This is a genomic window from Proteiniclasticum sp. (genome assembly GCF_032054185.1).
Taxonomy (GTDB): domain Bacteria; phylum Bacillota; class Clostridia; order Clostridiales; family Clostridiaceae; genus Proteiniclasticum.
In genome coordinates this window covers 57,672-115,342 of record NZ_DAMBTF010000002.1, presented here as the reverse complement: position 1 = coordinate 115,342, position 57,671 = coordinate 57,672, and the positions used below count along the sequence as shown (strand labels likewise).

At 42.8% G+C, this 57,671-nt stretch carries 44 protein-coding genes, 3 tRNA genes and 1 other annotated feature (2 of these 48 cut by a window edge); of the genes, 33 read left to right on the top strand and 14 right to left on the bottom strand.

Annotated elements, in window-relative coordinates; translation table 11 throughout:
* Nucleotides 1-151, top strand: the 3' end of a protein-coding gene (locus RTX25_RS01555) for a Xaa-Pro peptidase family protein (protein ID WP_312649670.1). Its footprint begins 926 nt before the window's first position; only the last 151 of its 1,077 coding nucleotides appear in the window; its start codon lies beyond the left edge, outside the window; it ends in the stop codon at nucleotides 149-151.
* Nucleotides 152-240: 89 nt separating this feature from the next.
* Here the strand turns inward: RTX25_RS01555 and RTX25_RS01550 are convergent, their stop codons facing one another.
* The 3 genes from RTX25_RS01550 to murC form a co-directional block, all read right to left on the bottom strand.
* Nucleotides 241-1,110, bottom strand: coding sequence for a universal stress protein (locus RTX25_RS01550; protein ID WP_312649668.1), 870 nt, complete (start codon nucleotides 1,108-1,110; stop codon nucleotides 241-243).
* Nucleotides 1,111-1,271: 161 nt separating this feature from the next.
* Complete coding sequence (gene asnS, locus RTX25_RS01545; protein ID WP_312649667.1) at nucleotides 1,272-2,657, bottom strand: asparagine--tRNA ligase; 1,386 nt, start codon at nucleotides 2,655-2,657, stop codon at nucleotides 1,272-1,274.
* Nucleotides 2,658-2,740: 83 nt separating this feature from the next.
* Nucleotides 2,741-2,951: a binding site (T-box leader), on the bottom strand.
* Between the two features lie 137 nt (nucleotides 2,952-3,088).
* Complete coding sequence (gene murC / locus RTX25_RS01540; RefSeq protein WP_312649665.1) at nucleotides 3,089-4,480, bottom strand: UDP-N-acetylmuramate--L-alanine ligase; 1,392 nt, start codon at nucleotides 4,478-4,480, stop codon at nucleotides 3,089-3,091.
* A 191-nt stretch (nucleotides 4,481-4,671) separates the two neighbouring features.
* On the opposite strand from murC, the gene purR reads away from it, so the two are divergent.
* Nucleotides 4,672-5,484 (top strand): pur operon repressor, encoded by an 813-nt coding sequence (gene purR, locus RTX25_RS01535; protein ID WP_312649663.1) that lies wholly within the window; start codon nucleotides 4,672-4,674, stop codon nucleotides 5,482-5,484.
* Between the two features lie 88 nt (nucleotides 5,485-5,572).
* On the opposite strand, the gene uxuA is transcribed toward purR, so the two are convergent.
* Nucleotides 5,573-6,619, bottom strand: coding sequence for a mannonate dehydratase (gene uxuA / locus RTX25_RS01530; protein WP_312649660.1), 1,047 nt, complete (start codon nucleotides 6,617-6,619; stop codon nucleotides 5,573-5,575).
* 289 nt (nucleotides 6,620-6,908) lie between these two features.
* On the opposite strand from uxuA, the gene RTX25_RS01525 reads away from it, so the two are divergent.
* The 3 genes from RTX25_RS01525 (at nucleotide 6,909) to rpiA (ending at nucleotide 11,100) form a co-directional block, all read left to right on the top strand.
* On the top strand, nucleotides 6,909-7,814 hold the full coding sequence (locus tag RTX25_RS01525; protein WP_312649658.1) for an AraC family transcriptional regulator: 906 nt from the start codon (nucleotides 6,909-6,911) through the stop codon (nucleotides 7,812-7,814).
* A 167-nt stretch (nucleotides 7,815-7,981) separates the two neighbouring features.
* A complete protein-coding gene (locus RTX25_RS01520; RefSeq protein ID WP_312649656.1) occupies nucleotides 7,982-10,396 on the top strand; it encodes a glycoside hydrolase family 2 TIM barrel-domain containing protein in 2,415 nt (804 codons plus the stop codon).
* A gap of 32 nt (nucleotides 10,397-10,428) precedes the next feature.
* Nucleotides 10,429-11,100 carry a ribose-5-phosphate isomerase RpiA gene (gene rpiA / locus RTX25_RS01515; protein WP_312649654.1) on the top strand — a complete coding sequence of 224 codons (672 nt, stop codon included), beginning with the start codon at nucleotides 10,429-10,431 and terminating at the stop codon, nucleotides 11,098-11,100.
* Between the two features lie 91 nt (nucleotides 11,101-11,191).
* Here the strand turns inward: rpiA and RTX25_RS01510 are convergent, their stop codons facing one another.
* A complete protein-coding gene (locus tag RTX25_RS01510; RefSeq protein ID WP_312649652.1) occupies nucleotides 11,192-12,016 on the bottom strand; it encodes a Cof-type HAD-IIB family hydrolase in 825 nt (274 codons plus the stop codon).
* Between the two features lie 294 nt (nucleotides 12,017-12,310).
* On the opposite strand from RTX25_RS01510, the gene spoVG reads away from it, so the two are divergent.
* From spoVG to RTX25_RS01495, 3 genes are all read left to right on the top strand, one after another.
* Nucleotides 12,311-12,610 (top strand): septation regulator SpoVG, encoded by a 300-nt coding sequence (gene spoVG / locus RTX25_RS01505; RefSeq protein ID WP_312649650.1) that lies wholly within the window; start codon nucleotides 12,311-12,313, stop codon nucleotides 12,608-12,610.
* 267 nt (nucleotides 12,611-12,877) lie between these two features.
* The gene (gene glmU / locus RTX25_RS01500; RefSeq protein ID WP_312649649.1) at nucleotides 12,878-14,251 is read left to right on the top strand and encodes a bifunctional UDP-N-acetylglucosamine diphosphorylase/glucosamine-1-phosphate N-acetyltransferase GlmU; all 1,374 of its coding nucleotides are present in this window, start codon (nucleotides 12,878-12,880) and stop codon (nucleotides 14,249-14,251) included.
* Nucleotides 14,252-14,265: 14 nt separating this feature from the next.
* Entirely contained in the window at nucleotides 14,266-15,222 is a 957-nt protein-coding gene (locus tag RTX25_RS01495; protein WP_312649647.1) for a ribose-phosphate diphosphokinase, read from the top strand.
* Between the two features lie 86 nt (nucleotides 15,223-15,308).
* On the opposite strand, the gene RTX25_RS01490 is transcribed toward RTX25_RS01495, so the two are convergent.
* Genes RTX25_RS01490 through RTX25_RS01480 form a run of 3 tightly spaced genes read right to left on the bottom strand, consistent with a single transcriptional unit; the run spans nucleotide 15,309 to nucleotide 18,535 of the window.
* Nucleotides 15,309-16,469 (bottom strand): ABC transporter permease, encoded by a 1,161-nt coding sequence (locus tag RTX25_RS01490; RefSeq protein ID WP_312649646.1) that lies wholly within the window; start codon nucleotides 16,467-16,469, stop codon nucleotides 15,309-15,311.
* On the bottom strand, nucleotides 16,456-17,592 hold the full coding sequence (locus RTX25_RS01485) for an ABC transporter permease (RefSeq protein WP_312649644.1): 1,137 nt from the start codon (nucleotides 17,590-17,592) through the stop codon (nucleotides 16,456-16,458). Before RTX25_RS01485 ends, RTX25_RS01490 begins: the two co-directional genes overlap by 14 nt.
* Before the next feature lie 10 nt (nucleotides 17,593-17,602).
* Nucleotides 17,603-18,535, bottom strand: a complete 933-nt coding sequence (locus tag RTX25_RS01480; protein ID WP_312649642.1) for an ABC transporter ATP-binding protein — start codon at nucleotides 18,533-18,535, stop codon at nucleotides 17,603-17,605.
* A 351-nt stretch (nucleotides 18,536-18,886) separates the two neighbouring features.
* Between RTX25_RS01480 and RTX25_RS01475 the strand changes: the two genes are divergently transcribed.
* From RTX25_RS01475 to RTX25_RS01365, 23 genes are all read left to right on the top strand, one after another.
* The gene (locus RTX25_RS01475; protein ID WP_312649640.1) at nucleotides 18,887-19,573 is read left to right on the top strand and encodes a response regulator transcription factor; all 687 of its coding nucleotides are present in this window, start codon (nucleotides 18,887-18,889) and stop codon (nucleotides 19,571-19,573) included.
* A 16-nt stretch (nucleotides 19,574-19,589) separates the two neighbouring features.
* Nucleotides 19,590-21,011, top strand: a complete 1,422-nt coding sequence (locus tag RTX25_RS01470; RefSeq protein ID WP_312649638.1) for a HAMP domain-containing sensor histidine kinase — start codon at nucleotides 19,590-19,592, stop codon at nucleotides 21,009-21,011.
* A 10-nt stretch (nucleotides 21,012-21,021) separates the two neighbouring features.
* The gene (locus RTX25_RS01465) at nucleotides 21,022-22,224 is read left to right on the top strand and encodes a trypsin-like peptidase domain-containing protein (protein WP_312649637.1); all 1,203 of its coding nucleotides are present in this window, start codon (nucleotides 21,022-21,024) and stop codon (nucleotides 22,222-22,224) included.
* Between the two features lie 206 nt (nucleotides 22,225-22,430).
* Entirely contained in the window at nucleotides 22,431-22,997 is a 567-nt protein-coding gene (gene pth, locus RTX25_RS01460; protein WP_312649635.1) for an aminoacyl-tRNA hydrolase, read from the top strand.
* 9 nt (nucleotides 22,998-23,006) lie between these two features.
* Nucleotides 23,007-26,543, top strand: a complete 3,537-nt coding sequence (mfd, locus tag RTX25_RS01455) for a transcription-repair coupling factor (RefSeq protein WP_312649633.1) — start codon at nucleotides 23,007-23,009, stop codon at nucleotides 26,541-26,543.
* 95 nt (nucleotides 26,544-26,638) lie between these two features.
* Nucleotides 26,639-27,655 carry a peptidyl-prolyl cis-trans isomerase gene (locus RTX25_RS01450; RefSeq protein WP_312649631.1) on the top strand — a complete coding sequence of 339 codons (1,017 nt, stop codon included), beginning with the start codon at nucleotides 26,639-26,641 and terminating at the stop codon, nucleotides 27,653-27,655.
* A gap of 128 nt (nucleotides 27,656-27,783) precedes the next feature.
* Nucleotides 27,784-29,229 (top strand): nucleoside triphosphate pyrophosphohydrolase, encoded by a 1,446-nt coding sequence (mazG, locus tag RTX25_RS01445; RefSeq protein WP_312649629.1) that lies wholly within the window; start codon nucleotides 27,784-27,786, stop codon nucleotides 29,227-29,229.
* Nucleotides 29,230-29,320: 91 nt separating this feature from the next.
* Nucleotides 29,321-29,635: an HU family DNA-binding protein gene (locus RTX25_RS01440; protein ID WP_312649628.1), complete on the top strand. Its 315-nt coding sequence runs from the start codon at nucleotides 29,321-29,323 to the stop codon at nucleotides 29,633-29,635.
* Between the two features lie 205 nt (nucleotides 29,636-29,840).
* Entirely contained in the window at nucleotides 29,841-30,110 is a 270-nt protein-coding gene (locus RTX25_RS01435) for an RNA-binding S4 domain-containing protein (RefSeq protein ID WP_312649626.1), read from the top strand.
* 29 nt (nucleotides 30,111-30,139) lie between these two features.
* Nucleotides 30,140-30,415 (top strand): septum formation initiator family protein, encoded by a 276-nt coding sequence (locus RTX25_RS01430; RefSeq protein ID WP_312649624.1) that lies wholly within the window; start codon nucleotides 30,140-30,142, stop codon nucleotides 30,413-30,415.
* A gap of 46 nt (nucleotides 30,416-30,461) precedes the next feature.
* The gene (locus RTX25_RS01425; RefSeq protein WP_312649623.1) at nucleotides 30,462-30,869 is read left to right on the top strand and encodes a S1 domain-containing RNA-binding protein; all 408 of its coding nucleotides are present in this window, start codon (nucleotides 30,462-30,464) and stop codon (nucleotides 30,867-30,869) included.
* A 143-nt stretch (nucleotides 30,870-31,012) separates the two neighbouring features.
* Nucleotides 31,013-31,089: transfer RNA gene (locus RTX25_RS01420), tRNA-Met, on the top strand.
* Between the two features lie 13 nt (nucleotides 31,090-31,102).
* Nucleotides 31,103-31,189: transfer RNA gene (locus tag RTX25_RS01415), tRNA-Leu, on the top strand.
* A 10-nt stretch (nucleotides 31,190-31,199) separates the two neighbouring features.
* Nucleotides 31,200-31,275, top strand: a tRNA-Met gene (locus RTX25_RS01410).
* Nucleotides 31,276-31,412: 137 nt separating this feature from the next.
* Nucleotides 31,413-31,886, top strand: a complete 474-nt coding sequence (locus RTX25_RS01405; protein ID WP_312649621.1) for a GyrI-like domain-containing protein — start codon at nucleotides 31,413-31,415, stop codon at nucleotides 31,884-31,886.
* Between the two features lie 113 nt (nucleotides 31,887-31,999).
* Nucleotides 32,000-33,406, top strand: coding sequence for a Trk system potassium transporter TrkA (trkA, locus tag RTX25_RS01400; protein ID WP_312649619.1), 1,407 nt, complete (start codon nucleotides 32,000-32,002; stop codon nucleotides 33,404-33,406).
* Nucleotides 33,357-34,802, top strand: a complete 1,446-nt coding sequence (locus RTX25_RS01395; protein WP_312649618.1) for a TrkH family potassium uptake protein — start codon at nucleotides 33,357-33,359, stop codon at nucleotides 34,800-34,802. Before trkA ends, RTX25_RS01395 begins: the two co-directional genes overlap by 50 nt.
* A gap of 1,002 nt (nucleotides 34,803-35,804) precedes the next feature.
* Nucleotides 35,805-40,979: a SpaA isopeptide-forming pilin-related protein gene (locus RTX25_RS01390; protein WP_312649615.1), complete on the top strand. Its 5,175-nt coding sequence runs from the start codon at nucleotides 35,805-35,807 to the stop codon at nucleotides 40,977-40,979.
* 112 nt (nucleotides 40,980-41,091) lie between these two features.
* Nucleotides 41,092-42,036 carry a class C sortase gene (locus tag RTX25_RS01385; protein ID WP_312649613.1) on the top strand — a complete coding sequence of 315 codons (945 nt, stop codon included), beginning with the start codon at nucleotides 41,092-41,094 and terminating at the stop codon, nucleotides 42,034-42,036.
* On the top strand, nucleotides 42,026-42,964 hold the full coding sequence (locus RTX25_RS01380) for a class C sortase (RefSeq protein WP_312649611.1): 939 nt from the start codon (nucleotides 42,026-42,028) through the stop codon (nucleotides 42,962-42,964). The genes RTX25_RS01385 and RTX25_RS01380 overlap by 11 nt, the downstream gene beginning before the upstream one ends.
* Before the next feature lie 890 nt (nucleotides 42,965-43,854).
* Nucleotides 43,855-49,188, top strand: coding sequence for a SpaA isopeptide-forming pilin-related protein (locus RTX25_RS01375; protein ID WP_312649610.1), 5,334 nt, complete (start codon nucleotides 43,855-43,857; stop codon nucleotides 49,186-49,188).
* A 71-nt stretch (nucleotides 49,189-49,259) separates the two neighbouring features.
* The gene (locus RTX25_RS01370) at nucleotides 49,260-50,231 is read left to right on the top strand and encodes a class C sortase (protein WP_312649608.1); all 972 of its coding nucleotides are present in this window, start codon (nucleotides 49,260-49,262) and stop codon (nucleotides 50,229-50,231) included.
* Nucleotides 50,221-51,117, top strand: a complete 897-nt coding sequence (locus RTX25_RS01365; RefSeq protein ID WP_312649606.1) for a class C sortase — start codon at nucleotides 50,221-50,223, stop codon at nucleotides 51,115-51,117. The genes RTX25_RS01370 and RTX25_RS01365 overlap by 11 nt, the downstream gene beginning before the upstream one ends.
* Nucleotides 51,118-51,194: 77 nt before the next feature.
* Here the strand turns inward: RTX25_RS01365 and RTX25_RS01360 are convergent, their stop codons facing one another.
* From RTX25_RS01360 to RTX25_RS01335, 6 genes are all read right to left on the bottom strand, one after another.
* Nucleotides 51,195-51,413 (bottom strand): hypothetical protein, encoded by a 219-nt coding sequence (locus RTX25_RS01360; RefSeq protein ID WP_312649604.1) that lies wholly within the window; start codon nucleotides 51,411-51,413, stop codon nucleotides 51,195-51,197.
* 105 nt (nucleotides 51,414-51,518) lie between these two features.
* Nucleotides 51,519-52,565, bottom strand: coding sequence for an alpha/beta hydrolase (locus RTX25_RS01355; protein ID WP_312649602.1), 1,047 nt, complete (start codon nucleotides 52,563-52,565; stop codon nucleotides 51,519-51,521).
* Between the two features lie 142 nt (nucleotides 52,566-52,707).
* The gene (locus RTX25_RS01350) at nucleotides 52,708-53,730 is read right to left on the bottom strand and encodes an electron transfer flavoprotein subunit alpha/FixB family protein (protein WP_312649600.1); all 1,023 of its coding nucleotides are present in this window, start codon (nucleotides 53,728-53,730) and stop codon (nucleotides 52,708-52,710) included.
* A gap of 13 nt (nucleotides 53,731-53,743) precedes the next feature.
* Nucleotides 53,744-54,532: an electron transfer flavoprotein subunit beta/FixA family protein gene (locus RTX25_RS01345; RefSeq protein ID WP_312649599.1), complete on the bottom strand. Its 789-nt coding sequence runs from the start codon at nucleotides 54,530-54,532 to the stop codon at nucleotides 53,744-53,746.
* Between the two features lie 17 nt (nucleotides 54,533-54,549).
* Nucleotides 54,550-55,689, bottom strand: coding sequence for an acyl-CoA dehydrogenase (locus RTX25_RS01340; RefSeq protein WP_312649597.1), 1,140 nt, complete (start codon nucleotides 55,687-55,689; stop codon nucleotides 54,550-54,552).
* Between the two features lie 10 nt (nucleotides 55,690-55,699).
* Entirely contained in the window at nucleotides 55,700-56,116 is a 417-nt protein-coding gene (locus RTX25_RS01335; RefSeq protein ID WP_312649595.1) for a MaoC family dehydratase, read from the bottom strand.
* Nucleotides 56,117-56,930: 814 nt separating this feature from the next.
* On the opposite strand from RTX25_RS01335, the gene fabG reads away from it, so the two are divergent.
* Together fabG and RTX25_RS01325 are read left to right on the top strand one after the other, a co-directional pair.
* Nucleotides 56,931-57,650, top strand: a complete 720-nt coding sequence (fabG, locus tag RTX25_RS01330; protein WP_312649594.1) for a 3-oxoacyl-ACP reductase FabG — start codon at nucleotides 56,931-56,933, stop codon at nucleotides 57,648-57,650.
* A gap of 11 nt (nucleotides 57,651-57,661) precedes the next feature.
* On the top strand, nucleotides 57,662-57,671 hold the beginning of the coding sequence (locus RTX25_RS01325; RefSeq protein ID WP_312649592.1) for a 3-oxoacyl-ACP synthase. 1,010 nt of this gene lie beyond the right edge of the window; the window shows 10 of its 1,020 coding nt (coding positions 1-10); its start codon is at nucleotides 57,662-57,664; its stop codon lies beyond the right edge, outside the window.

Sequence of the window (57,671 nt, the reverse complement as noted above, 5' to 3'; positions counted from 1 at the left end):
GGTGCTGAAACCCGGAATGATCTTTTCTGTGGAACCTGGCATCTATCTTGAAGGTGAACTGGGGGTTCGGATTGAAGATCTCATCCTTGTCACTGAGGATGGTTATGAGAATCTCAATCATCATTCCAAAGAACTGACCATAATCGATTAATCCCCGGATGATGAAATAACCCGAGCAAAAAAACATAAAAGCCTGGCGTCTTAGCCAGGCTTTTGCATTGTCTTTATAAGAGGAACAGATTATTCTTTCTCGCTGGGGATCAGAAGCACCGATGCATTTGCACGCCTTGCAATGTTATTGCTGTTGCTTCCGATGAAGATGTCCCTCATGATTCCTTTACCCTGTCTGCCGAGTATGACAAGGTCAACCTCATTTTCATTGATTACACGGTTGATTTCCCGGAAAGGTCTGCCCATTTCCAGGATAACCTCAACTTTGACATCGCCAAGTTCCTCCAGCCTCACTCTCAGTGCGGTAAGGCGGTCTCTATCGATCTGATTGAACTCGATGATCCTGTAATCAAGATAAGGACTGATTTTGGAAATATCCTGGATGTGCATGAGGGTTACTCTCTTTAAGCCCTGCTCCACCATTTTTTCCAGATAAGTGAATGCATGATGAGCATTTTCCGAAAAATCCGTAGGGAAGAGGACATGGCTGTGATAGGACATCCCCTGCATGGGTACGGAGTAGTAGTTTCCAGCATCATCTTCATGAATTCGCACAATCATTATAGGTTTTGTCGGCATCTGAATAAGCTCATAGGCGAACTCTGAATCGAAAATTCTTTTGCCGAGTGAGGATTCCTTTGCACCAACGAGGATCAGTGAACCGAAGGTTTCATCATCATGAACCACTTTGTTGATTTCTTCCATGGGGAGATCCTTTAGCTCCAGCACACTGGTTCTGATTCCCTTGTTTTTCAGGCTTTCCAGGTCTTTTTCCAGATCGCTTCCCGCATAAGGCACTGAGTTCTGCTCTCCGCGGGATACAATATGATTAGCCAGCACAATTTCTTCTGCCCCTAAAAATCTGAGGGATTCTGCGAATTTCAGGACTAAATGATCGTAGGGTGACATCTGATTGACAACAATGAGTTTCTTGAACATAACACTTTCCCCCTTGATGATCTTTCTATACCCTTATATTACCATCAATATATTGAAAATTACGATAATTTAACGGAAATTTTATAATCTTTATATCTTCATGAGGACAGTCTGGCAATGAAAAAGAGAGAGAACACTGATTCTCTCTCTTTGGAATACTGTTAAAATTCTGCGTTATGGGTCGTTCTTGGGAACGGAATAACGTCTCTGATGTTTGTCATACCTGTGATGTACATGATGAGTCTCTCAAAGCCCAGTCCGAAACCGGCATGCTTTGTTCCGCCGAATTTTCTCAGCTCAAGATACCACCAGTAATCTTCCTTGTTGAGGCCAAGCTCTTCAAGTCTTGCAAGGAGCACGTCCATTCTTTCTTCTCTCTGGGAGCCTCCGATGATTTCGCCGACACCAGGTACAAGGCAGTCCATGGCAGCTACAGTTTTTCCGTCATCGTTCTGTCTCATGTAGAAAGCCTTGATTTCCTTAGGATAGTCAGTCACGAATATCGGCATCTTGAAGATCTCTTCTGTAAGATATCTTTCGTGTTCAGTCTGAAGATCATTTCCCCAGGTGATAGGGAAATCAAATTCCTTTCCGGACTTCTCTAGAAGCTCAACAGCTTCGGTATAGGTAACGCGCTTGAAATCTGATTCAACAATGAACTGCAGTCTTTCAATCAGCGTCTTGTCCACGAACTGGTTGAAGAAGGCGATTTCTTCCGGCGCATTCTCCATACAGTAGCTGATGACGTACTTCAGCATATCTTCTGCAAGGTTCATATCGTCCTTAAGATCGGCAAAGGCGATTTCAGGTTCGATCATCCAGAACTCAGCGGCATGTCTTGCGGTATTTGAGTTTTCGGCTCTGAAGGTTGGTCCGAAGGTGTAGACATCTCTGAATGCCAGAGCATAGGCTTCCGCATTCAGCTGACCGGAAACCGTAAGGTTCGATTCCTTGCCGAAGAAATCTTCGCTGTAGTCGATGTCTCCTGATTCGGTGAGTGGAGGGTTTTTAGGATCAAGGGTGCTCACTCTGAACATCTCTCCTGCACCTTCCGCATCGCTTCCTGTGATGATGGGGGTATGGACATAGACAAAGCCTCTGTCCTGGAAGAACTGGTGAATCGCATATGCTGCAAGGCTTCTCACTCTGAATACTGCAGAATAGGTGTTTCCTCTTGGTCTTAGATGAGCGATGGTTCTGAGGTATTCAAAAGTATGTCTCTTCTTCTGAAGCGGGAAGTCAGAACTTGAGCTTCCTTCCAGTATGATTTCAGTAGCCTTGATTTCAAAAGGCTGTTTTGCATCAGGTGTATGGATCACCGTACCGGTTACGGTGATTGCAGTTGCGATATGATATTTTGAGACTTCAGTGAAGTTTGACAGTGACTCATCAAAAACGATCTGTGCGTTCTTGAAGAAACCTCCGTCATTCAGTTCTATGAAACCAAAGGCTTTTGATACCCTTGAGGTTCTGATCCAGCCGGATAGCTTTACGCTCTGTCCGTCAAAGTCGCTGGTGCTTCGGTATAATTCCTTGACTCTTACCATGATAACTCCTTCTTTCTTGTGTATTCTGATCTCTCTGATCAGTTATTTCTATTTTCTGGAAACAAAAAAGACCATCGTCTCCATAAAGGGACGAGGATCTCGCGGTACCACCCAATTTACAAGGGAGAAATCCCTTGCCACTTTATCCTGTAACGGTCAGGTCCGTCCCAATGTACTTGGTTTCCAGAGGGATGCTCAGGGGCGTTTTTCATCAGGGGCTTTCTGCTGAACTTTCACCATCATCAGCTCGCTGCAAGGAGTTACCCGGATTACTCTTCCCGTCATTGCATTTATATCTTATTTTGCTTAATTCAGTATATAACAAAAGACTTTGAATGACAAGAGTATGCACGGGAGAATGAGATGGATGAGCAGCATGAAAAAAGACCAGGCACAGCATAGTGATCTGTGACTGGTCAATGGTATTCCTGTTATTCTTCAGGCAGAAGTCCTTTAAGATGCTCTGCTACCTTAACAGACTCTCCTGCACCCATGGTGAGGACGATGTCCCCAGGCTGAAGAAGACTTACAAGATGCTTTGCAGCGTCGGAAAAATCGGTGAAGTTTACGGTATCCACAGTCTTTCTCCTTCTGATGGCATCACCAAGTTCCTCTGAGCTGACAAGGCCAGTGTCAGGTTCTCTTGCTGCGAAGATCGGAAGAAGAGTCAGGCTGTCCACCTGGTCAAAGCAGGAGACGAACTCGTCGAAAAGAGCTTTTGTCCGGGTATAGGTATGGGACTGGAAGACCACATGGATCTTTCTGTGTTCCATCTTGAGCACGGTGTCGATGGCGTTACTGATTTCACCGGGATGGTGGGCATAGTCATCGATGACCATGATTCCGTTTTTTGTATAGAGATGCTGGAATCTCTTGTCAACGCCGAGATATCCTTCAAGGCCTTTTATGATCGCTTCAACGGAAATCCCTGATGAGAGGGATGCTCCTATGGTACCGAGGGCATTATAGATGTTGAACTCTCCCGGAACCTTCAGTGTGATCTCCATGAGGTGGACATCGTTTCTATAAACACTGAAGGTGGCTCTGCCGCTCTTGTCAAAGGAGATATCCTTCGCCCGCAGCTCACCCTTATGAATTCCGAAGGTGAGGGTTTTCACCTTGGCATCTCTAAGGACATAGTCCATGCTTTTATCATCGGCGTTGGCAACAACGATACCGTCTTTGGGCATGACCGTCAGGTATTCTCTGAAGGTGTCGAGAATATGCTGAAGATCCCTGTAGTAATCCAGATGATCCGCTTCAATATTAAGAATCAGCGCCACTTTGCCCGGGAAACGGAGAAAGGATGCCTTGTATTCACAGGCTTCAGTGATGAACAGATCGCTGTCCCCGATTCTGTAGTTTCCTCCGATGAGCGGAAGATTACCGCCTACAAGGATTGTAGGGTCGGCATCTGCTGCCATGGCCACCGCGGAGAGCATAGAAGTTGTTGAGGTCTTCCCGTGGGTTCCGGTAACGGCTATGGAGTTTGTGAAGTTCTGGATGATATGTCCGAGAAATTCAGCTCGGTCATAGGTTGTGATACCTGAAGCTCTCGCCTGCATGAGCTCCTCATTGTCATCTCTTATGGCGGCGGTATAGACCACAATATCCTGGTCTGTAATATTTTCTTTATGATGGCCGAAAAATATTTCAGCTCCTTTTTCTCTCAGTCTTTTCACATTGTCGGATTCCTTGAAATCGGAACCTGAAACCTTGATGTTCGAATTAAGAAGGATGGCTGCAAGACCGCTCATGCTGACTCCGCCGATTCCGATAAAATGAACCTTCTTGTTTTCGTATTCTTTAAGATCAAATAACATTTAAACACTTCCTTCCATCCAATATCATAATACATATGCCGCTCAATTCAAAGAAAATTATTGATTAGAATGAGGTGGGTGAAAACTGTAAAAAGGTTAGGTTACAATACGAATATTAAATCATAGTATATTGTAAAACATTCGATAATGTTATAAAATTAAAAGAGATTAATCCAAGTAGGAGGATCATTATGCAAAAATATTCAAGAAATAGCCGAATCAGCGCTATTACGAAAATCTTGATTGAAAACCCGAATAAGATCATGAGTCTTAATTATTTTTCTGAAATGCTCAATGCTGCAAAATCCACCATCAGTGAAGATATCCTGGTTATCCGGGAGATTCTGGAATCTCTCGATATGGGCAAAATAGAAACCATAGCCGGCGCTACCGGTGGAGTAAGATATGTGGCCAGAATGGGTGAGCAGGAGGAAAGAGATTTTGCGGAGTCCATATGCGAGACGCTAAGAGACAAATCAAGAATCGTTCCTGGTAATTTTCTGTACATCACGGATATCATGCTTGATCCTACCATCGTTCATCGCGCGGGAATCGTCCTGGCGTCCAAGTTTTCCAAAGCGAAGGCAGATTATGTCATTACAGTGGAAACCAAGGGTATACCTCTGGCCTATGAAGTGGCAAGATATTTAGGTGTACCGCTTATTGTTGCCAGAAAGAACTCAAAAGTGACAGAAGGCACAAGCGTCACCATCAATTATGTATCTGGTACCACCGGAAGACTGGCCAACATGGGTCTGGCCAAGCGTACCCTTAAATCTTCCTCAAGATGCCTTTTCATTGATGACTTCCTGAGAGCGGGAGGCACTGTGAACGGAATCGCCGATCTTCTCAATGAATTTGACTCAGAGCTCATCGGTATCGGTGTTCTTGTCGACAACAAGGAAGTGCCCAAGAAGCTTCCGACACCCTACACATCCCTTGTGGACTATTTTGGCGTGAACGAAGACGGAAATGTCGTTCTCGAGGTGTCAAAGAACATATAGCTTTAAAACCATTTATACGGAACGATAAAGGAGCTGTTCAATGTGAACAGCTCCTTTATAACGAATTTCTTTTTCGGGTTATGTGATTCTATTTGTCCAGTTTGGAAAGAGTTTCCCAGATACCGGTCATGTAGGATGCACCAAGAGCTCTGTCATAAAGACCATAGCCTGGTCTTCCTGTTTCGCCCCAGATCATTCTTCCATGGTCAGGTCTCAGATAGCCGTCGAAGCCGTTACGATGAAGGGCTTTCAGAATGGCTACGATATCAAGGGAGCCACATGGGGAGTAATGTGCACTCTCTTCAAAGCTGTCATCAGGATAGAGTTTTACGTTTCTAACGTGCATGAAATGGATTCTGCCCATCTTTGAATACTTATCCACCATTTCGAGAACATCATTGGCATTGGATGAACCGAAGGAGCCGGTACAGAAAGTGAGTCCGTTATATTCGCTGTCGACAAGCTTCAGGAAACGGTCCACATTCTTTTCTCCGGTGATGATTCTTGGCAGTCCGAATATGGAATATGGCGGATCATCCGGATGGATGGCCATTTTGACCCCAGCTTCTTCTGCTACAGGTATGATGGCTTTCAGGAAGTACTCAAGGTTTGAGAAGAGCTTTTCTTCATCAACATCCTTATACTTGTCAAAAAGTTCCTTCATCCCTTCCTTGGTGTAACTTGCATCCCAGCCTGGAAGTGAAAGTTCACCTGTAAGCGGATCCATCTTCTCCAGCTGTTCCTTGAAGTACACCAGCGCAGTGGACTGGTCAGGAAGTACATAGTCAAGCTGAGTTCTTGTCCAGTCGAAGATCGGCATGAAGTTGTAGCAGATGACCTTAACCCCTGCAGCGCCAAGTCTCCTGATGTTTTCCTTATAGTTTTCGATGTACTGGTCTCGGGTATCAAGACCGATTTTGATGTCTTCATGAACAGGTACACTTTCGATGACGTCGAAATGAAGACCGTTATCTTCTGTTGTTTTCTTCAGTTTCTCTATGCTTTCCACAGACCATACTTCACCTACCGGTACATCATATACCGCAGTGACGATGCTGTGCATGAAAGGGATCTGTCTGATGTATCCGATTTTTACCGGATCATCTTCTCCGTACCATCTGAATGACAGTTTCATATGATTCAACTCCTAAAATTTTTATTATTTGTGTATTTCCGTCGGGTTAAAAAAGTCCAGTTTTCACGATGTCCACAAGTTAACGGCGAAAAAGAAATCATCAGGTATAAATGAAATTCATTTTTCGTTAAATCTCTGTTCATAATTGAAAACGTGGGATGAGAATTACTCTCTTTATACAATAGTATCATAAAGACGACGTAAGTGAAGATGATTATAGTTGCCTTGGGACTTGCAAATATTGCTCATTATGGATAATATGAAATCAGGAAGTATTGGAGGAAAATACATGAGCAAGCGGACAGACAACTATTCAACCCGGCAGCATATGTTCAGTCAGGATTATGAACTGTTTTATTATAAACATATGCAGTTTAAAAGCGTTTCGCTTCATCACCATGATTTTTTCGAGGTCTATTTCTTCGTCAAAGGTGAAGTGAAGTATCAGCTCGAGGGCAGGAACTATCACCTCTCGCCTGGCGATATCCTTCTTGTTAACCATAAGGAGCTCCACCAGGTGCTCATCGAAAACCCGGACGATTTTTATGAGCGGTATGTTCTGTGGCTGAGCAAGGATTATCTGAAATCCCTATCCAGCAGCACGACAGATCTTACAAAGTGTTTTCTTGACCGTCATAAGAAAACGCTTATAAGGACCACCATGGAAAACCAGCAGCTTATAAGAGGAATCCTTGATAGACTCCACGCCCATGAGGCTCGTGAAGGCTTCGGTTCAGATCTTCTGCCGAAAGCGCTGCTTACGGAGCTCATGGTAGAGCTCAACAGGATGAGTTTCGAGGAAAGCCATCATGAACCTCAGGTGAAGAAAAATCAGCTCATTGATTCTGTGATCAGCTACATCAACGACAATCTGGAAGAAGAGATCAATATGGATCAGCTGGCTTCGGCTTTCTTCATCAGTAAATATCATCTGTCGAGAGAATTCAAAAAGTACACAGGCACAACGCTTTACAGATACGTGGTCCAGAAGAGACTGATCAGAGCGAAGGGGCTGATTCTGGAAGGCCACCCCATAACCTCCGTCTATGAAGAATGCGGTTTTGGGGACTATTCAAACTTTTTCAGAGCATTCAAGAACGAGTATGGTCTGACGCCAAAGGAATTTCTCGGTGTGATGGAAGAAAGAAAGTCCGTCGACGGGAAAAAACCGGTGGAAATTGGTGTGAATCCGTAAATTCAAGGTGTATGGTTTTTCCATACACTTTTTCTATCTAATAATATTTTTTAGTGCTTCATACTATAGACAAGGTTTTTTCATATTTATCGAGTAAGATAAGAAGAAAAGTGTACTATTCTAAATCGGGTTCCCTTATTTAGCACAGTAACTAAGGAGATTCTGCCATGCGGGAGAGAATGAGTTTAAATGATGAGTGGTCGTTTTATCCGGACATCAGCGATTATCTGTCCATCAAGAACAGACTGAATGAGCTGGAAAAAGAGATTGTGGATATTCCCCACACTGTAAAGATGCTGCCTTACAATTATTTCAATGAAGAAGAATATCAGTTCAAAAGCCTCTACAGAAAAGAGGTTTTTATTGACGAGCGTCATATCGATCAGGCGATCTTCCTTCAGTTTGAAGGCGTTGCCAACATGGCCATCGTTTATGTCAACGGTGTTGAAAGCTTCTACAGTGAAAGTCCGTTTCTCCCTTTCTGCAAGGAGATTTCCAAGGAGCTTCGCTTCGGACAGATGAATACCATCGATGTGGTTGTGGATTCAAGAGAAATCGAATGGATTCCGCCTTTTGGAGGCGTTGTGGATTTTCTCACCTATGGAGGGATCTATCGTGAGGTCAGTCTCTCCATCCGCAGCCGATATTTCATTCAGAATATCTTTGCGTTTTCTTCTGATGTACTGAAGGAAGAAAAGAGTCTTACTGTACAGACAGTTTTATCTGCGGACCATGGTGGCAGCATCATTTATAAACTGTATGAGGGAACAGACTGGGATAATCTGGAAAAACCCATGTTTTCCAGCATAAGAAATGTGGAAGACAAAAGAATCAGAAATACGCTGAAAGTCTCTGGAGTCAAGCTCTGGGACATCTACACCCCGAATCTCTATACACTGGAAGTGGTTCTTGTGGATAGAAAAGGAAATGCTGTGGATCGAAAACTTGAAACCATAGGTTTTCGCGAGGCGAAATTCACCGTAGACGGTTTTTATCTTAATGGAAATAAGATTAAGCTTGTCGGGCTCAACCGCCATCAGTGTTATCCCTATGCAGGTTATGCCATGCCTAAATCCATGCAGATCCTGGATGCGGATATCCTGAAAAACGAGCTTGGGGTGAATATTGTGCGGACTTCACATTATCCGCAGTCGAAGCATTTTCTAAGGCGATGTGATGAGATCGGTCTTTTGGTGTTTGAGGAAATCCCCGGATGGCAGCACATCGGAGATGAGCATTTCAAGGAAAACAGCAAGGACAATCTCAAGAAGATGCTGAAAAGAGACCGCAACCATCCTTCCATCGTGATCTGGGGCGTAAGAATCAACGAATCACAGGATGATCATGTCTTCTATACAGAAATGAACAAGATCTCCCATATCTATGATGAATCAAGGCAGACAGGTGGGGTCAGAAACTTCGCGGGAAGTGAGTTTCTTGAAGATGTCTATACGTATAATGATTTTATCCATAAAGGAGACAATGAAGCCCTCTCTCTCTCCAGTCATATCCTGACCAGAAAAGCCCCGTATCTCGTCACTGAGTTCAACGGCCATATGTTTCCTACAAAGAGCACGGATCCGGAAAGCCGAAGAACGGAGCATGCTATGCGTCATGCAAGGGTTCTTGGACATATGATGAAAGACAGTAAAATCTCAGGCGCCATCGGATGGTGCATGGCAGACTATAATACCCACGGTGATTTCGGAAGCGGCGACAGAATCTGCTACCATGGGGTTCTTGACATGTTCCGTCAGAGGAAACCCGCGTCCTATGTCTACAGCAGTCAGAAGGAGGATGAGCCGGTTCTTCATGTTTCCTCTGCCATGAATATAGGAGATCATTCGGGAGGGAATCTCGGGAAGATCTTCGCCTTCACCAACTGTGATTATGTGGAGGTCTACAAGGACGATAAGTTCGTGAGAAGATTTATGAAAGACATGAAGCAGGGGCTTAAGCATCCGCCGATTGCTCTGCACGATCTCATCGGAGATCTTCTGATTACTGAGGAAGGGTTTTCAAAGACCGATTCCAGAAAAACAAAGACGGTCATCCGATCTGCTTCAGAGTATGGCCTGAATCTGCCTCTTGCCCATAAGATCACCATGGGGATCATTCTTATGAAGTACAAGATGAAAATGAGCGATGCCATTGCACTTTTCAGCAGATACTATGCAGGATGGGGAGAGGACCAGTCCGTTTACACCTTCAAAGGATACAGTAAGGACAAGGAGGTCATATCGGTCACAAGGGGAGGAAGCCGAAGAAAAGTGCTTAGTATTCTTCCATCAAAGACACAGCTGGACATAGAGGAAACGTATGATGTGGCAATGGTCTCGATTCATGCCAGGGACGAGCATGGTCAGGTTCTTGTCTACTCTAATGAAGTGATCCATCTGGTGGTTGAAGGAGATGTGTCTATAATCGGACCTGAGGTATTCCCGCTTAGGGGAGGTCAGAGCGCATTTTATGTCAGAAGCGGCAGGACAGCCGGGGAAGCGAAAGTGAGAATCATCAGTGAGACCATGGGAGAACAGGAGATTGCACTGGATATCCGGGACAAAAGATGTCCCAGGTTGTAGAAATTCATCTCATCACAAAGGAGTGGATGATTTTGAACGGAAAAGAAAGAGCGGCAAAAAGATCATGTGAATATGTTGAGCCCGGGATGTCTGTAGGTCTTGGTACCGGATCGACAGCAGAGTTTATGATCAGGTTTCTTTCAGAGAGAGAAAAGGAAGAACACCTCGGAGTGACCTGTGTCGCCACATCCAGAAGAAGCGAGGAGCTGGCAGTAAATCTGGGGCTGAAGGTTGTCGGGTTTCATGAAGTGGATAAGCTTGATCTTACCATTGACGGCGCTGACGAAATAGATTACAGTCTATGCGGAATCAAGGGTGGAGGAGGATCACTTCTTTATGAAAAACTTGTTGCAAGTGCCTCAAAGAAAGTGATCTGGATTGCGGATGAGACGAAGATGGTGGACAGAATCGGAAAATTTCCGCTGCCCATCGAGATTGTACCTTTCTACCATGACAAGCTCTTTCAGAAGCTGATAAACGAAGGCTATAAGCCGACCTACCGGATGGATGGAGACAGAATCTTTACAACAGATGGGGGAAACCACATTTTCGATCTTCACCTGGATGAAATATCAGACCCTTTAGCCCTTCACGAGAAATTAAAGCTCATGACTGGTGTGATTGAAACGGGACTGTTTCTGGATCTGACGGATATGGTCATAGTGGGCGGAGAGAATCAGGAACGTGTGATAGAAAAAAGATAGAAGGCTCTAAAACGGAAATGAAAAAGAAGGAAGAAAGCGGATTTTTATTTACCGCTCTCTTCCTTCTGCTTTTAAGCTCTGTCGAAACAGATTACAGACAGAATCTTCTTATGGCTTTACCCACACCTGCATGATTGTTGGTGTCTGTTATGTATTCTGCGGCTTCTTTCACTTCTTCGGAAGCATTGCCCATCGCTATCCCAAGTCCAGCATAGCGGATCATGGACAGATCGTTTTCCTGGTCTCCGATGGCCATGACTTCCTCCTTGGAAATGCCCAGTTTCCTGATGAGAGATTCAATTCCGTAAGCTTTGCTTACATCCTTTCTGAAAATCTCGATATTTTCAGGGGATGAATGGACGACGGTCAAGGTTTCGTGGTTCCTGAATTCTTCCTTTAAAGCATCAAGAGAAACATAGTTTCCCCTGGAGAACACGATGGCCTTCAGAAACTCGTTCTCTCTATTAAAAAACTCCTCTTCGAGGTCTTCATTCACGACAATTTCAATGCGCATATCTTCAGGAAGTCTGGTGTTTGCGGCAAGATATCCGTTCCCGTCACCGATGTCTCCATTGCAGATGAGTGAATTCCAGGTATTGTAGTGGGCGAACAGGCCTGACTTTTCAATCTTGTCCTTGATGAACAGAATATCTTTATGGGAAAGTGTCTGGTGGTTGAGCACTTCGTTCTGATATTTGACGAAAGCGCCGTTTGAAGCGATGGTCAGGGAATCGATCCCCAGCATACCACCGTAAAGATGACCATAATGATACATCCTGCCTGTGGTGATGGCCACGAGGATTCCCTTTGCTGCTGCTTCCTGAATGGCAGTTATGTTTTCTGTAGGGATCACTTTCTGATCGTTATATAGGGTTCCGTCGACATCTATGCAGATGAGTTTATATGGATTATTCATGGTTAATCTCCTGTTGTTTTTGAACTCATTATAGCCGAAAATACCTAATGTGTGAGGAATTTTCATCAGATACAAAAGATTGATATAATATTAGCAAAAAATAGTAATCAAAATAATGAATTTAATAAAAGAGCACGGTATTTTGTCATCTGTTTGTAATATTTATACAATCGTGAAAAATTAGTTGATAATGTAATCATATACATACTATAATTTAGTTGTAATCCTTAAATTCTGAATTTTCAAAACGAATTTGAAGGACAGTAAAGAATAAGACGAATCAAGGAGGTTTTCATGAACATTACAGATGTAAGAATCAGAAAAATCGCAACCGATGGGAAAATGAAAGCTATCGTATCGGTCACCTTTGACAATGAATTTGTTGTCCATGACATCAAAATCATAGAGGGGCAGAACGGACTGTTCATTGCCATGCCATCAAGAAAAACCCCTGATGGAGAGTTTAAGGATATAGCTCATCCCATCAACACACAGACAAGAGAGCTTCTTCAGAACTCCATTCTGGAAGAGTATGAAAAAGTAAGAGCAGAAGATGAACAGCCAATCGTTTCAGAACCTATCGCAATAGAATAGGGTGAGAAAAATAGCCTCTCGATAAAGAGGTTATTTTTTCGCGTATTATTAATTTCTAAAGGAATGGATGCAGATACCTCACTTTTGTCATTGAAAGCTGCAGTTTTGATTTTTTAGTGCATTTATTCCCATGAGAATGCAATAAGACCTGCAATCGGTTGAAATAAAGATGAACCTAAACTATAATTAAATAGAAAATCAAAGGCTTTTGGCAATTACCTGCCGAAAGCTCATTGTCATGTCGGTGAATTTAAATAGAGGTGAAGTATGGGTAAATATGCATTAATCCTCGCCGCTGGAGAAGGGAAGAGAATGAAGTCCGAGACTTCCAAGGTCCTTCATAAGGTCTGTGGCAAGGAAATGGTCAATCACGTTATTGACATCATGAGAAAGGCCTGTTTTGAAGACGTCAATGTCATCGTCGGCAAGGGCAAAGACCAGGTTATGGCAAAGACTTCAAGTAGAGATGTCAGTTTCTCTGTTCAGGAAGAACAGCTGGGAACAGGACATGCCGTTCTCTGTGCAAAAGACTTTCTTCAAGGGAAGAAAGGTACTGTAGCGATTTTTACAGGTGATGCTCCGCTGATCAGAGAAGAAACCGTAAAGGATATGCTGAAAAGTCATGAAGAAGGCGGATACAGCGCAACTCTCCTTACCTCAGTCATAGATGATCCTTCAGGATATGGCAGAGTGAAGAGAGATGGAGATGATGTGGAAAAGATCATCGAACACAAAGACTGTTCTGAGGAAGAACTGCTTCTTCAGGAAATCAATGCAGGAATGTACATGTTTGATGCTGAGGAACTTCTAAAAGCTCTTCTGCTTCTGAAAAATGACAATGCACAGGGAGAATACTACCTCACCGATGTGATTGAGATCATGAAAAACAGTGATCTTAAAATCGGAGCAAGCATTACAGAGTTTGACGAAACAAGAGGCGTCAATTCCAGATCTCAGCTGGCTGAGGCAGAGGTGATCTTAAGAAAAAGGATCAATCTCTTCCATATGGAAAACGGCGTGACGCTGATCGATCCGAATTCCACATACATCGGAGCAGACGTTGCGATCGAAAATGATACCATCATCTATCCGAACAATCTGATTGAAGGAAACACAAAGATCGGAAAGGGTGTAACGCTTTATCCCAATTCAAGAATCCTTGATTCTGAAATCGGTGATGATGTGACCATAACATCTTCCGTCATCCTGTCTTCCAGAATCGGAAGAAACACAAGCGTCGGACCTTTCGCATACATCAGACCGGATTCTGTGATCGGTGAAGATGTCAAGATCGGAGACTTTGTGGAAATCAAGAAGTCCACCATCGGAAATGGAACAAAAATTTCTCATCTGACTTATATTGGAGATGCAGAAGTCGGTTCTAAAGTCAATTTCGGATGCGGAACAGTTGTTGTGAATTATGATGGAAAGAGCAAATTCAAGACTGTTGTTGGAGATAACGCATTTATCGGATGCAATACCAATCTTGTTGCTCCTGTAACCGTACATGAAGGTGCGTTTACTGCTGCAGGCTCAACCATCACTGAGGATGTTCCTGCCGAGAGTCTTGGTATCGCAAGAGCGAAACAGGTCAATAAAGACGGTTGGGTAAGAAAAAGAAAAGATAGCGGAAAGTATTAGGAGGACGAAAGGTAATGATTAAGTCATACAGCAACTACAAGATTTTTGCAGGGAATTCCCATCCGGAACTTGCAAAGCAGATCGCAGATATCCTGGGCGTTAAGCTGGGGGACAATAAAGTAGGTACATTCTCAGATGGAGAAATATTTGTTGAAACCAACGAGACAGTCAGAGGCTGTGATGTATTCATCGTCCAGTCAACCAATCACCCTGTAAATGACAATCTTATGGAGCTTCTCATCATGATCGACGCTTTCAAGAGAGCTTCAGCAGGCAGAATCAACGCAGTAATTCCTTATTATGGATATGCACGTCAGGACAGAAAAGTAAGATCCAGAGATCCGATCACAGCTAAGCTTGTGGCAGATCTTCTGACGAAAGCCGGAGCAGACAGAGTGCTGACCATGGACCTCCATGCAGCTCAGATTCAGGGTTACTTCAATATTCCTCTGGATCATCTCCTGGGTATGCCGATCATCGCCGACTATTTCATCAAGAAGGGCTTCATGGAAAATCCTGAGGTCGTCATCGTCTCTCCAGATCTTGGTTCCGTAACAAGAACAAGAAAGCTTGCAGAAAGACTTCATGCACCTATGGCCATCATAGACAAGAGAAGACCGAAAGCAAATGTATCTGAAATCATGAACATCATCGGAGACATCAAGGGCAAGACCTGTATCCTTGTTGACGATATGATCGATACAGCAGGAACCATCTCAAATGCTGCCAATGCACTCATGGATCTTGGTGCAGTTGAAGTATATGCGGCATGCACGCACGGTGTACTTTCGGGACCTGCCATCGACAGAATCAACAGCAGTGTCATAAAAGAGCTCGTCATGCTGGATACCATAGCATGGCCTGATCGTGATGATATGGAGAAGTTCACATCTCTTTCTGTTGCGCCTCTCTTTGCAGAAGCGATCAAGAGAATCACAGAAGATGTGCCTCTGTCCAAGCTTTTTGACTAAAATATAGAAGACAGCTTTAAGGCTGCAGACTCTGAAATGCTGATTTCAGAACCTGCAGCCTTTTTATGTCCGATATTATTTTCTGCCTACAGTCTCTGCTTTCTTGCTGCAAATGAAGCTGCAGCAAAGAAGAAGAGTCCGAATGCACCTACGATGATCATATACTGATAGACTGTCGACAGTGGATCGCCGGATAGCCCGCTGAGGGAGGAGATGATGTTGTTTGCGGTGACATACCAGTAGGTGGGGGTCACTTTTGCAAGGGCCAGAACATTCTCGCCAAGAAACTCCTGGGGAACAAATACTCCGCTGATAAAGGAGGGTCCAAGGGCGATGACGTTGCTCACAGCACTGATGGAATTTCTGCTTTTAAGGAATGTGCCCACAAGGAAACTCATACCCATGGCTGTGAATGCGAATACCAGTGAGTTGAGAAGATGAAGAATCATTTTCCGATCAAGCACCGCGCTTCTGTTTATGAGGAAGAACGCAAAGCTCAGCACTGCCCAGGTGAACAGGGTGAATACGCCAAGGGCAAGATATTTCTGGAAGTTTATGCTCCTCCTTGTCAGAGGTGAAACTTCGGTTCTTCTGAAAAGATCAAGATCTTTCCAGACCAGCATGATGATGCTGGTTCCGAGTACCAGGATGGACACCATGGAGTAGGAGAGGTAGTTGAAATAGAACTTGGAATAGCTGTCTCCTTCGGGCATTCCGTAGGATTTGACCTCTACAGGCGTCTTCTTTGACAGGGCGTTATCCGTTTTTTCTACAAGCACTTCCTGAGTGATGTCCTTCTGAACGGAAAGATAGGATCTTGCCGTATTGAAGTAGGTGTCTATAGACAGCTCCGTATAGGTGTTTGTAATGTTGTCTGGAATGGTCTGTTTAATGAGTTTTACCTCTTCACCTTTCATGAAACGGTCTGTGAAGCCTTCAGGAATTCTGATCACATAGGTCACCATGCGGAAATAGAGTGCATCGCTTATGATGTCCTCCTGATCTTCCACCTCAACGATGTTAGACGTTTCTTTGAGGTTTTCAATGAATCCCCGTACAAGTGGTGTATCCTCTTCCTGAAATATGGCTACATTCGTCTTTACCGTATCAAATGAGGTGTATTCATCCTCCTGCTGGTTGGACTGAGACGCAAATAGAAGGGATAGGCCCAGAAAGATACCGACATAGATGAGAATACTGGGATAATTGCGTTTGAGTATTTTCATGCTCACTTTAAAGACTTGCATATTTTCGCCTCCTTAAGACCATATAGGTTGCCATGCTGAATACGAAGGTCATAATCATAAGGATGACAATATTTGTAGACCAGCGCTCAAGGGTCTCAAAATAGTAGAGGGAATAGAACGAATCTGTGATGAGGCTCACAGGATTGATATAGCTTAAGAACGGAAGATTGTTGTGGATGATGTATTTCATCTGAGCATACATCATTCCTGACAGAAAAGAGCCTACCATGGTTACAGACACGATGAGGGCTACCTTCAGGTTCTCTCCTTTTCTGATCAGGGCACTGATGAAGGAACCGAAAGACATTCCCGTAGCTGTCGCCACAAAAGTTGTCAGAATAAGCAGGAGGACTCTTTCTCCGAATTCTATGCCCAATGCGAATCTGAGAAAAAGGAGTACCAGGCTCATATTGACCATGAGCACAAGATAAGATGCTGCGGAGCTTGCCAGAAAGGCTTTCATTTTATGGACAGGAGCCAGGTTCAGCCGGGCAGCCCGGTCTGAGATATTCGCCTGGATATCCGTAACCTCTTCAGTGCCGAAAAAAGCGCCATACATGCAGGCCATAGCAATGAGAGAATAAAAGTAGTTCAGCATCTGATTGGGTGGTGCAGTCTCTCTTTCCATTTCTTCTGTGTAGACCCGAGGATCTGAAATTGAGGCAATGAGCGGCTCCATCTGCGTAGGATCTGTAGAGACCACATCTTCGATGACCGCAAAGGTCTGATTGAGGTTATTAAGGAAAAGCCTTAGGATGTTCTGAGGCAGTCCGGAACTCTTGACGTGAAGCTCCAGCATATCGCCTGCCGTGATGTAGCCGCTGATCATACCGTCTTCAAGAAGTTTTTCCGCTTCTTCAAGGGTTGTCTCCTGAAGATTCAGGAGTCTGTCTTCTCCTTCTGAAACATCTGCGAGGATATCTTCGAAGATGACTCTGTTTCTGTAATTGTCATTCTGTACCACAGCGGTATCGATGGGGTCGAACCCTTCACTGGAATCCAGATTCTGAAAAGCCAGATTGAAAAATATTGAAAGGATAATGGGGAAAGCCAATGTCCAGAAAATCATTTCTCTGGTTCTGACAAGTTTTTTCAGTCTGTATCTGAAAATGTGATAAAACATTCCACTCACCTCAATCCCTTAATTCTTTTCCTGTGATTTCCAGGAAAACGTCATTGAGGGTAGGCATTTCCGAGTAGATGTTTGTATAGCTGATTTTTTCATGATTCAGGAAGGCGAGGGTTTTTTCAAGGATTCCGTTTTCTTCATTGGAATGAATGGTGATCTGCCTGCCGTTTTTCAGAACCGAAGAAAATTCCTTATAGGCGCCAAGACTTGCCACCTGATCATCCGTGATGTCAGGTGCGTCGAATGATATTTTCGTGCCGAGATGAATCATGGCTTTAAGCTCTTCCTTGGTCCCAGTAGCAATGGCCTTTCCTTTGTCGATGATCATGATTCTTGAACAGATGGTCTCAACCTCTTCCATATAGTGGGAAGTGTATATGATTGTGGAGCCTTTTCTGTTGAGTTCCTGAATACCCTCAAGAATCTTGTTTCTGCTCTGAGGATCGACGGCGACAGTCGGCTCATCAAGAAAGATCAGCTTTGGCTTATGTGCGATACCGCAGGCGATGTTCAGTCTTCTGAGGAGTCCACCTGACAGCTTCTTCGGCACAAACTTTCTGAACTCGTCAAGGCCCGTGAAAGCGATGGCCTCATCCACGAGCTGCTTTCTCAACTTCTTATCGGGTACATAAAGCCCGCAGAAGTAATCTACATTTTCCTGGACAGTCAGTTCCTGAAACACAGCGACGTTCTGCATGACAACACCGATGTCCTTTTTCAGTTCGTAGGACTCAGGGGTCATTTCTTTGCCGAATATGGAGATTTCTCCCGCATCATAGCTGAGTAGGGACAGGATGCAGTTAATGGCGGTTGTCTTGCCTGAACCGTTTGGTCCCAGCAGCCCGAAAATCTCACCTTCTTGTACCTCAAGGCTCAGATCATTCAGTGCCAGGAGTTTTCCGTAGCTTTTCCTGAGATTGTTCACTTGGATTATCATTTTGTGTCTCCTTTTCGATTGATAGGAATTTATCATTTATTATATCCTATAATCGCAATAGACAGATTAAAATCATATTAAATCCTCAGAATTATTTGGAAATGTCACCCTAATTCATAAACCGTTCAGTTCTTGGTGAATTTTTTCCATACAACCGGTAAAACCTGTCTATATTTGACCGGTATTTTGAGTGACTATAATTTTGAATAGATTATAATAAGTATAATCCGTTAATAATCATTGGAATGGGATGAATTAATTGTTAAGTCTATGACTTTTCAGATAAAATCAGATATCATTAAATTAACATTATCCGATTTGGATAACCATCAGAAGAAAGGGGACTTAAAAATGGAAGGTAAAATTGGGAAAATTCTCGTAGTAGACGATGATGAAAACATAAGCGAAGTGCTTAAAATGTATCTGCAGAGCTCAGGTTATGACATAAGGGTTGCTGCAGATGGAAAGGTTGCTCAGGAAGTTTTCGTGGATTACAAACCTGACCTGGTACTGCTTGATATCATGCTGCCCTATGTGGACGGTGTAGATGTACTGAAGTGGATCAGAAAAGATTATGAGACTCCTGTAATCATGCTTACAGCTAAGGGTGATACCTTCGACAAGGTATTAGGACTTGAGCTTGGTGCGGATGACTACATGGTCAAACCTTTTGAACCGAAAGAAGTCGTTGCCCGCGTGAAGGCAGTCATGAGAAGATTCAATACTGACGGCGGCGGAAAAGAAGTTCTGAATTTCCCTGAACTGAACGTTGATGTCAATTCATACAATGTTGTTTATAAGGGACAGGATGTCAAGATGCCTCCTAAAGAGTTTGAACTGCTGTACCATCTGGCTTCAAACAAGAACAGAGTATTCACAAGAGAACAGCTTCTGTGTGAAGTCTGGGGTTATGACTATCCTGGAGACTCGAGAACTGTCGATGTGCATATCAAGAGATTAAGAGAAAAACTCCACGGTGGACCGAACTGGCAGCTTGAAACCGTATGGGGAGTAGGCTACAAGTTTGAAGTTAAATAAGTAGGTGTATAAAACAGTGTTAAAGGATATGAAAAACAGTTCTCTGGTAACGAAACTGGTAGCCACCTTCGCATTTGTGGTTACCATCGGTTATGTTTTGATAGCTGTTGTTCTTTCCATGTGGTTCCAAAGTTATTTTCTGGACAAGAACAGAGCGGATCTGGAGGAGACGACCAATCTTGCCTCCTCCAGTATTCCACTTTATCTCAATAAAGAAATCGATGATACGGAGCTGCTTCGAAATCTCTCTCTGATCAAAGGTGTGGAAAAAGGAGATATTCTCCTTGTAGATGCATCAGGATATATTTTCTTTGTGACCAACGAGGCTTATGACAGCCTTGTTTTCACGAGATTCAATTTTCCTGACAGAGATCGATTGGTAGAGGGCAATTCCATTGAAATAAATGGCGAAGTCAATCCCATAACCAAAGAAGAAATGTCACTCTTCATCAAGCCGGTTCAGACCGGAGCGACTTATCAAGGGGCTATAGTTGTCTATACTCCGCTGAAACATATCAGAGAGCCGCTCAATGAAATCTATCTGAGGATATGGACCATTACCGCTACCGCGGTGATTGTTTCCATACTCATTATTTACTATATTGCACAGAGGATGCTGTTCAGACCTCTGGCAGAGCTGAACTCCATTGCAAGGAAGATCTCCAAAGGCGAAGTTACGCAAAGAGTTCTTGTCACCTCCACGGATGAGATCGGTCAGCTGTCCGAATCCTTCAATACCATGGCGGAATCTCTGGAACAGACCGATAAGAACAGACGTGATTTTCTGTCCAACATCTCCCATGAACTGAGATCACCCATAACCTCCATCAGAGGTTTCATCGCGGGGATTCTGGATGGAATTATTCCTATGGATAAAGAGAAGTACTACCTCAAGATTGTATATGATGAAATTCAGAGACTGACAAGACTTGTCAATGATCTTCTGGATCTGTCCGCTATGGAGTCCGGAAAGTTCTCCTTCAAGCTGACGGAGCTGGACATCAATGAAATCATCAAGGTGTGCATCACAAAGTTTGAGACAAAGATCGATGATAAGGGCTTAAAGGTCGCTGTCACACTGGAAGGTGATCATCTTTATGTTGCAGGCGATCGTGACAGACTGATTCAGGTTATTACAAACCTTGTGGACAACTCCATCAAGCATGCGCCCGATAACGGAAATGTGAAGGTTGTGTCCAAAACCAAGGGCAAGAAAGTCCATATCAGTATCTATAACGATGGTCCGCCTATTGCGGAAAATGATATCAAGTACATCTGGGACAGGTTCTACAAAGGCGATAAATCAAGGACAAACAAGGTTTCCACAGGACTTGGCCTGCCGATTGTCCGCAATATCATCACACAGTTCGGTGAAGATATCTGGGTGGAAAACAAGAATCAGGGCGTCATGTTTACCTTCACCTTGAGTATTACCTAGGAGTATGAATATGGAAGATAATAATTTAGAACAGGAAAAATTGATTGAGAAGGAAAATCTCAAAGAACAGGTGAAAACCGGAGAAATCAGATATCGTCTGGATCAGCGATCACGTATAAGAGGCGGGATTCTTCAGTTTGCCTCCCTTCTTGTTGTGGTTCTTCTGACCTCCATACTGACTTCCACTTTTGTCTCTAGAAAGATTCAGGAAGATTCTCTTGTTATAGATGCCGACAGCAGTTTTTCCCAGATGCTCAGAAAGTCGCTCAGCGGTTTCGAAACTTCCTTTTATGACCGGACACGTATTCGCGAAGTGTACAATCAGATTTCGGTTTCGCTTGTGGGGGTGACAAATGATCCTCAGAATTTTTATTCTGAATCCTACGATCACCTCTATACAGGCGTGGTCATGAATACGGAAGGTTATATTCTCGTTCCATACAGTGCCGTTTCACCAGAGGGCTTTTATGTTCGGACGGACAGGGAGAACGACAGGATCTACCAGGCGGAACTTATCGGAGGGGACGCCGCCCTCGGTCTTGCACTCATCAGAGTGGAGGACATCAGTCTCAGACCACCTAAGTTTTCAGACTCGAGTACAGTAAAGACCGCTCAAAGTGTCATTGCCATGGGCAATCCCTTTGGAGACAGCGACCGTGGAACAGTGACCTTCGGTGTCATTTCTACAGTGAACAAGGCGTTTCCAACAGTCACTGCCGATAACCGAGAAGTGAAAGTCTATGCCATTGAAACGGATGCGAAAATCAACACCGGAAATAATGGCGGAGTTCTTGTGAACATGAACGGCGAGGTTGTGGGTATAAACAGCATGAGCATTACAGAAGGATCTGAACAGGGGCTGAGTGCAGCCATAACGTCCAATGAAGCCATGAGCATCACACGTTCGCTGATCAATTCAGGAGAAGAGCTTCTGCCTTTCCTTGGGATTTTCGGGGATGTGGTAAAAGATCTTGATGATTTTGAAACCGGGTTCTATATTCAGAGAATCGCGCCTGAAGGAACAGCGGATCGTGCAGGCTTAAGACCTACTGACATCCTCGTCAGCATTGACGACATACCTGTTGAAACTGCCGCATCCATCGATGAATACATCCGGACAAGAAAGGTTGGCGATGTGGTGAAGATCAGGTATCTTAGAACGAATGAGGTTCTTGAAGTGGAAGCCACGCTTTATGGTACCACTGTAGATTAAGCGGTAATGAATGAAATGAAATGAGGAGCTTTCAAGCTCCTTTTTTTGAGGCCTTCAGCATTTGAGAAGGTACAGGCCGGTTTAAGGTGAATGTGCTAGTGTGAACTTTGACTCAACAAAAACGTGATTAAATAGTATAATTAACCATAACACAAGGATTGTCTTATACAGGCATCCTTTTTAGAGACATTTGGGAGGGTAATTTGATGTACCTAATTGTAGGACTTGGCAATCCTGGAAAAGATTATGAGAAGACGCGGCATAATGTCGGCTTTATGGCAGTGGATGAACTGGCTGATAAAATGAATATCCGATTCGACAGAAACAGATTCAAAGGGAAGATCGCGGAAGGAAGAATAGGGGCGCATAAGGTTGTACTTCTTAAGCCTCAGACCTTTATGAATCTTTCAGGGGAAAGCATCGGCGAGGCCGCAGATTTCTATAAACTGGAACCGGAAGAGGTCATCGTTGTATTTGATGATGTCAGCCTGGATGTGGGCAAACTGAGAATCCGCAAAAAAGGCAGCTCAGGAGGTCATAACGGAATCAAGTCTGCCATACTTCATCTTGCAACGGAAAATTTTCCGAGAATCAAAATCGGCGTCGGTGCACCTTCTCATGATATGGTCGGGCATGTACTGGGGAAATTCCAGGAAGAGGACAAAGATAGAATCTCGAAAGCGATTCTTGCAGCAAGAGAAGCGGTCTATGCCATCATAGAAAACGGAATTGATTCAGCCATCAGTGAATACAACGGATTCAAAGCGGAGTAGGTGATAGAGATGAGACTGGATGGATTAAGACAGGAGCTTTATAAAGACGAAGGCTTCAAAACACTCAGACAAGGAATAAAAGACAGGAAATTCCCTTTAGGTGTCTATGGGGTATCCGAGTCGGCAAGGGCTTTCCTCATTTCCGCAGTGTTCGGAAAAGAAAAGGACAGCCTGTTTGTTTTTGCTTCAAAAGATATGGATGCCAAGAATCTCTATGAGGATCTTCTTCTATACGAAAATGAAGTGTACTATTTCCCTGCAAAGGAAATGGTTTTTTATAATATCGATGCGATTTCAGGTGACTTAAGGTGGGAAAGACTGAAGGTCATCAAAGAACTGATGAACGGGAAGAAAAAGATCATCGTCACCACCATAGAGGCGCTTACAGCGACCTATGCACCGTTCTCCTATTTCAGGGATCACTTCTTCACCATCACAAAGGGTATGGAGATCAATCTCAAGGATCTGGCGAAGAAACTCGTCAGTTCAGGTTATGTCCGTAGTGAGCTTGTTGAAGGGAAGGGCGAGTTCGCTCTTCGCGGTGGCATCATGGATGTATTTCCCCCTGATGGGTCACTTCCTTACAGAATAGAGCTTTTCGGTGATGAAATTGATTCCATCAGAACCTTCAACAAAGAGACCCAGAGAAGTATTGAACAGGTGGATAGTTTTGAAATTTTTCCGGCGAAGGAAATCATCCTCGACGAGGAGACCATGGCTAAAGGTGCCGAAAAAATCAGAGCGGAACTGGATTCGATCATAAAAGACAAGTCAAAGCGAAAAACCTATGATAAGGATGCCCTGGAAAAACTGAAGCACAATGTCGCTTCGAATCTTGAATATCTCAAAGAGGGGATGTTCTTTGAAAGCGTGGATGCCTACCTTCCGTTCTTTTTTGACAGGCCTTCCACTTTCTTCGATTTCATGGGCAAAGGAAAGCTCATCATCGATGATACCCAGAATTCACTGGGGAAAATCGAATCCACCTATACCGAGTTCAATGAAGACTATGAAGCGTTCCTGGGTCGTGGAGAAATTCTTCCAAGTCAGGGTAACATTATGGTCGATAAGGACTTTCTCATCGACACCCTTCGGGATGCTGAGGTCATTACCCTCAATCAGTTCCAGAAAACCGAGCATTTTCTTCCGCCAAGAGCACTTGTGAGCTTCAATCAGATGACCATCTACAACTATCAGGGCCAGCTTGATATGCTGATCAGTGACATCAGGGAAAGAAAGAAGCGCGGATATCATGTGGTCATTCTGGCGGGTACCAGACCAAGAGGTGAAAGACTCGTTGACATATTGAGAGACAAGGATATTGAGTCGGTTTATAAGGATACTTTAAGCACCCTGGATTATGCTAATGTCATCATCACATTCGGTAATCAGCTGAGGGGATTCGAGTTCCCCGACATCAAGCTCGCCCTCATTTCCGATAAGGAAGTCTTTGGTGAAGCGAAGAGGAAAAAGAAGAAAAAGATCAATAAAGGCAAAGGCCTTGCCAAGATCAACAGCTTTACTGAGCTTAAAAAAGGTGACTATGTCGTCCATGTCAACCATGGAATCGGTGTATTCCTTGGAATCAAGCAGATGGAGACATCAGGTCTCATAAGAGACTATATCGAGATCCAGTATGACAGAAATGACAAACTCTTTATCCCCGTAGAGCAGCTGGATATGATCCAGCGTTATATCGGTACAGAAGGTAAGGATCCGAAGATCAACAAACTCGGCGGACAGGAATGGAGCAAAGCGAAAGCCAAGGTCAAACGCTCTGTGGATGAGATTGCCGAGGACCTCGTGAAACTTTACGCGGAGAGGGAAAAGGTCAAAGGACACAGTTTCAGTGATGATACAGAATGGCAGAAACAGTTTGAAGACGAGTTTGCCTATGACGAGACTGAAGATCAGCTCAAATCCGCTGAGGAAATCAAGAAAGATATGGAAAAAGACAGGGTCATGGACCGTCTTCTATGCGGAGATGTGGGATACGGCAAAACTGAAGTGGCCATGAGAGCCGCATTCAAAGCGGTTATGGATTCCAAACAGGTTGCGGTACTTGTGCCGACGACCATCCTAGCCGAGCAGCATTTCCACTCATTCAGGAACCGTTTCAAGGGATTCCCCATGAAGATCGATATGGTCTCCAGATTCAGAAGTCCCAAAGAACAGAAGGAGACCCTTAGAAAGGTCAAGGAAGGAAATGTGGATATCCTCATCGGTACCCATAAGATTCTTTCCAAGGACATCCAGTTCAAAGATCTCGGACTTCTCGTGGTTGATGAAGAGCAGAGATTCGGTGTAGCCCATAAGGAAAAGCTGAAAAGCACAAAGAAAAATGTTGATGTGCTCACGCTCTCCGCAACTCCGATCCCAAGAACACTTCATATGTCACTGTCAGGAATCAGGGACATCTCACTCATTGAGACGCCTCCTGAAGAACGATATCCTATCCAGACCTATGTCGTGGAATTCAACGAACAGCTGATCCGTGACGCCATTTTGAGAGAGAAGGCACGTAATGGTCAGGTCTACTTTGTACACAACAGAGTGGACGATATCCATGTCGTTTTAAGCTATCTGTCCAAACTGGTGCCTGAAGTGGTATTTGATGTCGCCCACGGTCAGATGAATGAACGGGAACTGGAAAATGCCATGAAGAATTTCATGGACAACATGACGGATGTACTCATCTGCACAACCATCATCGAGACGGGGATGGATATCCAGAATGTCAACACCATCATTGTCGACAATGCGGATAAGCTTGGGCTTTCCCAGCTCTACCAGCTGAGAGGTAGAGTAGGACGAACAAACAGGATCGCCTATGCCTACCTCACCTACAAGAAGGATAAGGTTCTGACTGAGATTGCGGAGAAGAGGCTAAGGGCTCTGAAAGACTTCACTGAACTCGGCTCAGGATTCAAGATCGCCATGAGGGACCTCGAAATCAGAGGTGCCGGAAATCTTATGGGGAAAGCGCAGCATGGACAGATGTCCGTTGTCGGATATGATCTCTATGTGAAGATGCTGGATACCGCTATTAAGATGATTACCGGCGAGATTATGGAAGAAGAGCTGAACACGACCATAGATATGAAGATTGATGCCTATATTCCTTCCTCCTATATTTCAGAGGAAATGCATAAGCTGGAAGTCTACAAGCGTATCGCCTCCATGGAAAGCGAAGAAGATTATGAAGACATCAAGGAAGAACTTCTTGACCGCTACAGCGATATCCCGGATTCGCTCTATAACCTCATGGACATCGCAAGACTCAAGTTCTATGCCAACCGCGCTGGAGTGCTGGAACTGAAAGACAGAGGGAAGGACATTCTCATCACCTTCGCATCTGCGGAAAAGCTCACCAAAGAGAAAGTGGATATCTTCCTTGAAAAGTATCCTAAGCGTTCGGAATTTCAAAGAAAAGAACCTGCAGTCGCATTCAAGATCACGGAGAAAGACAGGTATCTCACCATCGATGCTCTGACGAAGCTGATGAAAGAGCTGTCCGATACGGACAAAGTTGCAAAAGAGTCGTAAAGAATATATAATATTAAAATGTGTCATGTAAATGTAACAATGAAAGAATATCATAGTAAAGAACACAATTTGAGATAAAAGAGAGGGAATCAATTTTGATTAGTTTAAAGAAAAAAGTACTCACAGTCCTTTCCGCTTCTGTCCTAGCGGTAGCACTTGCCGGATGCGGACTGGTAGAAGAGACACAGGAATCCATAGACGGAACTGTTCTTGCCAAAGTGGGTGATGTGGAAATCACACAGAAAGATGTAGAAAAAGAAGCAAAGCCATATCTTGATGAAATGAAGGTCAACTATGGAGAAGAAATGCTCGAACAGAAAGAAGGCAAGGAAGTCGTTGCTCAGCTGAAGAAAGATATTCTGAATGGCCTAGTTGAAATGAGAATCATCGACAGGAAAGTCGAAGAAACAGGTATGGACAAGGATACAGAAGAAATCGCCAAGGCTGTGGAAGACAGAATCGCTCAGGTAAGAGGCGCATATGAAGACGAAGAGACTTATAAGAAAGCACTGACCGATGCAGGCTATGATGAAGAAAGCTATCGTGCTTTCGTCAAGTCCGATATCGTAAGAAACACTTATTATGAAACCATCATGGAAGATGTCGCTGTAACTGACGAAGACGTGAAAGCGTACTATGAAGAGAACAAGGCGAGCTTCATGACTCCTGCTGGAGCAAACATCTATCATATCTATTTCGGAACTGATGATGCTGCCAAGGCTGAAGGGGAAAAAGCGCTTAAACTGATCAAAGAAGAAGGTAAAGATTTCGCTGAAGTTGCTGAAGAATACGGAAACGATCTATCAGCAGACAAGGGTGGACTTCTTGGATACTATGCATATGACAATCAGGAACTTTACGCTGACTTCATGGAACATGTAAAGAAGCTCAAAGAGAATGAGATCTCTGATGTGGTCAAGTCCACAGCCGGATATCATATCATAAAGGTTGATCAGGTTACACCTGAACCTGTTCAGAAGACACTTGAAGAAGTTAAGGAATCTGTTTCCGCAACTGTTCTGAACACAAAGAAGAGTGAAAAGTATGCTTCGACCATGGAAGAGTGGAAGAAGGAATTAAACGTCAAGGTTTATGAAGACAAGATAAGATAATGTTCATGACGCTCCTGAGAAATCAGGAGCGTTATTCTGTTTTAGAGGAAGTATCCTGTGCTATAATTGTTCTATTAATAATCAGGCAGTGTGCATAGAATGCCTTCTGCCGATCGATGAGGTGAATCATGATACATATCGTTGGCCTTGGTCCAGGAAGTGTGGATGCACTGACACTGGGCGCCATAAAGGCGCTGAAAGCCTATCCCTTATATCTGAGAACAGAAAAGCATCCCACTGTATCTTATCTGAAAGAAGAAGGAATCATATATAAAACCTTCGATGACAACTACATGAAGGCGGAGAAGTTTGAAGATGTCTATGAGGGCATCAGGGATTTCATTGTGAATGAAGCCAAGGAAAGAGAACTGACCTATGCGGTACCTGGTCATCCTCTTGTTGCCGAAAAATCAGTGATGCTGATTATCGAGGCCTGCAAGAGTGAAGGTATTCCCTACAGAATCTATCCTTCAATCAGTTTTGTGGATACCATGCTTGAAGCTCTGGAAATCGATCCGATCACGGGGCTTCGCATCGTTGATGCACTGGCGATAGAGGTGGAAAAACCGGATTTCTCCAAAGGAACGATCATCACTCAGGTCTTCTCGGGATATATGGCCAGTCGTGTAAAAATCGCGCTTGGACACTATCTGGAAGATGAAGATGAAATCGTCTTTGTGCGGGCTGCCGGTACCCCGGAAGAAGTGGTTAGAAGAATACCCCTCTTTGAACTGGACAGACAGAAGGATATCGATGACCTGACAAGCGTCTATGTTCCGCCGATGGCGAACAGGTACGATTTCTACTCCTTCATGAACATTGTAGAGAGACTGAGAGATAAAGAGGATGGCTGTCCCTGGGATAAGGAGCAGACCCATGAATCTCTCAAGAGATATCTCATCGAAGAGAGTTATGAAGCTCTTGAAGCCATTGATCTTCACGACTATGACAGTCTCAGTGAGGAACTTGGCGATGTGATGCTTCAGATTCTGCTTCATTCCACCATCGGAAAAGAGGAAGGCAATTTTACAGTCCACGACGTCATCAGGAGGGTTTCTGAGAAGATGATCTACAGACATCCCCATGTATTCAGTAAGGACAGAGAGATGACCTCAGAGGAGGTCCTTGTACAGTGGGAGGAGCTGAAGAAGAAGGAGAAGAGTGAAGATAGCCTGAGTGACGCATTAAAGGGCATCTCAAAGTTCTATCCCGGTCTTTCTCGAGCGGAGAAAGTTCAGAAGAAGGCCAGAAAGTACGGCTTCGACTGGGATGAAATCAGTCCGGTCTTTGCGAAGGTTGAAGAAGAGATTCTTGAAATAAGAGAAGCACTAACTGAAGGGAATGAAGAAAAGGTCCATAAGGAACTTGGAGATCTTCTGTTTGCAGCGGTCAATCTATCACGTTTTCTCGGTGCGGATCCTGAGGTTTCTCTCAATCAGACTTCAGACAGATTCATCAGCAGAATTACGAAAATGGAGGAGCTTCTATTGGCTGACCAGCTGAGTTTCAGAGGTCTTTCCCTGGAAAAACTGGATGAATACTGGGAAATCGCAAAAAAAGACGAAAAAAACTAAAATAAACGCCTAGAAATAAAGGGTTTCAGGGTTTTCTGTAGAATAATAACAGTAGATTCCATTAATAAACATTAACGAGGAGGAATTTATTGTGAACAAAGCCGAATTAATCGCTGCATTAGCTGAATCAACTAGCTTTACCAAGAAAGATTCTGAGGTTTTCTTAAAATCATTTCTTGAAACTGTCGTAGGATCACTTGAGAAGGGTGAAAAGGTTCAATTAGTTGGATTTGGAACCTTCGAAGTTAGAGACAGAAAAGAAAGAGTCGGTAGAAATCCAAGAACTAAGGAAGAAATCCAGATACCAGCATCAAAGGTACCTGTATTCAAGCCTGGTAAAGAATTTAAAGAAAAGGTGAATGTTGTTCCTAAGAAGAAGAAGGCAGCACCTAAGAAGAAGAAATAACCAGTCTAGTACATTAACATTTAAAGGCGCAGAAGAATTCATTCTTCTGTGCCTTTTGTCTATATGATGTTCACATAAAGTCTCCAACAGGGCTATATTGCCCGATCATCAAAGTTTTACTTCACATTGGACAATTCCAAATATATAATATACACAATGAATAAAAAAGAAAACTGTTTATTCATGCACAATCGAGGTGATTAAATTGAGACTAGACAAATATCTGAAGGTATCCAGAATCATCAAAAGAAGAACTGTGGCTAAGGAAGCCTGTGACGGGAAGAGAGTTTCCATAAACGGAAAGACAGCAAAAGCTGGAACTGAAGTTAATGAGGGTGACATCATCGAAATTACATTCAAGGAAAAAGGCATCAAAGCTAAAGTGCTCAAAATCTCTGAACATGTCAGAAAAGATGAAGCTTCAGCGATGTATGAAATTCTTGAGGGTGAAGAAGATACAGATGAAGAGGAATAAAAGCCGTTTATTGTAATAGGGGGAATACCATGAAAATTGGAAAAGTGGCATTGCGCGTGCTTCTTGCTCTGTTTATCGGTCTCATTTCCTTTACGCTTTACAGGCAGCAGGTCATGATGGCGAATATCGAAAAGAATATCGCCCGGCAGGAGCAGGAACTGGAGAAAGTCATGGAAGAGAATGAAAAACTGACTAATTTGGTAGACAGCACCAATACGGAAGACTATACTATAAGAAGTGCCAGAAGCAGACTTGGGTTACTCAGACCCGGTGAAATTCCGGTAATAGACTCGTCAGGCGACTGATCGGGTATCATTATACATATATATTTTAAGGAGGATTCTTATTAACATGACCTTAGAGGTAGGAAACATTGTAGAAGGAACTGTAGTAAATATCACTAACTTTGGAGCTTTCATCGATCTGAACGGAAAAACGGGCTTAGTGCACATATCCGAGGTAGCCGACACTTATGTGAAGGACATCAAGGAATTTATCAAAGAGGGCGACAAGGTACAGGTCAAAGTATTAGGAATTGACGATAACGGCAAGATCAGTCTGTCTATAAAGCAGGGTGTAGCTGTAACACAGAAAAAGTCCACAAGACCAGTTGAAGTAGAGTGGAGCGCTTCTGACAGAAAGAAGCCTGCTGCAAACAATTTTGAGGACATTATGTCAAAATTCATGAAAGAAAGCGAAGAAATCATGTCTGATTATAAGAAGAAACAGGAAGTCAGGACAAAAAACAGAAAAAGCTAAAGCCTAGGCTTTCAATGAGAATGATCATAGAGTGATGATGATACCCGGATTTTCCGGGTATTATTTTTATTTTATGTGTTGACAAGGTCTGGGTGTTCATATATAATTAATTTTGTCGCTGAGATGAGGCGACATTTAAATGTGGCGGAATAGCTCAGCTGGCTAGAGCATTCGGTTCATACCCGAAGGGTCGTAGGTTCAAGTCCTATTTCCGCTACCATTTCTATTATTACGCTGGAGTGGCGAAACTGGCAGACGCACAGGACTTAAAATCCTGCGGTGGTGACACCGTACCGGTTCGATTCCGGTCTTCAGCACCAAATTCAATATCGCGGGGTGGAGCAGTTGGTAGCTCGTCGGGCTCATAACCCGAAGGTCGTAGGTTCAAGTCCTGCCCCCGCTACCATTAAGAAACAGTCTACATGTTAGGCTGTTTTTTTCGTGTCTGGAATTAGATCGGTAACTGCTTTAACGGAATATTCATACCGAAACAGAAAGCTCGTGATATAATATTATCAATCTTTAAGAGAGGAGCGAATGGTAATGATGAAAGAGAAGCAGCTTACTATTGAGACAAGAGAGCAGAAGTATCAGCCGGTGCTCAGTATCAGAATGAATACTCGTGTGGAGAATCTGCCTTCAGTCATCGGGGAGTCCTACGAGAAAATTGCGAGATATCTTGAAGAGCTGGATGTTGAAGCTGCGGGTCCCCCTTTTGTTGCCTACTATAATATGGACATGGAAAATCTGGATGTCGAGATGGGATTCCCTGTGGACGACGTCGTTCCTGGTGATCATGATATGTGTCCTGGTGAGATAGGAGAAGGTAAAGTCATCTCCTGCATGTATGAAGGCCCTTACGAGGGTATGAGTGCTGTCTATGAAAAGATGAATGAATACATCCGAGATAAAGGGTTTACTGCAAAGGGGATTGCATATGAAACCTACTATAACCCGCCGGATGAGGTCAGAAGTACGGAAGAGCTTCTGACAAGAATCGATCTTCCGGTAAGCTGAATATAATACCGGCAGTTCATCATTGTGATGGACTTCCGGTATTCTGCTGTAAGGGTGACATTTATTTTAAGTATGATACAATAATCCTAATATACTTTTTTTATGGAGGGATTATGAAGGTAATGATTGTAGGTGCTGGTAAGCTTGGAGTAAAGCTTGCCGAAGCCATGACCATGGAGAATATGGATGTGACCCTGGTAGACAGTGATGCGAAAGTCATCGAGAACATCAATGAGCATATTGATGTTCTGACTGTAGTCGCCAGTGGGATAAGTGTAACCATGCTCAATGAAATGAACATTGAGGAATATGATATTATTGTCGCGACAACGGAAAATGATGAGACGAATGTCGTCATCTGTACCTTTGCGAAAAAACTGGGCTGCAATCAGACGATAGCCAGAATCAGAAATCCCGAATATACGGAGCAGCTCAGTTTTGTGCGTCACGAACTGGGCATCGATCTCATCATCAATCCTGATTTCGCTACAGCGAATGCCATAGCGAAGTATCTCCTGAAGAATGTGATGTTCTATACGGGAGATTTTGCCGACGGTAAAGTGAAGATGATTGATTTCAAGATCTCCTACAAAAGTGCTTTGGTGGGTAAGAGGCTGTATGAGCTGGAAGATTTTGATGATCTCATCATCACCGCGATCTCCAGACATGGAGAACTAATCATTCCTGATGGTAAGTCTTCCATCGAAGCGGAAGATGTGATTCACATTATGGGTACCCAAGAGGATCTCCTTAAGCTTAGCAAGAAACACAAGCTTCTAGGAAATGACAAGCATGTGGATAGTGTCATGATCATCGGTGGAGGAAACGTCGGGTATTATCTTGCGAAAGAACTCTCCGAAGCGAAGGTTGCAACGACGCTTATCGAGCAGGATAGAGCGCGTGCGCTGAAGCTTGCGGAAAAACTTGATCATGTTCTGATCATCAATGGTGACGGTACGGATGTGAACATCCTCGAGGAGGAGAATATCGATCAGATGGATGCTTTCATCGGTTCGACTGGTTATGATGAGCAGAATCTCCTCATGGCACTCATGGCCAAGCAGTATGGTGTCGGGAAGTGCATCGCGAAGGTAAGTCGAAAGAATTACACGAAGATCATCGACAAGCTTGATATTGATGCTGCGTTAAACCCTGTGAATATTACGGCGTCTGATATCCTGAAGTATGTTCGAGGCGGGAAAGTCGTTTCTGTATCTCTTCTTCTTGGAGGAGATGGGGAGGTGACGGAAATTATCGCGACAAAAGACATGTCCTATCTGGATCGTCCTCTTAAGGATCTTAATCTGCCGAAAGGTCTGATCATCGGTGCCATTGTCCATAACGGCGATGTCATCATTCCAAAGGGTTCTTCGGTCATACGGGCTAATGACAGGATTGTTGTATTCTCTCGTGCGGAGGATACGGAAAACCTGAAGAAGTTATTTACACCTGGAAAGAGAGGACGCTTAAGTGAACTATGGAATAATAGTAAAAGTGCTTGGGATAATCCTGCTGATTGAGTCCCTGCTCATGTCGCCTTCGGTCTTTATATCCCAGCATCATGGAGGAGAGGCGGTGATGCCTCTGGCGTTCACTATCCTTCTGATGCTGGTCCTTGGCATATTTATGATGAATGTCAGAAACAGACACGAACATATACGTGCTAAAGATGGAATTGTCATAGTAGCCCTTGGATGGGTGCTGATTTCACTCTTTGGTGCACTGCCTTTCTATCTTACAGACAGCGTACCGACTTATGCGGATGCGATCTTTGAAACAGTATCGGGATTTACGACCACCGGATCATCTGTCATTGCAAATGTTGAAGCGCTCGATAAGGGTATCCTTTTCTGGCGTTCCATGACCCACTGGATTGGAGGAATGGGTATCCTTGTGTTTACCCTTGCGCTTCTGCCTGCACTGGGTGTAGGAAGCCTCCAGATCTTCAAGGCGGAGTCTCCAGGTCCTGTGGCGGGGAAGATTGTTCCGAGGATGAAAGACACGGCCAGAGTGCTGTATGTGACGTATATCGCCATCACGCTTTTGCAGGTCATTCTCCTCAGTTTTGGAGGAGTTAATCTTCTTGAATCCTTTGTCATTACCTTCGGTACTGTAGGTACGGGTGGGTTTGGCCCGAGAAACGATTCTATGGCCAGCTACAGCTCCTATGTGCAGATTGTTACTGGGATATTCATGGTGCTGTCTGGTGTCAATTTTTCCCTGTATTTTCTGATCTTCAGAAAGAAATACAAGGAGTTTCTTGAAGACCGTGAGCTGAGATTATATCTGTTCTTTGTTTTCATCTCGGTCCTCATGATTGCAGTCAATCTGCTGATTACATTTAAAGGGGATTTCCTGATAACACTAAGAGATTCTTTTTTTCAGGTATCCTCCATTATGACTACAACGGGTTATAGTACAGTTGACTTTGAACTGTGGCCAAGTTTCAGTAAACTCATTCTCTTCTTCCTTATGTTTGTTGGCGGATCTGCCGGATCTACTGCGGGTGGAATGAAGGTGGTGAGGATTCTCGTCATCCTGAAACTGATTAAGCGGGAGATTTCAAAGATTTTCCACCCAAGAGCGCTGATTCCCATAAAGGTAGGCGGAAAGATTGTTTCTAATGAAGTTATTGCGAGAATAAACAGCTTTCTAACGCTCCATATGGTCATTTTTGTTATCGGAGTGATTGTAGTCTCTCTCGAAGGTGTCGATATGATCACCTCAATGTCATCTGTAGCTGCTACCATCAATAACATTGGACCTGGATTTGGCGGGGTGGGACCTACGCTCACCTTTGCTGATTATTCTATTTTCACAAAACTCTTTCTGTCCCTCATTATGCTTTTGGGCAGACTTGAGCATTTTACAATTATTGCGCTCCTTGTACCCAAAAGCTGGACTAAAGAGAGTTAGCGGATAATAGGTTTTTTTGATGAATAAAGCTGAATAAACGATTAAGGAACAGAGAATTTCTGTTCCTTTTTTAGTTGCCTTTTATTTTGTATTATAACCCCAATGAAGTTTAGGGGGAATCTGGATAAAAAAGCCTTAATTTGGAAATATAAGTCACTAGTTTAGAGAAGAATAAATGTTCAATTCCATATACAAGGGGATTTAGTTCGTTGCGAAATTCTATAAAAGGGTACACATAGTGCAATTGTAAATAATTTGGAAATAATTAGTGGTAGAATAGCAATATATTAATTATAGAATAGTAGATTGAATAAATGCGAAGTTTTAGTATACCGATTTATAGTACTTCCAAAAAGAGAAATAGCGAAATGCATTGAACACCAATACATTAGGAAATAATATGATGTAAAGAGACACAAAAACATAAGATTCAATAGAGGGATAACCGTTTCTAATTAACAGTGAATATCATTAACTATTTTTCAGAAATATGAGTATATTCCTGTGGATAAAGTTTGTGAGAAAGTGAATAAGCGCAATTCGACAAAGATTTCTAAAAACTGTCAATAATTCTTTAAAATTTTTATGAAAACACAATTATAATTGATAAAATGAATACAAACTCGTTAAAAATCTGATAAATTCCCTATGAATGTCGAATATAGGTATTTATTAACGAGATTTATAAAGTTAATGTTAATTCAATTAAATGATGATTTAATAAATATCGAAACAGTGCTACAATAAAGAAGATAAAACAATCATTCATAGATATATTGTATTTCTATCTGATGGTAACTGTTCCTGGAACTAAATGAATCACGATTTGTCACTGATGTTTGAAGTAATGTGGAATCTTAACTGTAATGTTAGAAAAATCATTCTTGCAATGAGAAAGGAGTTGAAACAGTGCGTGTGGACAAAGACAAGTATATGAACAAAAGAAAATTCTTTTCCATATTAATCTTATTCGGTTTTATGATCAGTATCCTGCCAGGGGGTATGAGAAATATCAAAGCTGAAGAGTTAATAGGGGAAGAAGATATCAAGAAAATTGAACTCTCTGCTGAAGTGATTTGGACTGGTGTCCCTGATGAAGAGGTTATACCTGAAATAACGATTAATCTGATGTCTGGCAAAGAAGTCGTTGAGCGTATAGCTGTAACTGATGGATCCACAGAAGTCAAATTCACACCGGTAGATGAGCTGGATGCTGATGGTAATGTGATTCTCTATACAATAGAACAGGAACCCATAGAGAATTATGAAACCGAAGTAAGGGAATTCATAATCGAGAATACATATATCGCACCTCTGGTGGAAGAGTCAGCAGCGATAGAAAGTGAAAGTATTCCAGAACTTGAGCTTGAAGAACCTTTAGTAGAAGAGAAAGAAGAATCCATCGAAGAGCCTAAAGGTGAAGGTGGAAGTGAAAATGAAGAACCGATAGTTGAAGAAGAACCGATAGTAGAAGAACCTGCTAAGGAAGAACCTGTTGAAGAAGAGAATCAGATAGAGGATCCTGCAGTTGAAGAAGAAGGAAAAGATGAATCGACTGAGGAAGAACCTGGTGATGATACTGAACGGCAAACACAAAGTGTGGTGAAGGTTGGACAGCCATACGGGTCAGATAGGATACCATTTGGAACAATTGTATCTGAAGTACCTGTTTATGATGTTTTAGGTTCACCAGAGGCGAAAGTTAACAGTTTCATGAAAAGCAGTCAAAGTGTTATCGGAAGTACATCAACGATTGGGCCTGGACAAGTGACGATAGACAAATATGCAGTACCTGTTCCGGGTCTGGTCAATACTTGGGATATTACTTTAAGAATTGAAGGGAAGGATAGTGAGAAAACATCCGACATTGTACTTCTTATAGACAGATCAGCTAGTATGGCTCAAAATCAAAGGTTAGTAAAAGCCAAAACGGCTGCTAAAGCATTCGTAGATGCGATGAATGGGAAACCCAATACGAGAATTGCGATAGTCTCATTTGCATCAAAATATGGCAATTCAACGACAGTAACAACAAATCAGCCATTTACAACGAACTCAGCACTTTTGAAAACTGCTATAGATAATTTAAATGCTGAAGGTGGTACAAATACTCAGGCTGGTATTAGAAGAGCGGAAACATTATTACAATCAAGTACAGCCGACAACAAGCATATAGTGCTGCTGTCAGATGGAGAGCCAACTCAGAGTTTCAAAGTGTATGACAACAATTCATATTTTGAGTGGTATAACCAGAATGAAGATGTGGAAGATTGGAATAACAATCTAAGCAATCAGAGAGTACACTATAGGACAAAGAGTAATTTAGCTGCCAGTGCTTATAACTATGATAGTATAACCGGTGGTGGTTATGTTGGTTATACTCACTACAAATGGACAGAATCAAATTCAAATTATATTGACTATTACTCAAGTCATGGAAATAACGCGATTTCTCAAGCTGGTATGTATAAAGGGTCAGGTGGAAATAGAACGTTATGGACAATAGCTCTTGAAACTACCAATTACGGTGATGAAGTGCTGGAAGATATTTCATCACCAGGAAAAGATTTCCAGAGTACCCCGGATCAGCTTAATGCGATATTCCTGCAGATCGCGGGAAGTATTAACTCAGCTGCTAAGGATATAGTGGTAGTCGATCCTATGGGAGAAGGTTTTGAAATACCTGTAGTGGTCAACTCAAACATCACAAAATCACAAGGTACACATACCTATGCCAACAGAGTTCTGACATGGAACGTTGGAGATCTTACTCAGCCGATCTCACCTGGATCGAACATTAAGGTAGCATGGCTGAAGTATAGGGTAACAATTAATGATGATATCCTCAGTCTGCCAGTGCCGGGAGACGGACGTTATCTGACTAATGGGGATGCTAAGGTGACTTACAAGGATCAGGATGATGTCAGTAAGATAAAAACCTTCCCGGTTCCAAAGGTCAACCCGATTTTCATTAAAGTCAAAAAGGTTCTTATGGATGCTGAAGGCAATATCATAACAGATCCTTCTAGACAGTTCCCAATTAAAATTATGAGTGATGCTGCTGATGGAGATACAATCTACGCAGAATACAATGAGACATACAGTCTTATTCCAGATCAGCAGATTATCAAAACCAACCTCAGACTTGCCGACACTTATACGGTAAGCGAAAACGCACCGGACTATGATGTAACCATTAAAGTAAATGGTGTGGTCACAGACACATTTGTTGTGCAGCCACCAGCTGGTTCTGCGGATTCAGGACAGCCTGATATCGAAGTTTTGGTAACCAATAAGGAAAAACCGTTAGGTAAGCTGATTCTCAAGAAGATTCTCCTTGATGAAAACAACAACCCTATAGTGGGCGATCAGAGAGAGTTTACATTCAATATTACAGGTCCAGGGAATTACAGTGAAACCAGAGTCCTTAAAGGTGGAGAAACAAAAGAAATAACAGGTCTTAAATATGGTCAGTACACTGTGACAGAAGCAGACCAGGTAAGCCTTGTTGCAGAAGGATTTACAATTACATCTGATCCTGCAGACGGCGTAGTGACACTAGGCTGGAACAATAAGACAGGAACAGTTGAAATTACCAATAAATATATCAGTCCGAAAATAGATGTCATCGCTAAGAAGATATGGCAAAACGGAAATGTTGAAGATCATGTTGCAGTAGCGCTGACGCTATACAGACAGGTAGGAGCTGGACCAAAGACTGTGGTTACTGGAGTTACACCAAATATCATACCTGCTTCAGGAACTGCATCTCAATTTACCTATACCTGGTCTAACCTGCCTAAGACAAACCAGTTTGGTCAGCTGTATATCTACACAGTAGATGAACTGACAGTACCAGCTGGATACGACAAGATCATCAGTGAAGATGGTCAGACTGTAACAAACAAGAGCAAGACAAGCAAACTGCAGCTTCTAAAGACGGGAGTCGATGATGTGCCACTCGAAGGTGCGAAGTTTGATCTGTACCGTAAGACTGAAGGTTCAGCAGAGGGAGCGGTCGCTTTTGAAAACGAAGATGGAGAAACAGTATTTGGTGTTCTTGTCCCTGTTGGAAGTCTGATCACAGATGAAAACGGAGAAACGCAAATTATAGACGGACTGGAAGCTGGCGATTACTTTGTAATTGAAACAGCGGCACCTGTCGGATATCTCTTGCATGAATATCCCATCGAATTTGAAATAGATGCAGCAAAGACACTGAATAAATTTACAGTCGAAAATGAACTGGCACCTATGATTCCGGCAACTGGTGGAATGGGAACAATGTTATTCTCAATCCTAGGTATAAGTATCATGGGAGGCGCGTTACTTGGATTTAAGAAATTCAACAACAATAGAGGGAAAGGAGAAAGCGTCATGAAGGGAAGGAAACTATTCACAGTATTATTTACAATGCTTGTACTATTTGTATTTGTTGCTCCAACTATGGCAAAGGCAACAGAGGTACCTGAAAGAACAACTAATGTCACCATTCACAAAATGGAACTCTTTACAAATACTGGAGGGCTTCCAGCTGATCATGACGGAACAGTCCTTGATGCTGATGGTCTTGATGAAGTGCTTGGTGCCGGAAACTATGCACCACTTGAGGGTGTAGTATTCAGATACTGGAAAGTACCTGCAACTGCCGATGCTGATGATCTTGATGATATGGATTTATCAGAACTGATCACAGATTTTGGTAATGGTACAATCACTACTGCGACTTTAGCAAATGGTACAGTTGCACTGCCACCACTGGCAGATGGCTACTACTATTTCAGAGAACACTCAGCACCTGAAGTTGTAACCGATCAGATTGCAGTACCTTTCCTGCTGGGGCTTCCAGTGATGAAGGCTGACGGAACAAGTTTTATCAAAGACCTGCATATCTATCCTAAGAACCTGACCGTACGTGGTGCGGTTGTATTAACTAAACTGGCTGGAAATACAAAGCTTCCCGGAGTAACCTTTGATCTTTATAAAGGTATACCTGGAAACGCAACACTAAGAACAGAAGATTTAATAACTAACGCAGATGGTGAAATCATCATCAACAACCTGCCAGTGGGAAGTTACTACTTCGTTGAAACAGCAACAGTCTCACCTTACCTATTAGATGCAACACCAATCCCATTCACAATTACAGCAAATGGTAAAGTTACTGTTGAAGCTGGAGAAAGAGTTGTAACTGGAGATGTCAAGTTAGTCACTCATGATAACTTCGTAGAACCGGATATTGAAAAGTTTATCGGAACAGTTGGACAGACTGCAGCATCAGGAAACTTCAATGAAGCTCTTCCGTTCATCATCGATGTGGAGCTGCCAGGAAACATCCACAAGTATGACTCACTTGTAGTATCCGATGATCTGGATTCAAGACTTGATTACAGAAACAGCTTGGAGGTGCTTGGAAGCGCAGACGGCACAATATTTACACCATTAGTTCTTGGAACTGATTACACAGTTACAGAACCTGCTGTAGGAAGTGACGAAGAGCTTATCGTAACATTTGTGCCAGAAGAGCTTGAAGGGCTGAAGTTTGTTAGAGTCAGTTTTGAAGCTTCAATAAACGAAACAGCGATCATGGGACAGGGCATTCCAAACAAAGCAGTTGTAGATTATGACAACGGATTCGTAGTAGATGAAGAGCCTTCAGAAGAAGTGCTGGCATTTACTGGTGGTAAGAACTTTATCAAGGTTAATGGAGACGCTGAAGCGCTGGATGGTGCAGAATTCGTAATCATGAATGCTGATGATGAATATCTAATGATTGAAGACGGCGTTTACAGCTGGACAACAGATATGGATGATGCTTACACAGTAGTATCAGACGAAGACGGATTGTTTGAAATCAAAGGTCTGAAATATGATCTTGAAGATGGAACAGTTTACTTCCTATATGAAACAGTTGCTCCAATGTCAAGCGAAGGCTACCCATATCAGCTGATTGAAGATCCGATTGAATTCTTGGTTAATGGATCAAGCTACTACTCAAACCCAGGAACAATTGAATTAGGAACACAAAACCCAACAGCAGAACCTCAGCAAGTTCTAAACATATTAGGGCCACAGATTCCACAGACTGGTGGTATCGGTACAACTCTATTCACTCTAATCGGTGGAGGACTCATGGGGTCAGCTCTAATTCTGAACAAGAAGAGAAGCAAAGGCTAATTAAGAAAGGGGATGGCGAATGCTTAAGCATTCGCCTCTTCCATATAATCCCCAGAAGAGTTGGAGGTTATATAGAAGAGAAGACGGAAGTAGTTGAGAGGTGATGAGTTTAATGAAGGAGAATAAAAGTAACGAAAACAAGAAGAGTCTCATACAGAAAATCCTTCTGGCGATGATCTTCATCGTCGGACTGTCAATTTTTCTCTATCCTACAGTCAGCGATTTTCTTGTTTCCAGAAAACAGGCGAAGATCATAGAGGGATACCATGATGATGTGGAGCGGCTGAAGGTTGAAGAAAAAGAGCGGTTAAGAAAAGAAGCGATGGCTTATAATGAGAAGATCAAAAAAGGAACGGAAATTCTGGACCCATTCTCTGAGGTCAGGCCTCAGAATACTGGAGTGAGTTATATGGATATGCTCAATATCGGTGAAGTTATGGCGTATGTTGAAATTCCGAATATTGATGTCTATCTTCCTGTATATCATGGGACCAGTGATGATGTTTTAAATAATGGGCTCGGTCATATTGAGCAGACGTCTCTTCCTATAGGTGGAACAGGAACCAATTCAGTCATCACGGGACATCGTGGACTACCTTCGGCAAAGATGTTCAGGCATCTTGATAAGATGGAAATTGGTGATGAGTTTTATGTCCATAGCCTTGATGAGGTTCTGGCCTATGAAGTTTTTGATGTGGTAATTGTACCTCCAACGGATATTGGGAAGCTGAGAATAGAGGATGATAAGGATATCGTGACTCTGATTACGTGTGATCCATATATGATCAATACCAACAGACTCATTGTCAGAGGCATCAGAGTAGATTATAAAGCACCTGTGGAATATGCTGAGGGTGAAGAAGAAGAGGTATCTGCTGGTAATGTCGATGGAGCTGCAGAAGCAGAAGATCCATCTTCCGGGATGCTGAGTATTATGGGCAGAAACAAATGGGCAATTCTTATATTGGTAATAAGTGTTGCAGGGGTTGTTGTGGTTAATCGTATGTTTCTTTCCAGAGAAAGACGAAGAAAGAGGGTGATGGAACATGAAACTTAAAAGAATGTCCTATATTCTCTTTCTTGCTGGGATTACCATACTCATGTATCCTCATGTGATGAAAATATTCTTTGAGGTTCAGAATGTCACTGAAATCGCAGAATACGAAAATTTAATGGAGCACATGACTGATGAAGAGATACGCGCAAATATTGAAGAAGTAAAAGCTTATAATGATTATATCGCTCGTGAACCGGAAAAGAAGGTTTCCGATCCCTTCACTCCTATAGCGACAAGAGGGGAGGTGGATTCTGCACCGGTTGCGGCAGCTGGTTCTTCCAAACCCAAAAAGATCACTTCTGTTGGACCCTTTGGGTATATTGATATACCGAGGATCAGTCAGAAGCTGCCTATCTATCTTGGTGCAACTGATGAAAATCTGAATAAGGGTGTTGCTCATGTTGATAGAACATCTCTTCCGATCGGCGGGGTAGGAACCCATTCTGTTATTGCGGGACATAGAGGATTTAACCGCAGTATACCATTTTTCAAGCATCTAGATCAGATGGTGACAGGAGATCGATTCTACATCCATATACTTGGTCTTACACTAACATACGAAGTAATAGGTGTTGAAATCATATTGCCGGATGAGAGAGAGAAACTGAATATTGATCCGGAAAAAGATCTTGTAACACTCCTGACTTGTGAACCTTACCGATCCAATACACACCGTCTACTGGTCTATGCCATGAGGGTAGATGAGGGTGAAGCTTCTGGGGAGGTCAGAAAAGATGAACACGGTGAAGGTTATTCTGGTGTTCTATCTGAAAGCTACACAAGGGAGATGCCTGTAAGCGGTGAAGTGAAGTTCGACAATATGATCAGCTATATCGTGGTGGGGGTAGGATCTGTCCTTTGGATTGCAGTATTTATACTGTTTTTACGAACCTTCAGGAAGAAGTTTGATGTAGGCGCGGGAAGATAGTAAGATTGATGTGTTCAATTTATTCGATATAGACTACTTTAGACGATGGAAATAACTGCGAAGCAACCCGCATATCAGGGACTACATAATCCCTGGTATGCGGGTTTTAATACGGGTGATTTTAATGTGGATTCACTAAAGAGATGAATCATTGTGTTCAAATAACAGAAGGGTGTGGTGTATCGTGAAGGGTAACAATGACATTACTGGATAGTTGCATACAATATATTCTAAAATCAAGCAGTAATTCAGAACTCTCCTGTCGCTGATGTTCTCAGAGTGAGGGGGGTCTATTTTTTATTCATTCATTTTGGGTAGTGCTGCAGGATGAAGATTTTGTGATTATTTACATTATATGTCTTACGGAGTGTTCTAATATGCTTATTTGCTTTATTAATCTTTGAGCTAGTAGAAGGGTGAGTTATAAAAGATGAATTGTGATTAATTTTTTTACTGCCATAATCATTATGTGGTGGTTGTGATATTTATGTATAGGTGAATCGTACAAACATTAAGCGTAATTTCTAATTGATTTTAATCGTGTCGAAAATTTTTTGATATTTTTCACGGTTTATTAATATTTTTGTGAGTGTTTTCAATAGTAATCTAGCAATTGAGACAGTTATCGACAAGTAACTGCATATAAAATAGCAACTTATAAAATTAATGTTAATTATGATAGAATATTACAAATAATTGTGAAATAAATGATACAATATTGTCGATAAAACTATTGTAACAATTCATATTTCTCTGCTATTTGTTCGTGGTGTTGAAAGAGGTCCAAATTCCGATCACAGCGGATTAGGTTGTTTGTTTAGTTGTCGATGTTATAACTCAACTGAAAATACTAGAAAAACATTCTTGTAATGAGAAAGGAGTTGAGACCAGTGCGTGTAGGAAAAGATAAGTCAAGTAAGAGAAGATATTTCTTCTCTATTTTAATCTTATTCAGCTTTATGATCAGTATCCTGCCAGGAGGAATGAGAAACACTAGAGCTGAAGAGTTAAATAGAGAAGAGACACTTACGAAGATTGAGCTTTCTGCTGAAGTGATTTGGACGGGAGTCCCTGATGGTGAATCTGTACCAGATACAACGATTACTCTTATGTCTGGCGAAGTAGTTGTTGAAAGTATAGAAGTAACCGATGGATCCACTCTAGTCAAATTCACTCCGGTAGATGAGTTGGATGCTGAAGGAAATGTAATTCTCTATTCCGTAGATCAAGAACCTTTAGAGAATTATAAAACTGTGATTCGTGAATTTGTAATCGAGAATACTTTCATACCACCGGTGGTGGAAGAACCGACTGAAGTAGGAAGCAAGAGTATTGTTGAAGAACCAAAGACTGAGGAACCAAAGACTGAAGAACCAGTTGAAGAACCAGTTGAGGAACCAAAGACTGAGGAACCGGTTGAGGAACCAAAGACTGAGGAACCAGTTGAGGAACCAAAGGTAGTAGAACAACTTGACGATACTTTGTCGTTGAATGAATCGGGAGATATCAACGTTTCGGATGAATATACGCCGGTAATTAATGATGGTTTTAGCGGTAAGCTACCAACGAATGAACCAGTTGGTCCTGATGGCGTAATATTAAGTGAAGAAGTTTATGACTATGCAACGGTTTCTTATTCAGGGGTTCCTGGAACTCAGATCTATACTCCTGTGATAAGCAGAAGTTTTGCACCTATGATGCAGACGCTCTCTGGAACGTTCACATCACCTGTTAACCCTGGAGATGTCACGATAGGTAAAACAGCAGTGCCTGTTGAAGGGCTGGTAAATACCTGGGAGATCACCTTGCGAATCGAAGGGAAGGACACTCAGAAGACATCGGACATCGTATTAGTGATTGACCGATCTGGTAGTATGCGTGGTGACAAGCTGGTAGAGGCTAAAGCTGCTGCTGTTCAATTCGTAAATGAATTAGGAGGAACAACCTATACTCGTATCGCCATCGTTTCGTTTGCTTCTGAATCTTCAGGTTCTACTGTGACTTTAGAGCAGGACTTCACCAATAATATCGCTGATTTAGAAGATGCAATTGATGATTTAGTTGCTAATGGAGGCACACATACGCAAGCAGCAATAAGATACGCAGCCGGAATACTTAAATCTCCGAACAGTACTGCAGATCTTAAGAATATAGTGCTCCTATCAGATGGTCAACCCACATTTAGTTATGCAATAAAAAATGGTGAACACGAGTATGTATACTATTCTCCTGGAAATTACGTTACTAGTCCTAATCAGATAGAATCTGATTATAACTATCCATCGACTGTTGGTAATGGTTCAGACGGCTTTGCTTTTATTAATAGTGTCGGTGGAAATAGTAATTGGTATAGTCATGGTAACAGTACAATTGCAGAAGCGGGGTTTTTCAAAAATACAGTTGAAGTAGGAAAGCAAAGAACGCTGTGGACAATTGCATTTGATGCAGGGGGAGTAGGAAATGCTGTTCTAAATAGTGTTGCTTCACCTGGAAAAGCTTTTACTGCATCGCCAGGTGACCTGAATACAATATTCCAGCAGATTGCAGGAAGTATCAACTCAGCTGCTAAAGATACGGTGGTTGTTGATCCTATGGCTGCTGGATTTGAGATACCAGCTAGCGAGATACCAACAAAGACTCAGGGTACCGTAGCATATGCCGGTGGTGTACTTACCTGGACAGTAGGGGATTTATCACAGGAGATATCACCTGGATCAAATATCAGATATGCGGAACTGAAATATAGGGTGAGCATTAATGATAGTATTCTAGGATTGACAGTACCTGCTGATGGTCTGTATCCGACAAATGGTGATGCAGAAGTATCCTACAAGGATTCGAACAATGTTACTCAGGAACTGCATTTCCCAATTCCGAAGGTTAATCCGATTTTCCTGAAAGTCAAGAAGATACTTATGGATGCTGATGGGAAAATTATTACAGATCCAAATAGACAGTTCCCGATAAAGATCATGAGTGATGCGGAGGATGGAGACACAATCTACGCTGAATATAACGAGACTTACAATCTCATTCCAGATCAGCTGATCACAAAAACAAATCTCAGGCTTGCTGACACCTATACAGTAAGCGAAAATGCACCAGACTATGATGTGACCATTAAAGTCAATGGTGCAGTAACAAGTACCTTTGTTATCCAGCCACCTGTTGGAACGGCTGATTCAGGACAACCCGATATTGAAGTTGAAGTGACCAACAAGGAAAAACCTTTAGGTAAACTGATTCTCAATAAGATTCTGCTGGATGAAAATAATGATCCTATAGTAGGAGACCTTAGAGAGTTTACCTTCAACATCACAGGTCCTGACGGTTACAATACAACAAGAGTACTTAAAGGTGGAGAAACAAAAGAAATACCTGGTCTTAAATATGGTGAATATACCGTAGTAGAAGCAGATCAGGTTAATTTAACAGCAGCAGGATTTACGATTACATCAGACCCTACTGACGGAAAAGTGACACTGGCATGGAACAATAAGGAAGATACAGTAGAAATCACAAATAAATATGTAAGTCCAAAGATCAGTGTTATCGCCAAGAAGTTATGGGAAGGTGGAAAAGACGTAGACCATGTAGCTGTAACACTTACCCTATACAGACAGATTGGTGCTGGACTTAAAACTGAAGTCACGGGTGTCACACCAAGTATCGTGCCTGCTTCGGGAACAGCTTCAGAATTCACCTACACCTGGTCGAATCTGCCTAAGACCGACAAGTTCGGAGACCTATATATCTATACAGTAGATGAACTAACAGTTCCTACCGGTTATGATAAATCCATCAGTGAAGACGGATTGACAGTTACCAACAGGAGTAAAATAAGTTCATTCCAGCTTACAAAGACAGGCGTCGATGGTGTTGAGCTAGCAGGTGCAGAATTCGATCTCTACCGTGAAGTTGAAAGCACGACACCTTTTGCGGTAGCATTCAATCTTGAAGGTGGAGGCATAATTTATGGTATCAGAATACCGACAGCTGCTCCTAATGGAAGACTGACAACAGGAGCAAATGGAAAAACTCAGATTGTAGAAAATCTTGAAGCTGGTGATTACTTTGTCATTGAAATAGTAGCACCAGAAGGATATCTGTTACATGAGTATCCGATACCATTCACAATTGACGTAACAATTACACTTAATGAAATCACTGTATCAAACGAAGAGGCTCCAATGATTCCAGCAACTGGTGGTATGGGAACAATGCTGTTCACAATCCTTGGAATCGGAATCATGGGCGGCGCGCTTTTCGGATTCAAGAAACATAATTACAATAATAGAGGGAAAGGAGAAAACATCATGAAAGGAAGGAAACTCTTCACACTACTCTTTACGATGCTGGTACTGTTTGTGTTCGTTGCTCCTAGTATTGCAAGCGCTACTACCACTCCAACACCAAATCCAAGACCACCCTTACATTCAGGTGAAACCGATGTGACAATTCATAAAATGGAGCTCTTTGAAGATCCTAGATTGTTCGATCCAGCAAAGAGCCTACCAGCAGACCATGATGGTACGCTGCTGGATGAAACTGCCCTTAATAATCTGCTGGGATCAGGTAATTACAAACCACTACCAGGAGTAAAATTCTCATACTGGAAACTGGATATGACTAAACCTGCTGGTCAGCTGACATTGGCATATCTAGACGCAGCTTCAATCGCTACATTAAACAGTGAACATGTTTTTAAAGGTGAACTAACAACGAGTGATCCAGCAGGCACAATATTCATAGAGGATCTTGAGGATGGATACTACTTCTTCAAAGAAACCTTTACCCCTGCAAATGTCGATTCGCACATTGCTGTTCCGTTTATTTTAGGACTGCCAGTGATGAATAGCGATGGAACAGATTATTTAGATTCAGTGCACATTTATCCTAAGGAAATCGCCACTCGTGGTGCTGTCGTACTTCAGAAATTTATTGGAAAGATTCCTGGAGAAGGAGAAGTTGGTGTTCCATTACCAGGAGCCAAATTCAGACTTTATGAAGGTACACCAGAAGTTCCAGATGGTGAATATGTTCCTGAAGGAGGAGCTGCACAAGAGTATACAACTAACGCTGCTGGTGAGATCATCCTGAATAATCTGCCTCGAGGATTCTACTACTTTGTGGAAACAGCTACAGTAGATTCGTATCTCTTAAATACCGAACCGTTAGAATTTGAAATTGATTCCAATGGTAAAGTTCTTCTAGACGGACTATTGCGTGATGACATCGTAGGAACTGTTGAGTTTGTAAAACTGGACAACTATGAAGGTCCAGAAATCGAGAAGTCTATCGGAGAAATCGGTCAGGAAGAACTCGACGCAACAGTAGGCGACGATTTTGAGTTCTTCATTGAGCTGGATCTGCCTGAAGATGTTGACGAGTATACAACTTTGACTGTAACAGACGTAATAGACACAAAACTTGATTATGTCGGTCCAGTAGTCGTAAAAGGCTTTGTAGGAGCGGTATCAACTACTCTCACTGAAGGAACACATTATACTCAGTCATATACACCCGGAAATCGAACACTTCTTGTCACACTAATTCCTGATAAATTGAACAACGGAACTGTAAACTTTGATAAAGTTGAAATCAGTTTCTTTGCAGATATTAATGAGACAGCAGTAATGGGAGTTGGGATCAAGAATGAAGCTAGAGTAGACTTCAACAATGGATATACTCCTGGACATGATACAGACGATGCATATGCATTCACAGGCGGAATCCGATTTATGAAGAAGAGTACTCAGGAACCAAACGGAATAGATGGAGCTCAGTTTATCATCCTAAATGATGCAGAAACACATTATCTGACAAAGGTTGCCAACGAGTTTGTCTGGGTTGTACTACCGGTAAATCCAGATTATACAAATCTGCCAGGTGCGATAGAACTGACTTCGGGTGCAAATGGGTTATTTGAAATTCAAGGTCTAGCATATGGAGACTACAAGCTGCTTGAAATTGTCGCTCCAATGTATGATGGTGAAGACCGTCCATACAATCTTGAGGATGATCCATGGACATTTACGATCACTAAATTGTCTTACTATTCAAATCCAGAAGGTCTGGAATATGCGAACCCATATCATATCAACAACATTTTAGGACCAAAGATTCCACAGACAGGTGGTATCGGTACAGTTCTATTCACAGTCATCGGTGGAGGACTGATGGGTTCAGCTCTCATGCTGAACAGAAAGAGAAGTAAAGCATAATTATAAAGGGTTGTCAGGCGAATGCTCTGCATTCGCCTCTTCCATATAACCTCCATTTCTCTGGAAGCTATATGGAAGAGCTAAGAACATTTGAAATTAAAGGAGATGATCGTGTGCACAAAGTCAGAAAAGAATCTAGTAGAAATTGGGTGCAGAAGCTTGTCTTAGCTATAGTGTTCTTAATCGGATTATCGATTTTCCTCTATCCTACTGTTATGGATTTTATCAGTTCACAAAAACAGGAAAAGGCAATTCAAGAATATAGTGAATATCTAAAGGATCTGGAGTCTCAAGAAATTGCTAGACTCAAAAGAGAAGCACTAGATTATAATGAAAAGCTTATGAGGGGAGCGACGATTACAGATCCGTTTGCAGAAAACAGGCCTCAGGAAGCAGGGGTAAGCTATATGGATATGCTGAATATCGGTGAGGTCATGGCATATCTCGAAATACCGGAAATTGATGTATATCTTCCTATCTACCATGGTACAAGCGATGATGTCTTGAATAACGGACTTGGTCATATTGAACAGACGTCTCTTCCTATAGGAGGAGCTGGAACCAATTCAGTTCTGACAGGACACCGGGGACTACCCCAGGCCAAGATGTTTAGAAATCTCGATGAGGTAGAGGTAGGGGATGTATTCTATGTACACAGCCTTAACGAAGTAATGGCCTACAAGGTATTTGAAACAGTGATTGTACCACCTTATGATATTGAAAAACTGAGAATCGATGATGAAAAGGATGTGGTTACACTTATAACCTGTGATCCGTACATGATTAACACCAACAGACTTCTTGTCAGAGGAGAGCGGACAGAATATATACCGCCAGCTGAGTATGCTGAGGGTGAGATAGGGGAAGAACCTGAACCAGATCAAGCTATAGAAAATCCTTCAAGCGAAGGGGATGTTTTAACCGGAAACGATCTGAATCCTTTCCTTATCGGAGGAATAATCGTAATCACACTGGGAATCATCATCGGAGTCTATTTCTTCAGAAAGAGAAGAGGAAAGAAGGTGATGGACAGTGAGACTTAAGAGGATTTCCTATATCATATTTCTTATCGGTCTGAGCATATTTATGTATCCTCATGTACATATGCTACTGTTTGAAGCTCAGAATCAGAGTGCTTTTAATGAGTATGAAAATGTTGTGCAGCACATGAGCGATGATGAAATCAGTAAATATATCGAAGAATTTCAGAATTACAATGAATATGTGGCAAACGGGGTTACAGAACCAGAGTATGACGATCCGTTCATCGCGGAGGTGACTCAGAGAAAAATCGAAGGGACAAAAGAAGTGGTCAGAAAAGTGGCAACATCAAATGGCGCTTTCGGTTATCTGGAAGTCCCGAAAATAAAGCAGACACTTCCTATCTATTTAGGAGCTTCCATGAGCAATCTAGCCAAAGGCGTTGCGCAGATCGAGGATACTTCACTTCCCATAGGTGGTATGGGAACCAATTCTGTTATCGCAGGGCACAGAGGGTACTCCAAAGGTTATCCAATTTTCAAGTACCTTGATAAGCTTGCGATTGGTGACAGGTTTTATATCCATGCCTACAACATGACTCTGACCTATGAAGTTATAAGAATTGAAGTGATTCTTCCCAATCAGACGGAGAAACTGAAGATTGATCCAGAAAAGGATATGGTAACCCTTCTGACGTGTACACCATATCAGGTAAGTACACACAGGCTCCTTGTTTATGGGTTGCGCGTTAACGGGATAAGCGAGATTAAAGGAAGTACTGATAAAGGTGTTCTATCTTTATCCAGCTCAAGGGAAAGTGCTGAGAGCATAGATGTCAGAAATGCAAGATACATAAGCTATGCCATCGTTGGAGTAGGTTCCGTGCTTTGGGTTACGGTTCTCATCCTTTTTATAAGGACCTTCAGAAAAGAACCAAGGCGCAGCTGATTCCATTCGGATAGAAAAGCAAAAGGACTGTCTTATCAAAGTTAATGATAAGACAGTCCTTCTGTTATCTCTGCTTATTAGATCCAGAGTGCGATGAGTCCGGCTACAACCGCTATAGCCATTGCACCTGCACCGAGGCTTATATACTGCTGAGGCTTCTGATATTCCATCAGGTTACGCTTTTTCTTGGGCACGGACTTCATTTTGAAGAGCGAGAAAAAGCTGAGTACAGAAAGTCCGAATGAACTGGCTGCAACAATCCAGAGCAGTGCGCGTAATATTTCTCTTAATTCCATTTATAGTACCTCTTTTTGTTACATACATATCATGATGCATGATTATTTTACATTAGATAGTATAGCATGATTTAGAGGAGAATACTAAATCAGTCTGAGAGAAAATCACAGGTGATTGAGGAAGGTTTGATACTCCAGAACGAATTTTTCGGGTTCCTCGATCTGCGGGCTGTGACCGGATTTTTCAAAGATGATCTCCTTGAACTGACCTCCATTGTCCCGATACTTCTCAAATACGTGTCTTGTCTGGGATACCATGGGCTGCGGAGGATAAACCTCTTCACCAGGCCATCCAGGAATGACACCGAGTTTGCCTAGAAGGCCGATGTCGCTGTAGGAGGTGTCGGATACGATTTTGTCTTCGATGCCTCTAAACCAGATGACTGGAGGTTTAGGATCAATATCTGCGATTCTCTCGAGATTGACATATTTCGGACTCATGGTGTTACCGACACCTGTGGTGCCAGGTCCAAGGAAAGGCCATTCTTTAACCGGAACAGAGCTGCCAGGATAAAACTCATCACCCAGTTCCATGAGGAACATGGATTTTACGAAAAGATCCTGCATTTCTTCTGAAATTTCGAAGTCAGGTGCGAAAAGTCCCTTAAGCACATTAGGTGCTGAAGTGCTGTCTCTCAGATCCACATTCTTGCTTCTCAGACTTTCCACAAATGCTTTATTGATCATACCTCCACCGGTTCCCGCATGGGAAACATGGTTGATTTTTCCGTCGATGCCATGGGTCCCGGAGAATCCGTAAGGGGAGAGGGGGTTGATCAGCCCAAGTGTCCTTACATCGGAAGGGTAATCGATGGTATACTGCATGGCGACTCCACCGCCCATGGACCAGCCGATGATATGCGGATTTTCAATCTCAAGTTCCTTCACGAAGCTTCTGATGTCCTCCGACCAGGTCCTCATTCCTTCAGTGGAATCGATGGGGAGTCTTTCCGTATATCCATAACCTCTAAGATCAGGTGCAAATACATGGAATCTTCCGATCAGAGCCTCAATGGTAGGGAGGTAGAAGAGGTTTGATGAAGTATTTCCATGGATGAGTATAAGGGGTTCATTCTGAGGGTCTCCTGCTTCGATATACGATACCACTAGACGTGAAGTTTTTATTTCCTTCTTTTCATAATCATTAAACACGAACATCCATCCTTTCAAAAATCTGATTTATGGTCATTCTAGCCCATTAGGCGGGAACTGTAAACACCCGCCAGACCATGTTTCAAGAATATTCTTTTTTTATAGGGAAGGGAAGACAGTTCCCTGTCTTCCCCTAACATAACTATGATCGTTCTCTGTAACTTCTGATTTCCTGTGTCAGAAGGGGAAGAATTTCTAAGGCATCTCCTACAAGTCCGATATTTGCAGCGCCGAATATCGGCGCATCAGGGTCTTTGTTGATGGCTATGATGTAGTCGGATTTTTCCATACCGGCCAGATGCTGAACGGCACCTGATATTCCACATGCGATGTATACCTTTGGCTTGACCGTTTTGCCGGTCTGACCGACCTGATATTCCTTATCAATTCTGCCTTCATCCACTGCGGCTCTAGAGCCACCGACTTCAGCCCCGATCATATCCGCACACTCCTGCAGAACATCAAAGCGGTTGCCCACGCCTCTTCCGCCTGAGATGATGATCTCCGCTTTTGCAATATCCACTGCCATATGATCTTTGGGAAGAACCTTCAGGATTTTGACGAAGTCCATGATGTTTTCCGGATGGACTTCTCTTTTTTCGATAACGAATTTATTCGTTTCGTCCAGAGGAAGCTTATCCATGACACCTGGTCTTATGGTGGTCATCTGAGGTCTTTTGGTTTCGTTTATAATGGTCCCGAAAAGATTTCCTCCGAAAGCGGGTCTTGTCACATAAAGCAGAGAAGACAGCTGATTTTCAGGATCGAATTCCAGTTTTGTAGCATCTGCGGTCAGTCCTGTATCACATCTTGCTGCAAGCCTTGGTGCAAGATCTCTTCCAAGTACGGTTGCCGGGAAAAGAAAGATGTCCGGTTTATCCTGATGGATGAGTTCATTAAGCAGAGTGGTGTAGATTTCGGTGCTGTAGGTCTTCAGAGACTCATGATGAAGATTGATGATCTTATCTGCTCCACGATAGCCCAGTTCATTCAGCATTTCGTTTGAAGGTGCACCAAGGATGACTGCAATCACGCAGTAGCCGAGGCACGGACGATCTTCCTTCAGTCTTTTCGCTTCGCCGAGAAGTTCAAGACTGGCATCCTTAAGCCTGTCATCCTGATACTCGATGAAGACATAAAGGTCTTTATATTCTTTGATATTCATTCTGATTCTCCTCCTACTTTCCGATGTACTGGTTGTCCATGAGTGTTTCAAAGATTTTTCGTGCGGACTCCCTAGGGTCTAAAGTCAGGATGTCCGAGTTCTTGTGCACTTCTTTCGTGTAGGTCTTCTTCACTTTTGTAGGTGAACCTTTAAGACCTATTGTCAGAGGATCAAGATTAAGATCTTCGTAGGTCACTACACGGATGTTCTGATCAAACGCCTGCATGATTTTACCGACATTCATGTAACGAGGCCTGGCAATGGTGCTGAGCGTTGTGATCAGGCAGGGCATGGAGGAAGAAATGATTTCATAGGAGTTCTCCAGTGCTTTTCTCACAATGATCTTCTCTTTGTCGATCTCAAGAATCTCATCCACATAGGTGATCTGAGGAAGATGAAGCTTCTCTGCCGTCTGTGGACCTACCTGAGCGGTATCGCCGTCGATAGCCTGTCTGCCTGCAATGATGAGATCATAGTCGATGGTGCCGAGCACGGCCCCTAAGGTGTTTGAAGTAGCCCAGGTATCCGCTCCGCTGAATTTTCCGTCGCTCACAAGAATGCATTCATCCGCACCCATGGCATAGAGCTCTCTAAGCATACCTTCAGCCTGTGGAGGTCCCATGGTGACGCAGATGACATGCGCACCTTTTTCGTCCTTGATCTTAAGAGCGGCTTCAAAGCCTGCCAGATCGTCGGGGTTTGTGATGGTGGGTACGCCGGTCCTTATGAGTGTTCCCTTGTCCTTGTCGATCTTCATCTCAGTGGTATCTGGTACCTGTTTTAAAAGTACAACAATATTCATGTGATTCCCTCTCTCCTTTACTTCAGAAGTGATGCAGCGATGACCATCTTCTGCACTTCAGATGTGCCTTCATAGATTTCGGTGATCTTTGCATCCCGATACATCCTCTCCAGAGGATATTCTCTTGTATAACCGTAGCCGCCCAGCATCTGCATGGAAGTTCTTGTGCTTTCCATGGCGATATCCGAGGTATAGAGCTTGGCCATTGCCGCTTCTGTGGAGTAGGAAAGACCTTTGTCCTTAAGGATCGCCGCACGGTAGGTCAGAAGTCTTGCCGCATCGATCTTTGTCTGGAGCACTGCGAGACTGAACTGAGTGTTCTGAAAAGCGGAGAGGGGTTTTCCGAACTGTTTTCTTTCTTTTGTGTATTTGATCGCTTCATCCAGAGCACCCTGGGCAATACCCAGCGCCTGAGCAGCAATTCCGATTCTTCCTCCATCCAGGGTGTTCATGGCGATTTTGAAGCCTTTACCTTCCTGTCCGAGAAGATTCTCCTCTGGAAGAATAACGTCCTTGAAGATGAGCTCGGTGGTGGAACTGCCTTTAATGCCGAGCTTATGTTCAGTTTTGCCTATGGTGAAACCTTCCGTACCTTTTTCCAGAATGAATGCCGATATTCCTCGGGTACCTTTTGTTTTATCTGTCATGGCAAAGATGATGAAGGTATCCGCATATCCCCCGTTTGTGATGAAGATCTTCGAACCGTTTATCCTGTAATTATTGTTCTCCTTAACAGCCACTGTCTGCTGCATGGCTGAATCAGAGCCTGCATTGGGTTCTGTCAGTCCAAAGGCACCGAGTTTTTCACCTTTCGCCAGTGGAACAAGATATTTTCTTTTCTGCTCCTCGGTTCCGAAAGAAAGAAGCGGTGCACAGGCGAGGGATGTATGAGCAGAAAGGATGACGCCTGTGGTTGCGCAGTACTTTGAAAGCTCTTCCACAGCCATGGTATAAGTGAGGTTGTCTCCGCCTGCACCACCATACTCTGCAGGGACAGGGATACCCATCATGCCGATGGAGGTCATCTTTCTTACTGTTTCTTCAGGGAATCTTTCCTCTTCATCGATTTCTGCAGCTAGGGGTTTAACTTCGTTCAGCGCGAATTCTCTGAACAGCTTCTGAGCAAGTGCCTGTTTTCTATTCAAATCAAAATCCATTTTTTTCCTCCTACTTAGGTGGCATTACCGTTGCCAATCCCTTGACGACGATCTCACCCTGTTCGTTATAAGCTACTGTTTCCAGCCTGATGATGTTCTTCTCTTCATTGATCTCTGTAACTGTGGCTACAGCTTTGATTGTATTCTGAACACGAACAGGTTTTGTGAATTTCAGTTCCTGTCCCAGATATATGGTTCCAGGTCCAGGTAGAAGGGTTCCTAGGATGGTTGAGAAATAGGATGCTGTCAGCATGCCATGAACGATTCTGCCTTTGAACATGGTCTCCTTAGCATAGGATTCGTTGAAATGTGCGGGATTCAGATCGCCTGAAACGCCGCCGAACATGACTACATCAGCTTCGGTGACCGTTCTTTCATAGCTTTCACTGTCTCCGATTCTGATTTCCTTGATGGTTTTTCCTTTCATAAGTACCTCCAATATGATAAATGATTAACAGAAAAAATGAATGTAATTGTTTAACATGATGAACCCTTCATGTTTATCTTAATTATAAACCCAGAAATCGAAAAAACAATAGGCAGGGAGAAAATAATGTTATTTTTTTAACATTAAGCTGATTTGAACAGATAACCACTTGTTTACACGGCTCATTATGAAGTGCCGCTCTTTATATTATAGACCAGAGATATGGTTATGCCTATCTAAGTGTATCATTTCAAGGTATCATTTAATCCTTAAGAAAAAAGTTAAAGGTTTATCACAGTAATCTTCCTGATATGATCACCCCGAAAAAAGTGTTCGTTATAAAAATCGAGCAATTGATTTGTTTTTGACAGATTGAACCGGAATATGAGAGGATTATGTTTATGAGTCAAAAGCAGATGTAGGTGATAGAGCTTGACTATTCAAGGGTTCTCATCATAAACTATATGAACTCTGGTAATCAGAATATGGTATTTTGAGGTGAAAGTTTTAACAATAGGGTCTCTGACGATTGTGGTAACCTTTTCATGAATTTACAAAAAAATCATCAAACTGTTTAAAATATGAGTGGGTATTCATGAAAATAGTATAAATATGGCGTAATAATATTCAAACTTTGAATTTTGCAGGTTGATTGTTAAATTGATTGACTTTGCAAACCTTATCATTTACTCTAAACATGAGGACTGATTCATATTTCATATAGCCAATTTTGACTTCTTGCAGAGTGTAAAATCTGCAGTCAAATCTGACTATAGGAGATTGTAATCAAATTTAAAAATACGGAGGGTACAAAATGAGATTACAAGGCAAGGTAGCGGTAATTACAGGTGGAGCAAGAGGACTTGGTCAGGCCATGGCGGAACTTTTTGCAAGCGAAGGCGCAAAGGTCATTGCTGCAGATATGGGCGATATGGCATACGAGAACCCAGGAGTGGAAGGGTATAAACTGAATGTAGCCGATGGCGAGGCCTGCAAGGCATTTGCTGACTATGTAACAGAAAAATACGGTAAAATCGACATACTCGTGAACAATGCAGGAATTACAAGAGATGCGCTGACAAGAAAGATGACAGACGAGATGTGGGATCTGGTCATCGATGTCAATCTTAAGGGTGTATTCAACCTGACAAGACATATCGGACCTCAGATGCAGACAAACGGCAAGGGATCCATCATCAACATCTCATCCGTCGTCGGAGAGTTCGGAAACATCGGTCAGGCAAACTATGCTGCAACAAAAGCGGGTGTCATCGGAATGACCAAGACATGGGCTAAGGAGTTTGCCATGAAGGGTGCTCAGGTCAGAGTCAATGCGATTTCACCAGGCTATACCATGACCGATATCCTGAAGACTGTGCCACAGGATCTTCTGGACAAATTTGCAGCTCAGACCATGCTTGGAAGACTTGCTCAGCCTGAGGAAATTGCTAAAGCGGCACTGTTCCTGGCATCAGATGATGCATCATATATCACCGGTCACAACCTATCCGTTAACGGAGGAATGAGACTGTAAGGAGGATTATCATGACTAACG

Excerpts from the sequence above, each read along its gene's own strand:
- RTX25_RS01485 (WP_312649644.1), bottom strand. The coding sequence starts at position 17,592 with ATGTTTTATCACATTTTCAGATACAGACTGAAAAAACTTGTCAGAACC.
- RTX25_RS01525 (WP_312649658.1), top strand. The coding sequence starts at position 6,909 with ATGAGCAAGCGGACAGACAACTATTCAACCCGGCAGCATATGTTCAGT.
- RTX25_RS01345 (WP_312649599.1), bottom strand. The coding sequence starts at position 54,532 with ATGAATATTGTTGTACTTTTAAAACAGGTACCAGATACCACTGAGATG.
- glmU (WP_312649649.1), top strand. The coding sequence starts at position 12,878 with ATGGGTAAATATGCATTAATCCTCGCCGCTGGAGAAGGGAAGAGAATG.
- RTX25_RS01465 (WP_312649637.1), top strand. The coding sequence starts at position 21,022 with ATGGAAGATAATAATTTAGAACAGGAAAAATTGATTGAGAAGGAAAAT.
- spoVG (WP_312649650.1), top strand. The coding sequence starts at position 12,311 with ATGAACATTACAGATGTAAGAATCAGAAAAATCGCAACCGATGGGAAA.
- pth (WP_312649635.1), top strand. The coding sequence starts at position 22,431 with ATGTACCTAATTGTAGGACTTGGCAATCCTGGAAAAGATTATGAGAAG.
- RTX25_RS01550 (WP_312649668.1), bottom strand. The coding sequence starts at position 1,110 with ATGTTCAAGAAACTCATTGTTGTCAATCAGATGTCACCCTACGATCAT.
- RTX25_RS01490 (WP_312649646.1), bottom strand. The coding sequence starts at position 16,469 with ATGCAAGTCTTTAAAGTGAGCATGAAAATACTCAAACGCAATTATCCC.
- purR (WP_312649663.1), top strand. The coding sequence starts at position 4,672 with ATGCAAAAATATTCAAGAAATAGCCGAATCAGCGCTATTACGAAAATC.
- asnS (WP_312649667.1), bottom strand. The coding sequence starts at position 2,657 with ATGGTAAGAGTCAAGGAATTATACCGAAGCACCAGCGACTTTGACGGA.
- RTX25_RS01350 (WP_312649600.1), bottom strand. The coding sequence starts at position 53,730 with ATGAATATCAAAGAATATAAAGACCTTTATGTCTTCATCGAGTATCAG.
- RTX25_RS01335 (WP_312649595.1), bottom strand. The coding sequence starts at position 56,116 with ATGAAAGGAAAAACCATCAAGGAAATCAGAATCGGAGACAGTGAAAGC.
- fabG (WP_312649594.1), top strand. The coding sequence starts at position 56,931 with ATGAGATTACAAGGCAAGGTAGCGGTAATTACAGGTGGAGCAAGAGGA.
- RTX25_RS01340 (WP_312649597.1), bottom strand. The coding sequence starts at position 55,689 with ATGGATTTTGATTTGAATAGAAAACAGGCACTTGCTCAGAAGCTGTTC.
- uxuA (WP_312649660.1), bottom strand. The coding sequence starts at position 6,619 with ATGAAACTGTCATTCAGATGGTACGGAGAAGATGATCCGGTAAAAATC.
- RTX25_RS01430 (WP_312649624.1), top strand. The coding sequence starts at position 30,140 with ATGAAAATTGGAAAAGTGGCATTGCGCGTGCTTCTTGCTCTGTTTATC.
- RTX25_RS01520 (WP_312649656.1), top strand. The coding sequence starts at position 7,982 with ATGCGGGAGAGAATGAGTTTAAATGATGAGTGGTCGTTTTATCCGGAC.
- RTX25_RS01425 (WP_312649623.1), top strand. The coding sequence starts at position 30,462 with ATGACCTTAGAGGTAGGAAACATTGTAGAAGGAACTGTAGTAAATATC.
- RTX25_RS01495 (WP_312649647.1), top strand. The coding sequence starts at position 14,266 with ATGATTAAGTCATACAGCAACTACAAGATTTTTGCAGGGAATTCCCAT.
- RTX25_RS01475 (WP_312649640.1), top strand. The coding sequence starts at position 18,887 with ATGGAAGGTAAAATTGGGAAAATTCTCGTAGTAGACGATGATGAAAAC.
- mfd (WP_312649633.1), top strand. The coding sequence starts at position 23,007 with ATGAGACTGGATGGATTAAGACAGGAGCTTTATAAAGACGAAGGCTTC.
- murC (WP_312649665.1), bottom strand. The coding sequence starts at position 4,480 with ATGTTATTTGATCTTAAAGAATACGAAAACAAGAAGGTTCATTTTATC.
- RTX25_RS01385 (WP_312649613.1), top strand. The coding sequence starts at position 41,092 with ATGAAGGAGAATAAAAGTAACGAAAACAAGAAGAGTCTCATACAGAAA.
- RTX25_RS01480 (WP_312649642.1), bottom strand. The coding sequence starts at position 18,535 with ATGATAATCCAAGTGAACAATCTCAGGAAAAGCTACGGAAAACTCCTG.
- RTX25_RS01405 (WP_312649621.1), top strand. The coding sequence starts at position 31,413 with ATGATGAAAGAGAAGCAGCTTACTATTGAGACAAGAGAGCAGAAGTAT.
- RTX25_RS01370 (WP_312649608.1), top strand. The coding sequence starts at position 49,260 with ATGGAAGAGCTAAGAACATTTGAAATTAAAGGAGATGATCGTGTGCAC.
- RTX25_RS01510 (WP_312649652.1), bottom strand. The coding sequence starts at position 12,016 with ATGAATAATCCATATAAACTCATCTGCATAGATGTCGACGGAACCCTA.
- trkA (WP_312649619.1), top strand. The coding sequence starts at position 32,000 with ATGAAGGTAATGATTGTAGGTGCTGGTAAGCTTGGAGTAAAGCTTGCC.
- RTX25_RS01380 (WP_312649611.1), top strand. The coding sequence starts at position 42,026 with ATGAAACTTAAAAGAATGTCCTATATTCTCTTTCTTGCTGGGATTACC.
- mazG (WP_312649629.1), top strand. The coding sequence starts at position 27,784 with ATGATACATATCGTTGGCCTTGGTCCAGGAAGTGTGGATGCACTGACA.
- RTX25_RS01390 (WP_312649615.1), top strand. The coding sequence starts at position 35,805 with ATGAGAAATATCAAAGCTGAAGAGTTAATAGGGGAAGAAGATATCAAG.
- RTX25_RS01360 (WP_312649604.1), bottom strand. The coding sequence starts at position 51,413 with ATGGAATTAAGAGAAATATTACGCGCACTGCTCTGGATTGTTGCAGCC.